Genomic DNA, 55256 nt, shown 5'->3' with positions numbered 1-55256 from the left:
GTGGTCCGCGAGGCGGTCACCAACGTCGTACGGCACAGCGGCGCGGCCCGCTGCGAGATCACCCTCGACGGCGTCCTGGACCGCGCCCGCCTGACCGTCGCGGACGACGGCACCGGCGACTCCGCTGTGCCCGGTCCCGCCGAGGGAATCGGCGGAACCGGTCTGAAGGGGCTCACCGAACGCCTCGCGGCGGCGGGCGGCTCCCTGCGGGCCGGCCCGTCGCCGCGCGGCGGCTTCACGGTGACCGCCGAACTCCCGGTGGAGCAGACGGACTTGACGTCTCACGTCGTGACTACGACGGGGACTACGGCGCCCAGGGAGCCGTGACGACCCAACTCACGTCGTCCGTCCACGAGGTGGCGCTGTCGAAGGCGTTCGAGCCGCCGTCGCTCGCTATGTAGACGTTGTAGTTGTAGTGCCGGAGGTATCTGGTCGGGTAGTTGTACGACGCGAACGAGGTGCCCGTGCCGCTCTTGCCGGTCGACGCGCAGAACGTCGCGTCCTGTCTGAACTGCGCGGTACCGACCATGGGTTGGCGGTAGAGCTGGTAGTTGTAGTGGCGCAGGAAGTCACCGGGGTAGTTCCGCGACTCGAAGGAGTAGCAGGAGCTGTCGGCGAGTCCCCTGCGGACGATCCAGGTGGCGTCGCCCTTGCCGAGGGCCGCGCTGCTGGACGTGATGGCCGAGAGGACCGCCGCGTTGTTCTGGTGGCGGATGTAGTCGGCCGTGCAGCACGAGGTGGTCGCCCGCAGCGAGATCTCCGAACCGGCCGCGAGCGTCCCGGTGGTGCCGGTCGAGCCGCCGTAGCCGACGGACACGATGTTGGCCTGTACGGAGTTGTCGGCGGCGTCCGTCGGGATGCCGGCCGTCATGACGCCCTCGAAGAACGAGCCGATGGAGCCGTTGCTGTTGTCCCCGCCGGTGCCGAGGACGATCGCGCCCTCCTGGTGCATGGGCGAGTAACCGCTCGTGGTGGGCTCACCCCCGGAATAGGTGGTCGTGAGACTCCCCGACTGGGCGTTTCCGTATTTCAGCGCGAAATGGTCCTGACCGTTGTTTTTCAGCAAAGCGGTGACGAAAGGCATCGCTCCGGTGCCGGTGTTCGCCGTGTTCTTGCTGTACCCGGAGTCCGACTGGAACAGCCCGTTCTCCAGGTCGGCCTGCACCCAGGGACCGCTGCCGTAGCAGGGCGCGAACCAGCACTCGGTACCGAAGTTGATCGCGTCCATGTGCCCGTTACCGGTGTCCTGGTTGTTGGTCTCGGCGTTGCCGTAGTCGAAGCAGCAACTGCCGTTGACGTGGGTGCCCGAGGTCACCATGTACATCCCCTCGGCGGCGCCGTTCGTCGCCACACCCGAGGTGGAGTTGTCGCGGTAGCCCATCCCGGCGGAGATCTCCAGGCCGTAGACCTGGTGCCCGCCGACGGTCACCGGCAGCGCGTCCGCGGGCGACCCGACATCGGCGACGCCGGCCCCGCCCGCTCCCTCGATCGTGAGGTCGTTGTGGCGCGCCGACTGGTCGTAGATCTTGGTGATGATGCACGTCGTACCGGAACAGAACGAGTCCTGGGCCGCCGCGTTGGCGTATCCCCCGGCCGCCAGCAGCCCGATGTTCGCGGTGGCGCTGTCGGAGGCGCGCTGCACCTGGTAGAGCGAGCCGTTGTACGACGAGTAGAGCGCCCGGACGAGACTGTGCGCGGCGACGCACGGCGTCCCGGCCGTGGCGTAGATGTCGCACGGGAGCGAGCCGGCGGCCGACGCCTGCGGAACGCCTACGGCCAGTGCGAGGACGGTCACGAGCGCCGACAGTGCGGCCAGGGTCGCGTTTCTCAGCCGGCGTGGCCGAGTGCGGAGGAGTCTCAAGAACACGGTGCACCTCTTTTTCTGGAGGGGCTGGTCGATATACCGAACGCCGTTCGATCGAAATGCCGAACCCATTCGCGATCGAAATGTCGAACTGTCGAAAGTTTTCCGAAAGCGGCTCTGTTCGGGAAATTCCATGGCGTCGGCGGAATGCCGAGGCGATTGTTTGCCCGCAGCCGAAGACCGTCAAGACTCGCGGACGCGAACAATGAAGAGTTTTTGATAACCGCTCCGGGCCTTACCCTTACCCCGTGGATGAGATGCCCCGGGACCACCGGCCCGCCAAGTCCGTCAGAGTGCTGCTCGCCGAGGACCAGGGCATGATGCGCGGCGCCCTCGCCCTGCTGCTCGGCATGGAGGCGGACCTGGAGGTCGTCGCCCAGGTCGGAAGGGGCGACGCGATCGTGGACGCCGCCCTGATCCACCGCCCCGACGTGGCCCTCCTCGACATCGAACTCCCCGGCATGAGCGGCCTCGACGCCGCCGCCGAACTCCGCGAACAGGCCCCCGACTGCCGGGTGTTGATCCTCACGACCTTCGGCCGCCCCGGCTACCTCCGCCGAGCGATGGAGGCGGGCGCGGCCGGCTTCCTCGTGAAGGACGGCCCGGTGGAAGACCTCGCCGCCGCGATCCGCCGCGTCCTCACCGGCGAGACGGTCATCGACCCGGCACTGGCCGCCGCCGCGCTGAGCGCGGGCCCGAACCCGCTCACCGCCCGCGAATGCGACGTCCTCAAGGCCTCTGTGGACGGCGCGACGGTCTCCGACATCGCCACGAAGCTCCACCTCTCCGAGTCCACCGTCCGCAACTACCTCTCGTCGGCGATCGGCAAGACGGCCACCCGCAACCGCATGGAGGCGATGCGGGAGGCCCGCCAACAGGGGTGGTTGTAGGGCGGATGCACCTCAACGGACGGGCAGGAAGGGGCGAACCCGAGGTGCAGGGCACGGTGAGGGCCAGTGAGCTGTTGGCCGCGGACGAGGTCACGTTGCTGGGGCGGGCGCTCCTGGAGTGGGGTGGCCCCGCGCACTGCAGCGATCAACTCGCCGTAGGAATGGGGTTCGCCGGGCAGCACGATCTACTCGACCAGTGCCGACGGCTCCGGAGCGCGCTGAGCGAGGACACCCCGCTCGGCGCGGCGGACTGGGCGCGGATCCTCCTCGCCACGGAGATCGTCTTCGTCAGTGACCTCGCCGGGTCGGGTGTCGAGTGGCAGACCACCACCGGGCGCGACGACGAGACCACGATCAGGATGCTGCGGGTGATTCAGCGGAAGCTGGCCCGGACCGTCAGCCCCTACTACGGGAAGCGACCGGCCGAGTAGGCCAGGACGATGTGCCGCCGGCCGCTCCCCCGCCCCGGACCTGCCGAGGGAGCGGCCGGGCAGCTCCTGCTTCCTACTTCGTCACCTTCACCGAGTCGAACGACGTCCCCTCCGGAGCGACGCACACGAACCAGTTGTCCGGAGAGCCGGCCGCCGGGCGGATCGTCGCCTCGTCGCTGTTGACATCGGCCCCCGAAGCCACCCGGTGGGCCTCGGTGGACGTGCCGTCCTTCCAGGTGCACTGGACCGTCCGCGCGGTCTTGGCGACCTGACCGACCACCAGTCGCTGGGGGCCGCCGGTCTTCTTCGGGTCCAGAGTGGACGCGCCCGACTTGAGGTCCGTGCCCGCCATGGTGTCCTGAGGGGAGGCCGAGTCACCCATCAGGAACGTCGGGTCTCCGCTCCCGTACGACTGCTGCACGAAGTACGTGACCTTGCCGATCAGTGCGGACGCGTTGTCCTTGTCCCAGGGCTCATCGCCGCGGATGGACATGGCGGTCAGCTGGGCCTGGGCCTCCGCCTTGGTGCGTGGGGCACCCCACACGTCGACCGTGACGTACCAGTCCTTGCCCTTGTCGGTGCCCGTCCCGAGCATCGTCTCCTGCGGCACGTACACATGCCGCTCCTCCGGTGTCGACGGCCGGGTCGGCTTCTGGGACACCGCGGGCGTCACCTCCGCCCCGCCGGTGTCGCGCAGCGAGGCCAGTGCGAGGGTGCCCGACGCGCCCGTGATCACCAGTGCCGCGGCCGTGGCGAGCGCCCAGCGGCGGGCCCGGCGGCGACGGCCGCCGCGGATCACCGCCTGGTAGGGGGCTATGCCGATCTCGACCTCGTCCGCCGCGTCGGCCAGCAGGAAGGCGATGTCTCTGTCCGTCATGGTGTGGTTCGTCTCCCGGTCCGCGCTCATCACTTCGACCCTCCCTGCGTCACCGTCTCGGCGAGTCCTGGTATGGCGCGGAGTTTCGCGATCCCCTTGGCCGCGTTGCTCTTCACCGCGCCGACGGAAGAGCCCATCGCCTGCGCCGTCTGTGTCTCGGTCAGGTCCTCCCAGTACCGCAGCACCACCGCCTCCCGCTGCCTCGGGGGCAGTTGGGCCAGTGCCTTCAGCAGGGCGTTGCGGTCCTCGGCCTGGGCGATGCGGTCACCGGTGTCGGCGATCTCGCGCACCAGTCCCGAGTCGTCCTTCGGGGCCAGGAACTCCTTGAGCCGTCTGCGGTGTTTGCGTGCGTGCGCGTTGATCATCACGCGCCGTACATACGCCTCCGGATCGTCCGCCGAGCCGACCTTGCGCCAGGCCACGAAGACCTGTTCCAACGTCGACTGGACCAGATCCTCCGCGGCATGCTGCTCCCCCGTCAGTAGAAATGCCGTCCGCATCAACCGCGGCCAGCGGCCGATGACGAAGCTCTGGAACTCGTCATCCCGAGTCCCCCGAGCCTCCTTGCGATCCCCCATGGGCACCTCCTAGATGTCTAAAGGAGTCCATGAGCCGCCCGGACCGTTGCCTCACTTCTCGAAACTCGTGGAAGCCGCGCCCTCGGTGTCCGCCGCGTCCGCCACGACATCGCCGTCCGCGCTCGCCGCGGGCACCGCGCCCACGGCCGCCGGCGCCGCCGCCCTGCGCCACGGCAGCCACACCGCCATCAGCACCACCCCGCCCAGCAGCACCCCCGCCCCGGTACGGAACGCCAGCGCGTACCCCTCCGTCAGCGCCTCCGGCGTACTCCCGCCGCGGCCCGCGGCCTCCGCCGCCCGCGCCGCCGCGATCGTCGACATCACGGCGAGGCCCAGCGAACCCCCCATCGTGCGCGAGGTGTTGACCAGCCCGGAGACGAGACCGGCCTCCCCCGGCGCGGCTCCGGACGTGGCGAGCGCGGCGAGCGGGGTGGCGGTCAGGCCCGCGCCCAGCATCATCAGGATTCCGGGGAACATGATCTCCGTCAGATAGTCGCCCCGCGCGGTCATCTGCGACTGCCAGCCGAAGCCCACCGCCGCGATCAGCGTCCCGAGGACGGCGACGTTGCGCGCGCCGAGGAGCGGCATGAAGCGGGGTGCCGACTTGGAGCCGACGAGGACGGCGAGGGAGCTGGGCACCAGTGCGAGCCCGGCCTCCAGCGGGGTGTAGCCGAGGACGTTCTGCGCGTAGAGCGTCATGAAGAACCACATGCAGAACATCGCGGAGCCGCTCAGGAACATCGCCGCGTTGGCCGACGACACCGCCCGCGACCGGAACAGCCCGAGCGGCATCAGCGGCGCCGCCGTGCGGGCCTCGACGACCAGGAAGAGCGCGACCAGAGCGAGTCCGGCGGCCAGCGGGGCCAGGGTCGCGGCGGCCGTCCACCCCTCGGCCTCGGTCTGCGAGATGCCGTACGCCAGCGCCCCGAGGCCCGCCGTGACCAGGACGGCACCCGGCAGGTCGAGGCGGCGGCCGTCACCGGCCCGGCTCTCCGGGAGCCACCTCAGCGAGCTGGCCAGAACCACCGCGCCGACGGGCACGTTGATCAGCAGCACCCACCGCCACGACAGCGTGTCGACGAGCACTCCGCCGACGAGTCCTCCGGCGGCCCCGCCACCGGCGCCGACGGCCGTCCAGGTGGCGATGGCCCGGGCGCGGGCCGCGCCCTCCGGCACCGCCGAGGTGACGATCGTCAGCGTCGAGGGCGCCAGCACGGCGGCGCCGAGTCCCTGCGCGGCCCGGGCGAGGAGCAGTTGCCAGCCGTCCTGGGCCAGTCCCCCGGCCAGCGAGGCCAGGGTGAACAGCGCGAGCCCGACGAGGAACATCCGCTTGCGGCCGTAGAGGTCTCCGGCGCGTCCGCCGAGCAGCATGAACCCGGCGAAGGCGATGGCGTACGCGTTGACGACCCACTGCAGTCCGGACGCGCTCATGCCCAGGTCGGCCCGCATGGACGGCAGGGCGACATTGACGACGGACACGTCGAGCACGACGAGGAACTGTCCGGCGCACGCGAGCGCCACGACCAGCCAGGCGGCGGGTGGCGTGGAACCCTGTCGGGGCGGGCGGGCTATTGGGGAGGCATCAGCGGCTCGGGGCATGGTCGTCATACTCTCAACCGGCCCGCGCCCCTTGCATCGGCATTTCGCCCTGACCACGGGCCCGTCGTAAGACCTACGTCGCCCGCAGCAACGTCACCACCGCCGCCCCGCCCAGCCCGATGTTGTGGGCGAGCCCCACCTCGGCCCCCGGCACCTGCCGCTCTCCCGCCGTGCCCCTCAACTGCCACACCAGCTCGGCGACTTGGGCGATCCCGGTGGCCCCCAGCGGATGCCCCTTGGAGATCAGCCCGCCGGACGGGTTGACCACCCATCGCCCGCCGTACGTCGTCCCCCCGGACTCGACGAGCTTCCCGGACTCCCCGGGGGCGCACATGCCGAGGGCCTCGTACGTCAGCAGCTCGTTGATCGAGAAGCAGTCGTGGAGTTCCACGACGTCCACGTCCTCGATGCCGAGTCCGGAGCGTTCGTAGACCTGGCGGGCGGCGGCCCGGGACATGGGCTGTCCTACGACGTCGATGCAGGAGCCGGAGGAGAAGGAGTCCTCGGTGTCGGTGGTCATCGCCTGGGCGACGATCTCGACCAGCGGACCGGCCAGCTCCCTCGACTGTGCGAAGCGTTCGGAGACGACGACCGCCGCCGCGGCCCCGTCCGAGGTCGGTGAGCACTGGAGTTTCGTCAGCGGGTGGTGGACGACCCGGGACGCGAGGATGTCGTCGACGTCGTGGACGTCCTGGAACTGGGCGTACGGGTTGTGCGCGGAGTGCCGGTGGTTCTTGGCGGCGACGGCGGCGAGCTGTGCCTCGGTCGTGCCGTACTTCTCCATGTGTTCGCGGGCCGCGTCGCCGAAGATCTGGGCGGTGGGCGGGGTCATCTCGAAGCCGTGCCGGGCGGCCATGATGCCGTAGTGGCGGGCGACGGGGGACGTGGCGAAGTCGCCGCCGTCGGTGCCGCCGCCGAGCGCGCCGCGCTTCATCTTCTCGAAGCCCACCGCCAGTACGCAGTCGGCGGCGCCGCCCTCGACGAGTTGTCGGGCGAGCATCAGGGCGGTCGAACCCGTGGCGCAGTTGTTGTTGACGTTGTAGACGGGGATGCCGGTGAGACCTAGCTCATAGGCGGCGCGCTGGCCGGCGGTCGAGGGCTGGAAGCAGTAGCCGATCGGAACCTGTTCTACGTCGCCGTAGGAGATCCCGGCGTCCGCGAGGGCGGCGTTCCCGGCCTCGCGGACCATGTCCCAGTACTGCCACTCACGGCTTTCCGGCTTCTCGAACTTCGTCATGCCGACGCCGGCGACATAGGCCTTCATGCCGGGCGAGATTAGAACACGTTCCAGTAAATGACCAGAGCTGACGATGGATCAGATATTCATGGGACGGTCAAGGATTCGTTAGTACGCCGAAGCATCGGAATAGTTGCCCATGCATACGAGGTTTACCGTGCACTTATCCCGCACGGATCACTCACACACTTACGGCCTGGAGGCCTCACTCCATGACGCACACGTCGACCGACCAGCCCGCACGGAGGCCGTCCGGCGCCATCGTGCCGGTGCTCGCCTTCGCGGGCATCGTTGTCGCGGTGATGCAGACCCTGCTCGTCCCGGTCATCAAGGACCTGCCGCAGCTGCTGAGCACCGAGCCCAGCAACGCCACCTGGGTCCTGACCTCGACGCTCCTGTCCGGAGCCGTCGCCACACCGATCATGGGCCGCCTCGGCGACCTCTACGGCAAGCGGCGGATGCTGATCACCAGCCTGGCCATCATGGTCGTGGGCGCCCTCGTCAGCGCCCTCACCAGCGATCTCCTCACGATGATCGCGGGCCGTACGCTCCAGGGCTTCGCGATGGGCGCGATACCGCTGGGCATCGGCCTGATGCGCGACATGCTGCCCCGCGAGAAGCTCGGCTCGGCCATGGCCCTGATGAGCTCCTCGATCGGCGTCGGCGGCGGCCTCGCGCTCCCCCTCGCCGCCCTGGTCGCGCAGCACGCCGACTGGCACGCCCTGTTCTACGGCGCCGCCGGCCTCGGTGTCCTCGCCATCGTCCTCACCCTCCTCGTCGTACCGGAGTCCCCGATGCGCGCCGAGGGCACCTTCGACGTGCTCGGCGCGATCGGCCTCTCCGCCGGCCTCGTCCTCTTCCTCCTCCCCATCACCAAGGGCAGCGACTGGGGCTGGACCTCCGGCACCACGCTCGGCCTGTTCGCCGCGGCGGCCGTCGTCCTGCTCCTGTGGGGCGTGATGGAGCTGCGCCTGAAGGCCCCGCTGGTGGACCTGCGCACCACGGCCCGTCCGGCGGTCCTCTTCACCAACCTCGCCTCGATCATGGTCGGCGTCTCCTTCTACGTCGTCTCCCTCGTCCTGCCCCAGCTCCTCCAGCTGCCGAAGGCCACGGGTTACGGTCTCGGCCAGTCGATGGTCACCGCCGGTCTGCTGGTCGCGCCGCTGGGCCTGACGATGATGTTCACGGCGCCCGTCTACGCCCGTCTCTCGGCGAGGTACGGCCCCAAGGTCACCCTGATCATCGGCATGGTGATCATCGGCGTCGGCTACGGCGCGGGCATCGGCCTGATGAGCGCGGCCTGGCAGAGCCTGGTCATCGCGGTCGTCCTGGGCGCCGGTATCGGTCTCGCGTACTCGTCGCTGCCCGCGCTGATCGTGGGTGCGGTGCCGGCGTCCGAGACCGGTGCGGCGAACGGGCTCAACACCCTGATGCGGTCCATCGGTACGTCCGTCTCCAGCGCCGTGATCGGGATGGTGCTGGCCAACACCGCGAACCATGTGGGCGGGGTCGCCATCCCGACGATGCATGGCTTCCGGGTGTCTTTCATGATCGCTACGGGTGCGGTTGCCGTCGGCCTGCTGATGGCGCTGTTCCTCCCGAAGCCGAATCGGGCGCCGCAGTTGAACTTCAGCAGCGAGGAGGAGGCCAACGTTGAGCGCGCGGCGGAGGCGCTGAGGGGGTTTCGGGGGCGTGTTCTGGGCGCCGACGGTTCGCCTGTCGCCCGGGCGAAGGTCACGTTGATCGATCGGCGGGGGCGGCAAGCGGGGGCGACGTTGTCCGACGAGGACGGCGCCTACGCCCTCGCGGTCCCGTCCCAGGGCGCGTATGTCCTGGCGGCGCGTGCAACCGGGCATGGGCCCCTTGCCTCGTCTGCGACGCACGGCGGGGACGAGGTTGCGGTTGACCTGGATCTTTCGTTGCCCGGTGAGAGTGTCAGCGCGTAGTCGGTAGTTTGTCGGGTGCGGGTGCGTGGGGGCTGGTCGCGCCCACGCGGCGAAGCCGCAAATTGATACGGCCCCGCGCCCCTAAAGACCACCGCGTACCCCCGATCGAGAGGTCCCCTATGCTCCCGGCACCCAAGCCTGAAATCCTCGCCGCATTCGAGAACGCCAAGGGATTCATGCCGGTCGGCGAAGGGCTCACCCTCTACTCCGCCGCCGTGGAAGCCGGAAGGCTCGGGCTGCCCCTGCTGGAGGTGGGGACGTACTGCGGGCGTTCCACCGTCCTCCTCGCCGATGCCGCCCGTGCGGCCGGTGTCACCGTGCTCACGCTCGATCATCACCGGGGCAGTGAGGAGCAGCAGCCGGGGTGGGAGTACCACGACCCGGAGACCGTCGACCCGGAGATCGGGCTGATGGACACGTTGCCCACGTTCCGCAGGACCCTGTACCGGGCGGGGCTCGAGGAGCATGTGGTGGCGCTTGTCGGACGGTCGCCGCAGGTCGCACGGGTCTGGGGCACTCCCCTCGGGCTCGTCTTCATCGACGGCGGTCACACCGACGAGCACGCGAACGCCGACTACGAGGGCTGGGCGCCCCATGTCGCCGAGGGCGGGCTGCTCGTCATCCACGACGTGTTCCCGGACCCGGAGGACGAGTTCACCGGGCAGGCCCCGTACCGCGTGTACCGACGGGCCCTGGAATCGGGTGCGTTCACGGAGGCGTCGGTGACGGACTCGCTGCGGGTCCTACGGCGTACCGGCACCGGCGTCTGAGATCAACCGGGCAGCCCGGCCAGCCACTCCGTCAGGTGCCGGTTGACCTCGGCGGGCCGTTCCTGCTGGATCCAGTGTCCGCAGCCCTCCAGGATGTGCGAGCCGCGCAGGCCGGGCAGGGTCGCCGGGTACGCGGCGATCGCGTCGGCCAGCCAGGTGGTGGAGGCGTCCAGGGAGCCGCCGAGGAACAGGGACGGCTGGGTGACGGGCGCGCCGTCGAAGTCGGCCAGATCCTCCCAGTCGCGGTCCATGTTCCGGTAGCGGTTGAGGGCTCCGGTCAGTCCCGTCCGCTCGAACTCCCCCGCGTAGACGTCGAGTTCGGCCTCGCTCAGCCAGGCGGGCAGCCCGGCCGCGACCGGCAGGCGCTCGCGCAGGGTGCCACCGGCCCGGCTCACGAAGTGCGGGTCGGGGGCGCCGGGTCCGGGCATGGTGCCGGCGGAGAGGGCGGCGTAGAAACCGGCGAGCCAGCCGCGTACGTCCGGTTCGATCTCGGCCTCGGCGCGGCCGGGCTCCTGGAAGTAGGAGACGTAGAACTCCTCGTCCCCGCCCATGCCGGCGAAGACCTCGCCGGGGCGCGGTCCGCCGCGCGGGGTGTAGGGGACGCTCAGCAGTCCTACGGCGCGGAAGACGTCCGGCCTGAGGAGGGCCGCGTTGGCGGCGATGCCCGCGCCCCAGTCGTGGCCGACGATCACCGCGGACCGCTCGCCGAGTGCGTGCACCACGGCGACGGCGTCCTCGACGAGGTCGAGCATGCGGTACGCCGACACGTTCTCGGGCCTCGACGAGCGGCCGTAGCCGCGTACGTCGACGGCGACCGCGCGGTGGCCGGCCGCGGCCAGCGCCGGGAGCTGGTGACGCCACGAGTACCAGGACTCCGGGAAGCCGTGCACCAGCAGGACCAGTGGTCCGGTGCCCTGTTCCACCAGGTGGATACGGCCGGCGGGAGCGGGAACGAGTCGGTGGACGGCGTCCTTGACCATGGTCATGAGTCCTCCGTGACGGGGGCTGGTCCACCGATCCTGCGCCCGGACCCGGCTCGCCGACGACTCTTGTTGCCGCTTCGGCAAACCGGCACAGTCCGACGGTTAGGGTGGCTCCCGTGTCGTACGTAGGTCCGGACTTCGATCCTCCGCAGCCCCGCCGTTCCCGTCGAGGGCCCCTGACCGTGGCGCTGGCCGCGCTGGTGCCAGGGGCGCTGATCGGGTGGTTCGTGTACGAGGCGGTGGGCGGGCCGGGTGACTCGGGCGGGGCGGCGGCCGGTTCGTCGGCGTCCAGCGCGCCCGTGTCCCCCTCGGGCACCGCCTCGAACGACGACAAGCCGCCGAACCCCAGACCCCTCAAGGGCAAGGTCGTCGTCATCGACCCGGGCCACAACATCACCAACTTCCAGCACACCGCCGAGATCAACCGCAAGGTGAACATCGGAACGAACTGGAAGGAATGCGACACGACGGGGACGTCGACCAACGCCGGTTACTCGGAAGCCCAGTTCACGATGGACGTGTCCTACCGGCTGAAGGCGCTCCTCGAAATGCAGGGCGCCACGGTGAAGTTGACCCACGAAGGCCACTCCCCGTCCTGGGGACCCTGCGTCGACCAGCGCGCCCGTATCGGCAACGACGCGCACGCGGACGCCGCGATCTCCATCCACGCGGACGGCGCACCGGCGGGCGACCGCGGCTTCCATGTGATCCTGCCCGCCTCCGTCCACGCCGGCGCCGCCGACACCCGTGCCATCGTCGCCCCTTCCGCCGCCCTCGGCCGGAGCATCGAGAGCGACTACCTCCACGCGACGGGCGAGCACCCCGCCAACTACGTCGGCGACGGCACCGGTCTCGTCACCCGCAAGGATCTGGGCGGTCTCAATCTGTCGACGGTTCCCAAGGTGTTCATCGAGTGCGGCAACATGCGCGACAGCAACGACGCCGCGCTGCTGACGAGCGGCGCCTGGCGCCACAAGGCGGCGCAGGGGATCTCTCAGGGGATCGTCAGTTTCCTGGCGGGCTAGGCGGTCTGACGGCACACCACCAGCGCCGTCCCGCCGTCCCCCACTCCCTCAGATCTCCCTCAGATCTGCCTCAAATCGATTGCACCAGCACATCCCGCTCTGATCCACTGATCTCGACCGAAGGCATTCGAAGCCTTCCCACTCACATCACGGGGGATCACTTGAAGCTCCAGACAGTTCGGTGCGGGGTCGTTGTCGCTTCACTGTCCGTCGGCCTGCTGGGCGTGACGGCGTCGGCGCAGGCGGCACCCGGCGCGGAGCATGTGAACGTCGCGAGCGTGAAGTCGGCCACGACCGTGGGCCCGTTCAAGCGGCTGATCAATGTCCACTCCGTCGGGACCTCGTGCGGCAAGCAGGTGATCGCCTCGGCTTCCGGGCGCGGCAAGATGACGCTGCGCATCGACGACACCCGCTCGGTCGGCACTGTGCTCTCGAAGCACATCGAAGCCTCCAAGGGCGTGATCAGTGCCGGCGTCGGCTGGGACGTGACGAAGTCGCACAGCATCACGGTGAGCGGTGCGAAGGAAGTACCGAGCGGCAAGTACGGCACCCTCGACGCCTACACCAAGTACGCCGTCAAGAAGTTCGATGTGCAGGAGTATCTCGACGGCCACACGTTCACCATCCAGAAGGGCAAGAAGGCCTACAAGCCGATCGGTGTCTGCTTCAAGTACACGCAGCGATAAGCGGCCGGTACACCCTCACTCGCACACGAAGCGGCTCGCCGGGACCTCTCCCGGCGAGCCGCTTCGTCGCGTCACAAACGCTCCCGCCCACGGCGCACGGCACGAGAAGGCAGCGCGAAGAATCGTGAGGGTCTTGCGCGGGTGACCAAGCCTGCTCCGTAGCGGCAGGCACCCGAACCCCGCAAGCGATACTGTCACCCGTACGATGAGAGGTCACCTACACGCCTCACACCGGGGCATGAGAGCCGCACGGTGACAACGACGCCTCCACCGATGACGAGACGACTGAGCTGAAGGACCTTGCTGAAGTGAATATCCGCTCCCTCACTCGAGGCGACGGCGTGGTGATCGGAGCAGCGGTGCTGCTGTTCATCGCGTCGTTCCTCGACACCTATGACAGCTCCGGCAGCAACATCCCCAACGCCTGGGACAACCTTGGCCTGGTCATGAGCACCTACGTCGGCGGCATCATCGGCGCAGCCTTGATCGTTCTCGCCCGTTCGCTCCCTCAGCCTCGCAAGGTCGTCGGTCTCGACCTCGGTCAGGTCGGCGTCTCGCTGACGGTCTTCGCCGCGTGGACCGCGTTCTGGACGATCATCGACCCGGTGGGGCCGTTCGACGAGTTGGGCTCGGGTGTCGACGCCGGCTCCGGTCTCATCTTCGGCCTGATCGCCACCCTGGTCCTGGCCGGTGCCGCCATCGCCACCCCCTTGGTGCCCGCGCTCCAGGTCGCCCTCATTCCGGCCCCCAAGCCCGTGGCCCCCGCGCCCTACGGCGCCCAGCCGCCCGGTGGTTACGGCTACCCGGGTGCCGGCGCCGGTGCGCCGCAGCCGACGTACGGCACGCCGCCGCAGCAGGCTCAGACGGCGCAGCCGTTCGGTCAGCCCCAGCCGCAGCCGACGCCCCCTCCGGGCGGGGAGTTCTCGCCGTTCTGGTTCGCCGTGCCGGTGGCCCGGCCGCTGTTCGGGGAGGACGGCTCGCCCTCGCCGATCGCCGAACTCGCGCCCGGTACCTGGTACTTGGCCGTCGAGCAGCGCGGTGCCGCGTTGATCGCGCAGACGCAGGACGGCCGTCGTGGCGTGCTGCAGGACACCTCCGGGATCCAGCGCGGCTGAGCCCCGCACCGTCTCCCACGGCCCCTCGCCCTTCCGGGTGGGGGGCCGTTGTCGTACAGTCGCAGCCGTCCCGTCGACTTGCTGACGATCCGTCAGATTGCTGACTGTGGAGGCGACATGCGGCTCGGTCTCGCACTCGGGTACTGGGGGCGCGGGCCCTCCGCCGACCATGTGCCGCTGGCCCAGGAGGCCGAACGGCTCGGCTACGACTCCGTATGGACGGCCGAGTCGTGGGGTTCCGACGCCTTCACTCCCCTCACCTGGATCGCCGCGCAGACCTCAAGGATCAAGCTGGGGACGGCCGTCGCGCAGATGGCGGCCCGCTCGCCGACCACCACCGCGATGCACGCGCTCACCCTCGACCATCTGTCGGGCGGCCGGATGATGCTCGGACTCGGGCTGTCGGGGCCGCAGGTGGTGGAGGGCTGGTACGGGCGGCCGTTCCCCAAGTCACCGCTGACCGCGACCCGGGAGTACGTCGAGGTCGTACGGCAGGTGCTGCGGCGGGAGGCGCCGGTCGAGGTGGACGGGCGGTTCCACGCGCATCCGTACCGGGGCGCGGACGGGACCGGGCTCGGCAAGGCGCTCAAGTCCATCACCCACCCCCTCCGCCCCGACCTGCCGATCCTGCTGGGCGCCGAGGGGCCGAAGAACGTGGCGCAGACGGCTCAAATCGCGGACGGGTGGCTGCCGTTGTACTGGTCGCCGAGTCGACCCGAGGTCTACGGCACGACCGACTTCCGCGACGGCTTTCTGGTGGCACCCATGACACAGGTGAAGGTCTGTGACGACGTCGCCGAAGGCCTGCTCCCCGTGAAGATGATGCTCGGCTTCTACATCGGCGGGATGGGGCACGCGGCCCGCAACTTCCACGCCGACCTGATGGCACGCATGGGGTACGAGGAAGAGGCCCGCCGGATACAGGAGTTGTTCCTCGGCGGGCACCGGGAGGAGGCCGTCCTCGCCGTGCCGGACGCGTTCGCCGACGAGATCTCGCTGATCGGCCCGCGTGAACGGATCGCGGAACGGCTGGAGTTGTGGCGCAAGGGCCCGGTGACGGACCTGCTGGCCCTTGCGCCCGACCCGCACACTCTGCGGGTGCTGGCGGAGCTCAACTCCTAGGAACCGACGGGGACTTAACCGCCCGCGAGTTGCCCTGCCGACGGCACCTTGTCGGACACCTCGGCGCCCGCGCTCTTCCCGGCGTCCTTGACCTTGTTGATGATGTCGTCGAAGGAACTCGCCGTCGCGTCCGTCGAGTCGCCCTTGCGGAGCTTGGACGGCAGATCCTTGAGGGAGTCGATGCCGGCGGTCAGCGGGGCGAGCGCCTTGGAGAGCGTGGGGTCGCCCTGGGCGTTCTTCTTGGCCGCCTTGAGCCGGTTGTACGCGAACGCGCCCGCGAGACCAGCCTTGACGAGGGCGAACCTGCGTCCGCTCGCGCCCTTCTTGAACTTGCCGGCCTTCCAGGGCTTCACGATCCACTGGTAGGTGGCACCGGCGGCGAGACCCGCGTTCGCGACGAAGCGGGTCTTGGCGAGCCTCTGGCGCTCGGCGGTGGTGCTCGGGCTCGGGGTGGCGGCGGCTGCCACGACGGCCGCGGTGTTCTGCGTGGCGTCCTCGGTGGCGCTGCCGCAGGCGGTGGCACCGGCGAGCAGGGCGCAGCACAGGGTGAGCGCCACGAAGAGGCGCCGTATCGGTACGGGCACGGAATCCTCCGGGGTTTTCCCCGAGTGGGTGTCCTTACCCCGGCAGCCTCACCCGGCCCGGGCGGTTGCGCCACCCGGGGGACGCCGTTCGGGTTTCACCGATGCCTGGTTTCCGCGCCGCCTGGTTTCAGCGCGGGCGGAGCGGCAACCCGGTTGGCATGTCCCCCTACCGACGTGGTTCGAATTCCGCCGGCAATGTCATCGTGATCATTGCCGACATCATGGCCCTCATCCTGGGGCTCTGGATCCTGATGTACCTGCTGGACGCCAACCGCGCGAACGACCTCGTGCAGTTCGTCCACCGCACGGCGGACTGGCTGGCCGGCTGGTCCCGTGACCTGTTCACCTTCGACGAGGCGTGGGCGCGGGTCGTGTGCGGCTATGGCCTGGCCGCGATCGTGTACCTGTTTATCGGGCATGCGATCGCCAACCGGGTACACCGTTCCTGAGGATTGGCGACTGCGGGCCGGTGGGGGCTGAGCGCGCAGTTCCCCGCGCCCCTAAAAGACACGGCGAGCCGGAGTTTTTAGGGGCGCNGGGAACTGCGCGGCCAGCCCCCACCGGCCCGCACTCAACAACAATCCGGATCCAGCCCCAAGGGCAAAAGCTCCGCCCCGAACACCGCGCACGTCGCGTCGTGGCCCCCAAGCGCCGCCACCGCGAGCAGCAACGACCCCGCAGTCCAAGTCGTCAGCTCGCGCGGCCACACCGCGTCGTCCTCGAAGACGTACCCCGTCCAGTACAGCCCGCTCTCCGCATCGCGCAGGTGCTGTATCGACTGGAGGATCTCCAACGCGCGGTCGGACTCGCCCAACACCCACAGCGCGAGGGCGAGTTCGGCGGACTCGCCGCCCGTGACCCAGGGGTTGGGGACGACGCACCGCACCCCGAGCCCGGGCACGACGAAGCGGGTCCAGCCTTCCTCCACGCGGGACTTGGCCTCCGTACCGGTCAGCGCGCCGCCCAGGACCGGGTAGTACCAGTCCATCGAGTAGCGGTCCTTGTCCAGGAACCGTTCGGGATGGCGGCGGATCGCGTGCCGCAGCGCGCCGACCGCCAACTCCCAGTCGGGCTGCGGCTCTTCGCGCTGTTCGGCGATGGCGAGCGCGCAGCGCAGCGCCTGGTGGATCGAGGAGGAACCGGTCAGCAGCGCGTCGGCCGTGTCCGTGCCGTCGGCGTCCCGCTTCCAGCCGATCTGCCCGCCCGGCTGCTGGAGCCGGAGGACGAACTCGACCGCCGCGTAGACCGTGGGCCACAGCCGGTCCAGGAACGTGTCGTCGCCGGTCGAGAGGTAGTGGTGCCACACGCCCACGGCCACGTAGGCGACGAAGTTGGTCTCGCGGCCCCGGTCGGTGACGTCGTGCGCGTCGCCGTCGGCGTAGGCCGCGTACCAGGAGCCGTCCTCGTTCTGGTGCCGGGCGAGCCAGGTGTACGCCCGCTCGGCGGCCTCGTGTTCGCCCGCCGCGTCCAGCGCCATCGCGGCCTCGGTGTGGTCCCACGGGTCGAGGTGATGGCCCCGGAACCACGGGATCGCCCCGTCCTCCCGCTGCACGGCGAGGATGCCGGCGACGGTCGCGGCGGCCTCCTCCGCGGTGAGGACCCCGGGCAGGACGAGGTGTTCTGTCCGGGGAGCGGTCACTTGGCTTCCGCCAGGGGGAGGTGCGGCTTGGTCGCGTAGGCCACGAAGCTCTTGCCGATCAGCGGGTTGAGCGCCTGTTCGGCGACCCGGGTGGCGAGGGGTTTCTTCATGATGTCCCAGACCAGGAGCTTGTGGTACGCCTGCACCGGCAGCGCCTTGTCGTTGTCCACGCCGAACGCGCACTTCAGCCACCAGTACGGCGAGTGCAGCCCGTGCGCGTGATGGGTGCCGTACGGCTGGAGGCCCGCCTCGCGGATCTTGGCGAGGAGTTCGTCCGCCTTGTAGATGCGGATGTGGCCGCCCTCGACCTCGTGGTAGGCGTCGGAGAGCGCCCAGCAGACCTTCTCGGGGCCGTAGCGCGGGACGGTGATGGCGATCCGGCCGCCGGGCTTCAGGACCCGCACCATCTCGGCGAGCACGCCCTTGTCGTCCGGGATGTGCTCCATCACCTCGGAGATGATCACGACGTCGAACGACTCGTCGGGGAACGGGAGTTGGAGCGCGTCGCCCTCCATCGCGGTCGCGGTGGCGCCGGCCGGGGCCTCGCCGGCCTCCTTCATCGCCGCGAACCACTTGGCGACCTCGCGGATCTCCTCGGCGTTCTGGTCGAGGGCGACGACCTGTGCCCCTCGCCGATAACACTCGAACGCGTGCCGCCCGGCACCGCACCCGAGGTCCAGGACACGGTCGCCAGGGGCGAGCGGGAACCGGGAGAAGTCGACGGTCAGCACGTGGCCCTGCTTTCGGGATAGACGCCGGTAACGCTGGTCGGAGAGGGGGATGGAGAGGTCGTACGGCCCGCGATCGCCTCGCGGTACCTGGCCGCCGTGCCCTCGGCGGCCTTGGCCCAGGTGAAGCGGGCGAGAACGCGTTCCCGGCCCGCCCGGCCGAGCCGTACCCGCAACTCCGGGTCGGCCAGCAGGCGGCTCAGGGCGGTCGCCAGCGCGCCCGGATCCCCCGGCGGCACCGCCAGGCACGTCTCGCCGTCGCGCCCGGCGACCTCCGGGATCGCCCCGCCGGTCGTCGCGACGAGCGGCGTCCCCGTGGCCATCGCCTCCGCCGCCGGGAGCGAGAAGCCCTCGTACAGCGAGGGCACGCACGCGACCTCCGCCGAGCGGACCAGGTCGACGAGTTCGGCGTCGGAAATGCCCTTGACGAACTCGACGGCGCCTTCGAGGCCGTAGCGCTCGACGGCCTGGGCGACCGGGCCCTCAGTGGGGCGTTTGCCTACGACGATCAGGTGGGCGTCGGGGTGTTCGGTGCGGACCTTCGCCAATGCCTCGACGAGGAACACGAGGCCCTTGAGGGGGACGTCCGCGCTGGACGTGGTGACGATCCGGCCCGGTACCTGGGGGACGGCGGGGTCCGGGGAGAACTGGTCGGTGTCGGCGCCGATGTGGACGACGTGGATGCGGTCGTCGCGGACGCCGAGGTGGTCGACGATCTCCTGGCGGGAGGTGCCGGAGACGGTGAGGACGGAGGGCAGACGGCGGGCGACGCGCTTCTGCATCCGCGTGAAGGCGTACCAGCGGCGCTTGGACATCCGTTGGCGCCAGGTCTCCGCCGCGTCAAGCTCCAACTGCCGGTCCACGGTGATGGGGTGATGGATCGTCGTGACGAGCGGCGCGCCGACATCCCCCAACAACCCGTAACCCAGCGTCTGGTTGTCGTGCACGACGTCGAACTCGCCGCGTCTGGCGCGGAGATGGCGGCGGGCGCGGAGAGAGAAGGTGAGGGGTTCCGGGAAGCCGCCGGTCCACATCGTCGCTACTTCGAGCGCGTCGATCCAGTCCCGGTACTCGTCGCGCTTCGGGGTGCGGAAGGGGTCCGGGGAGCGGTACAGGTCGAGCGAGGGCAGCTCGGTGAGGGAGATGCCGTCGTAGCCCTCGTCGAGGACCGGGTACGGCTGGGAGCCGATGACCTCGACGCGGTGTCCGAGGCGGGCCAGTTCGCGGGAGAGATGGCGGACGTAGACGCCCTGGCCGCCGCAGAACGGGTTCCCTTTATAGGTGAGGAGTGCGATACGGAGCGGTCGCTCGCCGTCGGCGGCCGAGTCCTCCTGGGGACCCGCCTGACTGGCCTCAGCGGTCACTCTGAGCCCCCTTCTGCCTGCACTGTCCCGCGAGATTACGCCGGGACGCTAATCTAGAACAAGTTTCAGACTTGATCGTCCAGGAGGTTCTGAATCTACCGGCCGGTACGGGCGCTGTGAGAAGTGGATCAGGTGATTCACACCACGGCCGAGACCCTGCCATGATCGGTCCGATCACCCGCCCTCACCGACAGTCACGGAAGCAGTCACGGAACGGGAGCCATGCCAGTGGAAGCCAAGCCCGAAGCCACTGCGCGGACCTCGCCGCCCCTCACCGAGCGGCAGGAGGCGCGCCGGCGCCGCATCCTGCACGCGAGCGCGCAGTTGGCGAGCCGGGGTGGTTTCGACGCCGTGCAGATGCGGGAGGTCGCGGAGTCCTCGCAGGTCGCGCTCGGCACGCTGTACCGGTACTTCCCGTCCAAGGTGCATCTCCTGGTCGCCACGATGCAGGACCAGTTGGAGCACATGCACGGCACGCTCCGCAAGAAGCCGCCGGGCGGCGAGACGGCGGCCGAGCGGGTCGCGGAGACCCTGATGCGGGCCTTCCGCGCGCTCCAGCGGGAGCCGCATCTCGCCGACGCGATGGTCCGCGCGCTGACCTTCGCGGACCGCAGCGTCTCCCCCGAGGTCGACCAGGTCTCCCGGCAGACCACGGTGATCATCCTGGACGCGATGGGCCTGGAGCATCCGACGCCGGAGCAGCTCTCCGCCGTCCGCGTGATCGAGCACACCTGGCACTCGGCCCTGATCACCTGGCTGTCGGGCCGCGCGTCGATCGCGCAGGTGAAGATCGACATCGAGACGGTGTGCCGTCTTATCGACCTCACGGATCCAGAGGCCGGCGACTGATCCCGCCGAGCGGTACACAACCTGTACCATGTCCACATGGGACTGAAGCGCACCAATGTGTACGCGGACGAGCAGGATCTCGCTCTGATCAAGGAGACCGCTGCTCGCAGAGGGATCTCGGAAGCCGAGATAATCCGCGAAGGCATCCACCGCATCGCGCTCTCCACTCGCGTTTGGGACGAGCCTTTCGTCACCGACGAGGAGACCTTTGACCTGGGTGGCCTCATCACCCGGGACGACGTTCGCGCCGCCGTGACCGGCGGATACGAAGCCCGCGAGCGGCGCAACGGAGACCGTGCCAAGTGATCGTTGTCGCCGATACGTCCGGCCTGCTCACTCTTTTCAACCGCTCCGATCCGGACCACGAGGCCGCACGGAAGTCGGCGGACCAGTGCAGCCTCCTGGTCGCCACCCCTCTCACCCTCACCGAGGTACATCAGGTCGCGACCAGCCGCGCCGGGCGTCGCGCGGCCGACGCCATCCTGGGGTCACTCTCCGCCCGGGTACGTCAGATGCGTCTCGTACTCGCCGACGTCACGCCCGACCTCATGGATGCCGCGCTGGCCGTACGCGCACGCTACGACTCGCTCGACCTCGACCTCGTCGACGCCGTGAATGTCTGCCTGGCCGCCGACTACGGCACCGACGCCATCCTCACCCGCGACCGGAGAGACTTCCGCACCGTGCGCCCGGTCGGCAGTGCTTTCACGCACTTCCGCATCCTGCCGGACGACGCCGACGGCTGACCCACTGTCCGCGCACGCTCCTCTTACTCCTCCGGCGGGAACACCGGCTCCCCGCTGCCCAGCAGCGTGATCATGATGGCCTCCACCGGGCAGCCCTCGGCCGCCGCGAGGATCCGCTCGTTGGCGTCGGTCTCCGGTTCGGCCGGGTGGGACTGCATGGCCGAGTCGAGGCGGAAGCGGTCGGGGGCCTGGTGGACGCACTGGGCCGAGCCGATGCAGACGGACCGGTCGACCTCGACCTGCCAGCGGTCGCCCATCGCCCGGTCACCCCTCCCAGCCGGCGGGCAGGTGGATCATCTTGTGTTCGAGGAACTCGGAGAAGCCCTCGGGCCCGAACTCCCGCCCCAGACCGCTGTTCTTGTAGCCGCCGAAGGGACCGAGCATGTCGAGGCTGAAGGTGTTGACGTTGTAGGTGCCGGTGCGGACCTGGCGGGCGATGTCGATGCCGTGGGCGATGTCGCCCGTCCACACGCTGCCGCTCAGTCCGTAGTCGGAGTCGTTCGCGATCTTCACGGCCTCGGTCTCGTCGCCGTACGGGAGCAGGCAGATGACCGGGCCGAAGATCTCCTCGCGGGCGATGCGCATCGAGTTGTCGACGTCTCCGAAGAGGGTCGGCTCCACGTACCAGCCGCGGTCGAGGCCGGGTGGACGGCCGCCGCCCGTAAGGATCTTGGCGCCCTCCTCCTGGCCGATGCGGATGTAGTCGAGGTTGCGCTGCTGCTGGCGCTTGGCGACCAGCGGGCCGACCTGGGTGGCCGGGTCGAGCGGGTCGCCGACGACGAGGGCGCTCGCCGCCGCCGCGAAGGCGTCCGCGAACTCGTCGTAGCGCGAGCGGGGTACGAGGATGCGGGTCTGGGCGACGCACGCCTGGCCGTTGTTCATCCAGGCCGCCGAGACGATGCCGGGGACGAACGTCGTGATGTCCGCGTCGGGCAGGACGATCGCCGCCGACTTGCCGCCCAACTCCAGTGTCACGCGGGTGAGATGACGGGCGGCGACCTCCATCACGCGCTTGCCGGCCGCGACCGAGCCGGTGAAGGAGATCTTGTCGATGCCGGGGTGTCCGACCAGGTACTCGCTGACCTCGCGGTCGGCGGGGAGGATCGACAGGACGCCGTCCGGCAGCCCCGCCTCCTTGGTGATCTCGCCCAACAGATAGGCGTCCAGGGGCGATTCGGGCGACGGCTTCAGGATCACCGTGCAGCCGGTGAGCAGCGCGGGCGCGAGCTTGGCGGCGGCCACGAACTGCGGCACGTTCCACGGCACTACGGCCGCCACCACGCCAACTGGCTCCCGCCGTACGAGGATCTTGCCGAGAACACCGTCGCGGTACTCCTCGTAGGTGAAGTTCTTCGCGACGGTGATCGCCGCGTCCCACACCATCATCGCGCCGAGGGCCTGCCCGAGGATGCTCCAGGAGTACGGCGACCCGTTCTCGGAGGAGATGACGCGGCCGATCTCCTCGTACCGGGCGGCGATCGCGTCCTTGATGCGGGTGACGACCGCGATCCGTTCGTCGAGGGTCATACGCGGCCAGGGCCCCTCGTCGAAGGCCTGGCGGGCCACGGCTACCGCGCGGTCCACGTCCTCCCGCGACGCGTGCGGGACGCGTCCGATGACCTCTTCCGTGTGCGGGGAGATCACCTCGATGACGTCCTTGCCCAGGGGATCGGTCAACTCCCCGCCGATGAACAGCTGTCGGTGTTCCACGAGCTCCGTCATGGCCGAACGCCTCCCCGGTCCCGCTGCCTGGATCGCTGTCTGACGATCCATCAGATACGAGGACTGAATACCAGTTCCGGTCGATGGAGTCCACGTATAGTGGCCGGAAGGCGGCGATTGGGGAGTCCATGACGTCCACGGGGCAGGTCCACGACCACGGCGGCGGTGTTCGTTCCATCGAAGTCCCCATCCCCGACAACCCACTTGGGACCACACTCGTCTACGTCGTCGACACCGACCGCGGCCCGGTCCTGGTCGACACGGGCTGGGACGACCCGACGTCCTGGGACACGCTCGTGACGGGCCTTGAGGCCTGCGGTACGCACGTCGGCGAGGTGCACGGCGTGATCGTCACCCACCACCACCCCGACCACCACGGCCTGTCCGGGCGGGTGCGCGAGGCGTCCGGGGCGTGGCTCGCGATGCACGCGGCGGACACGGCGATCGTCCGGCGGGCCCGCTCCACCGAACCGGGCCGCTGGCTGACGTACATGACCGCGAAGCTCGCGGCGGCCGGCGCTCCCGAGGAACACCTGGCCCCGCTCCGGGCGGCCCGCCCGCGCAGTGTCCCCGGCCTCGCGCCCGCGCTGCCCGACCGGGAGATCGTCCCCGGCGAACTCCTCGACCTGGCGGGCCGAAGGCTGCGCGCGATCTGGACCCCGGGCCACACGCCGGGCCATGTCTGCCTGCACCTGGAGGAGGACCACCCGGCCCAACTCCCGGGCCACGGCCGCCTGTTCTCCGGCGACCACCTCCTCCCCCGGATCACCCCGCACATCGGCCTGTACGAGGACCCGGACGACACGACGATCGCCGACCCCCTCGGCGACTACCTCGACTCCCTGGAGCGGATCGGCCGCCTCGCCCCCGCCGAAGTACTCCCGGCCCACCAGCACACCTTCACCGACGCGCCGGGCCGCGTACGGGAGTTGCTCACCCACCACGAGGACCGCCTCACCGGCCTCCTCACCCTCCTCTCCGAACCCCTCACCGCCTGGCAGGTCGCCGAGCGCATGGAGTGGAACCGTCCCTGGGCCCAAATCCCCTTCCCGTCAAGGAACATCGCGGTGTCCGAGGCGGAGGCGCACCTACGCCGACTGGTGAAACTGGGCCAGGCGGAGGCCATGACGGGGAGCGAGCCGGTGACGTACGTGGCGGTGTAATTCGGTCGTGGGGCGAGGGGCGCGGCTGGTACGAACAAGCCCATGGACCTGGACCCTTTGCAGCGACTGCTCTCCGAACGTGCCTGTGAGCGCGTGATCCTGGACTTCGTCCGCCGGCTCGATCTCGGTGAACCGTCCACCGTCGCCGGGCTGTTCACGGAGGACGGCCGCTGGGAGTGGCCGGAGGGGGACAGAGCGGTCGAGGGGCGGGAGGCGCTGCGGAAGTACTTCGGCGCCCGCCCGGCAGGGCGGCTCTCGCGCCGCCTGATGTCGAACGTCCTGGTCACCCTCACCTCCCCCGACACGGCGATCTCGACCGCGTACTTCACGACGTACCGCGTCGACGGCCACCACGGCGGCATGGTGACCGCCGCTCCCCCGGTCCAGGTAGGTCACTACGAGGACACCTTCCGCCAGGTGGACGGAAGTTGGCTGATCGGCACCCGGACCCTGTTCCTGCCGTTCGGCGGGCCCACCCCGCGTCACTGACTGCACCGTCACTGAGTGCCGGCCGCGTACGCGATTCCCTCGTCGTAGGTCATTGCCAGGCCCGCGCGGTAGCCGGTCGTGTAAGCGGCGTCGCCGAGGTGTTCGCGGACGCGGAGTTCGCAGGTGCGGCGGGTGGCGATCAGGTCCGGGGAGTCCATCTGGGCGCGGCCGGTGAGTTCCCAGAGGCGGGTGCCGATGCCCAGGAGGCGGGCGGCGCGGTGGGCGTCGCCCGCGGTGACGACGGCGGCGGCCAGGAGGTCCAGGGACATCGCGGCACCGACCGTGTTGTGCAGGAGGGCGTGGCCTGCGATGGACGTGCGGGCGCCGCTCGTCGCGGCGCGTATGTCGCCGCGCGCGAGGTCTGCCTGGGCTATCAGGTAGTCGGCGAAGGCCCCGCACCAGTACTCGCCCTGTTTCCGGCTCGCCGTGCGCACCTCGTCGGCGACTTCTCGGCCGCGTTCGAACTCGCCGCGCAGCACATGTGCGAGGGACAGTGCGAGCCGGGCCTGTAGTTGGGCGGCGCCGAACCCGTCGTCCTGGACGGGGAGTCGGGGTGCCGCGGCGAGGACGTCGATGGCCTCGGCCTGGCGGCCGGTGAGTGCCAGGTGGCCGCCCCTGAGGTAGACGGCGGCGACCTGGGCGACCGGGGAACCCTGTTCGCGGGCCGCGTCGGCGCAGCGCACCGCCCAGTTGGCCGCCGCCTCCTGGTCGCCCTGGAGGATGGCGACCGCGCCGCGCGACCACAGGGCGAGGGTGCGGCCGGGGCCGGGCGGCGACTCGGCGGCAAGGGCCTGGTCCAGGCAGTGCTGGGCCTCGCGGAGGTATCCGCAGTGCCGCCACAGGAAGCCGACGTGGCCCGCCATCTCCACCGCCGTGGACCACTTTTCGCCGTCCGGCTCGGCGAGCGCGCAATCAACCGCCGTGCGCAGATTGGCGTGTTCGGTCAGCACGCGCTCGCACCAGGCGACCTGCCGTCCGGTGTTCCACTCGGCGCAGCCCTCGCGGGCGAGGCGGGCGTAGTGGTCGCGGTGGCGTCGGCGTACGGCGCGTTCCTCGCCGAGGGCGTGCAGCCAGTCGGCGCCGTACTCGCGGACGGTGTCGAGCATCCGGAAGCGGGCCGAGATGACGGGGTCGGGCAGCACGATGGACTGCGCGACGAGCCGGTCGAGCAGAGCGGCGATCCGCTCCTGGGGCAGCGGTCCGCCCGCGCAGACCTGCCGTACGGCCGCCAGACAGAAGCCGCCGCTGAAGACGGACAGCCGCGCCCACAGCAGGCGTTCGAGCGGCGCGCACAGCTCGTGGCTCCAGCCGATGGCGGTGCGCAGGGTCTGGTGGCGGGGCGGGCGTTCGCCGGGGGCGGAGACGAGCAGGTCGAGGGGCGAGGAGGGGACAGGTGTGCCCGGCGGTGCGGACGGGTCCGGTAAGGACGGGAGTGCGGGCAGGCGTTCGCCGAGGCGGGTGTGGAGCTGGTCGAGGGTCAGCTCGGTGAGGCGGGCGGCGGCGAGTTCGAGGGCGAGCGGGATGCCGTCGAGGCGGCGGCAGACGGCGACGGCGGTGGCGCGCGCGGTCAAGTCGTCGTCGCGCAGGGGGCGTCCGGCGGCCGCGGCGCGCTCGGCGAAGAGGGCCACGGCGTCACCGGCGTCCTCGTCGGCACCGGGGCGGCCGTCCACCGGGAGCGGTTCGAGGTGGAGGACTTCCTCGCCGGGCAGTGCGAGGCGTTCCCTGCTGGTGAGCAGGACGCGCAGGCCGGGCAGGCGGGAGCGCAGTGCGGCGGTGAATCTCGCGCAGTCGGCGAGGACGTGTTCGCAGGAGTCGAGGATGAGCAACAGCCTTCTGCCGTGGGCCCATTCGGTGATGACCTCGATCACCGGGCGGGTCGACTGGTCGGCGAGCCGAAGGGTCTCCATGACGGCGAGATCGACGAGTCCCGAGGTGCGCAGGGGGGAGAGTTCGGTCAGCCAGACGCCGTCGGGGTAGGCGTCCCGGACCTGCGCCGCCGCGCGCAGCGCGAGCCGGGTCTTGCCGACCCCGCCGACCCCGACGACGGTCACGGGCCGGACCGGTCCCGCGCCCGGACCCCGGTCCGGGTCCAACGCGGCGCGCAGCCAGGCGAGTTCGGCGCGCCGCCCGACGAAACTGCGCGTCTCGGGCGGCAGATTCCCGGGTATCCCGGGCCCGTCGGAGTTCCCAGGGTTCCCGGGGGTGTTGGAGTCGCCTGGGTTCCCATGGTCAGTCCTGTCCGGCACGAGGCCAGTGTGTCCGTACGTCACCGGCTCCACGCGCCGGTCCCGGAACGCGGCCCACGGCTGCCCGCAAAAGTCGCCGCAGCAGCGGAACTTCCTCCTTTTTCGACCACTTTCCGCCCCTAGTACGACGAGTTGTGATCGAGAGCCGGTCAACTCTCCCGTGCCGCAGGTACGGAGCCGGGAATTCCGCGATCGTCGTGGAGTGAACGCGATGGACACGAACGCGCTGGACGGGGGACGCCGCTTGCTCGTCGCACCGGTCGGCTGCCTGCTGGCGGCCACGCCGGGGCTGCTGATCGGCCGGGTGCAGCCGATCCTGCCGCTGCTGGCGATCGGACCCCTGATGGCCGCCACCTTCCTGGGCGCCCGCCGTACGCTCCTGGTCTGCTGCTGGACGGTGCTGCTCGCGCTGGCGGCGGGGCTCGGCTCGGGGGCGCAGCTGAACGCCGGGTTCGCCGTCCGCTGGGGCGGGCTGCTGCTCGGCTGCGTGTGCAGCGTGTACGCGGCGAGACAGCGCGGCCGGCTGCGGGAACGGCTCGCGGAGGCGCGGGAGGTGGCCCGGATCACCCAGGAGGCGATCCTGCGGCCCGTCTCCCGCACCCTCTCCGGCACCCATGTCAGCACCCGCTACCACTGCGCGAACCGCGAGTCCTCGGTCGGCGGCGACCTGTACGACCTCGCGGTGACGCCGTACGGCCTGCGGGTGCTGGTCGGGGACGCGCGCGGGCACGGGCTCGACGCGCTGCGGACGGCGGCCGACACGCTCATCGGGTTCCGTGAACTCGCCTGTACGGCACCGGACTTGGCGACCCTCGCGAGGGCTCTGGACGCCCGGCTTGCGCCCGGTCTCGGCCCCGAGGACTTCGTCACGGCGGTGCTGGCCGAGTTCGGTCCCGGCGAGGTGCGGCTCGTCAACTGCGGCCATCCGGCGCCCCTGCGCTCCGGGCACCGGCTCGAACTCCTCGAACCCCGGGTCCCCGCACTGCCGTTGGGCCTGCGCCCGGACCCGCGGCAGTACCGGGTCCGCCTCCAGCCCGGCGACCGCCTCCTGCTCTACACGGACGGCCTCACCGAGTCCCGCGCCCTCGACGGCACCCCGTTCGCCCTGCTCACCGAGTGCGCGACGGCGTTGAGCGAACCGACGCCGGACGGGGCGCTGCACGCGCTGTACGACCGGTTGCTCGCGCACGCCGGCGGCCCGCCCACCGACGACCTGGCCCTCGTCCTGTGCCAGCCGACGGGAGTGGTGGCACCGGCCCCGGTCTGAGGCCGGCCCCGGATCAGCCCAACTTGACCAGCAGGTCGGCCAGTTCGGCCGGCTTGGTGACCATGCAGTCGTGGCCCGTCTCCAGTTCCCACACCTGGGCCGGGGTGCCGTTGGGCTGGATCGTGGGGACCGGCCGCCGCTCGAAGCCCTCCGGCTCGCTGCCCACGCAGTGGATGTGGGTGCGGGGGATCGAGCGCGCGGCCGGGTTGTCCAGCCGTACCGACTGCTGGAGACAGCGCGCCGACTGGTCCGAGAGCGTCGTCCGCAGCCAGGCGACGTCCGCCGGGTCGGTGACCCCGAACAGACCCCCGGGCGGCGGCAGTTCGGGCAGCGGCGGGATCCGCCAGCCGGTACCCGAACTCACCGCCATGTCGATCAGCACCTGCGTCACGGGCATGATGTCGAGCGCGCTCTCGCCGTCCTCCGGGACCATCGCGTCGAGGTAGACGAGTTGGGCGATTCGATCGGGGACCCGGTCGGCGGCCGACGAGACGACCAGCCCGCCGTAGCTGTGCCCGACGAGGACCACCTCGGTGAGATCCTCCTCCGTGATCAGCCCGACGACGTCGTCGACGTGTGTGTCGAGGCCCACTTCGGGGGCGAGCAGATGTGCCTTGTCTCCGTGGCCGGTCAGCGAGGGCGCGAACACCCGGTGTCCGGCCGCCGTCAGCAGCGGGACCACCCGCTGCCAGCTGTCTCCGCTGTGCCAGGCACCGTGCACCAGTAGGTATGTGGACATGGCTGTCGCTCCTCGCTGTGGTGGCGGGCGTCGCCGATCAGCGCGCCACCGGTGACGCTGCCGCCCGGCCCGCGCCCCAGCCAGGGCCCCCGCGCCCCTGGGGATGACAGGACCAGGCACGCGCGCGGCGGCCGAATTACAGTGCGGGGATGGCCGGTGAACCGAATCTGCTGGGCGAGTACGTGCGCGCCCGCCGCGAACTCGTCACCCCCGAACAGGCCGGTGTCCCCGCCCACGGGGTCCGGCGGGTGCCGGGCCTGCGCCGGGAGGAGGTCGCGCTGCTCGCCGGGATCAGCGCCGACTACTACCTGCGCCTGGAGCAGGGCCGCGACCGCAACCCCTCCGTGCAGGTCCTGGAGTCCATCGCCCGGGTGCTGCGGCTCGACGAGGACGCGACGGCCCACCTGCTGCGCCTGGGCGCCGCGCAGCCCCGGCGCCGCCGGCCCCGCCCGGTGAAGGAGACCGTGCCCGAGGGGATCGCCAAGCTCCTCGGCACGCTCCCGCTCCCCGCGCTGGTCGAGGGCCGCTACTTCGACGTCCTCGCCGCCAACTCCCTGGCGACCGCGCTGTCCCCGCGCTTCACGGCCGGGTCCAACCGGCTGCTGTCGCTGTTCCTCGACCCCGCCGAGCAGGCGCTCTACCCGTACTGGGAGGGCGCCTCCGGCGGCATGGTCGCCGCGTTCCGCGAGGCCGTCGGTCCCGACACGGACGACCCCCGGTTCATCGAACTGGTCGGTCAACTCTCCCTCGCCAGCCCTCTGTTCAGCCGACTCTGGGCCCGCCACGACGTACGGACCTGCGAGGCCGCGCCGAAGCGCATCGCCCACCCCCAGGTCGGCGACCTGGAACTGAACCGGGAGCGGCTGAGCATCGACGGCGTACCGGGCCAGACCCTCGTCGTCTACCACCCGGACCCCGGCACCGACGCCGCCGAGAAACTGGCCCTCCTCGCCTCCGCGACCCGCACACCGACGACCGGCCGTTCCCGCCGGTCCGAGGTGACCGGCTAGAACCGTGTGACGCGGGTCACCGCAGCGCGGTCCGTCCGGCGGACAGGGAAGGGTGTGGAGATCTCACTACGGGCCCGCGTGCGAGCCGGAGACCCCGACGCGTTCGGGCAACTCTTCGACGAGCACGCCTCGGTGGTCCACCGGCACGCCGTCCGGATGACCGGCGACTGGGGCACGGCCGACGACATCGTGTCGCTGACCTTCCTGGAGGCATGGCGGCTGCGCGAGCGCGTGCTGCCCGGCGACGACAGCCTGCGGCCGTGGCTGCTCGGTATCGCGACGAACGTCGCGCGCAACACCTCGCGGGCGGCGCGAAGACATCAGGCCGCGCTCGTCAGAATCCCGCCGCCCGACCCCGTGCCGGACTTCGCCGACGAGGTGACCCGGCGCATGGCCGACACCGAGGAACTGGCCGCCACGCAACGGGCGTTGAGCAGACTTCGCCGGGGCGAGCGGGAGGCGTTCACGCTCTGCGTGTGGGAGGGGCTGGACGCGGCCACGGCTGCCGCGGCCCTGGGCGTGGCCGTCGGCACCGTACGGTCCCGGCTCTCCCGCGCGAGGAAACGCCTGCGCAGGCTGACCGACCTCGAACTCGGCCAGGCACAGAAGCAGAAAAAAGCAGAGGAAACGCAACGCCCGGACCCGGTCGGACAGTCACCGGGTAGCCGCCGGCAGGCGGCTCGGTCCACATCCGAGTCCACGCAGGAGAAGACGCGATGAACACCGACCCCCAGGAACTGGCCGAGTTGCTGCCCGCCCCGGGCCGTCCGGTGCTCTCGCGGGACCGCCACCGCGTACTGAGGGAACACCTGATGCAGCACATCACCCACGAACACGACACCGTCCGCGAGCAGTCGGCCACGACCGGCACCGCACCCGGGCGCCCCGCCCGCCGACGCCTCGTTCTCGTCGCCGCGCCGCTGGCCCTCGCCGCCGCCGTGGGCCTGGGCGTGGTCGCGGTCGACAACGCGCGGGACGGCAAGGACGGCACGGCTGCCGCCGACGGCCATCAGAAGGCCGTACAACTGCTGGACCGGATCGCCCTGGCCGCCGCTTCCCGTCCCACGGTCACGGCACGCGACGACCAGTTCATCTACACCAAGTCCCAGGGATCGGCGGCCGAGTTGGGCGTCGACTTCAGCAGCGCCGCCGAACTCGCGGGTCACAAAGGGCTGTTCACGCCGAGGCCGTACAACGGGGCCGTACGGCAGGAGCAGTGGGACGCGGTGGACGGCAAGCGGGACGGGCTGCGGAAGGGCGTCGCGGTCGCCGACCCCACCCAGAAGATGTCCATGGACATGAAAGGCGCCGGATATCTGACCTTCCGGCAACTCCAGGCCCTGCCCACCGACCCCGACGCCCTGCTGAAGAAGTTCGCCGGCGACGCCTCGGACGTATCGGCGGCCCGCCGTACGGAAGTCGTCGTCGAGAACCTCGGCGCCGTCGTCGACGAGGCCACCCTGCTGCCCGACCTCAGTGCCGGGATCTACCGTGCCATGGCCAAGCTCCCGGGCGTGAGCGTCGTCGACCACGTCAAGGACGCGGCGGGACGGGAGGGCGTCGGCCTCACGTTCAAGAACGCCCCGAAGGGCTACGCCTGGGTCTTCGACTCGTCGAGCCTCGTCTATCGCGGCACAACTGACGCCGCTCTCCTGGGAGTTGGCGTCACGGACCAGGCGGGTGAGGTGCCGGCCGGTTAGCCTGCCGGTACGACACATCGGGGAGCGGGGGTGCGATGACAGCCGACGTACGCCCGTTCTCCGAGGCCGCCGAGGGCACAGGGCCGGCGGAACTCGACTACCGGGGGCCGCAGGGCTGGGCCACGGTGGTCCACCGCGCCCACGTGGGAAGCTTCACCCTCCTCGGCCCCGAAGACACCCATCTGGTCCGGGAGTTCGAACCCGGGCAGAGCCGTACGGAGGAGCCGCGCACCTGGGAGTACCGGGTGGGCCTGTCGGGACCGCAGCGGCTGCGGATCGAGACGGCCGAGCGGTGGTCGGTCTCCGTCGCCCCGCTGCAGCAGGACGAGCCCGAGGACGGCGGAGTCTTCAGCCGCCGGGGTATCGGGAACCAGACGGTCGAACTCGCCGAGCCGGACCCGCCGGAAGCGTCGATCCTCGAGTTCACCAGGATCGAGAGCGCTCGCCCCACGAGCCTGTTTCTCCGGCTGCGGACGGACTTCGGCGGCGAGGCCTTCTGGCCGGTGGGCGACGACGACCGGGCCAGGTTCCTGTTCGGCCACGACACCCCGGCCATCTGGTCGTCGGCCGGCCGGGTCGAGATCGGCAACGCCGTCGGCTGCGAATGGCGGCTGCGCGTCCTGCCGTTGTCCGCGGCCCGCCCGCTGGACGGCACCACCACCCGGGGCACCGGTGCGGAGGTCCTCGTCCACACGGGAGTGCCGGCCTCACTCACGCTGTCCTCCCCGGCAGACACGGGAGACGACCCCGAAGAGCAGGTCCGCGAGGTGGAGGTCCGCGTCGAGTCACACGGCTACAAGGTGACCCTGTCCACCAGGAACCACTTCTTCGAGGACGGTGCCGTCCTCGGACTCGGTCCCGGGCCGACGCTGCTCCAGACCGGGAGTGGCGGAGGCTGGGAGCTGCGCACCACCGCGCTCGACGCGGTGCGGACCTTCGACGGGGAATTCACCGGCACGGGCGGGAAGGTGCTCCGCTACACCGGGCCGCCCGTCACCGCACGGATCGTCACCCGGTCCTGGCACAGGTGGAGCGGCATGGTCTCGGTCCGTACCCTCACCCCCGAACTCCGGTGGCGGGACTGGGTCAACACCAAGGGCGGGCTGCCGGGACGGCTCCGGGGCGAGCGGCTGGACCTGCTCCCCGGCATGCTGCTGGCGGTCACCGGACCCCATGACGGGTCCGCCTGGCACATCCTCCGGACCGGGCAAGTCCGGCGCGCCGGACTCGGGCGCCGTCAGTCGCGATAGCGGGGCGCGGGCGGATAGAAGTCGCCGTAGGGGCCCAACCACCGTTCGTGCAGAGCGCGGAGCGTGCCCGAGGTGCGCAGGTGCGCGAGGACGCCGTTGATGAAGCGGACGAGTTCCGGTGTCGTCTTCGGGACGGCGATTCCGTGCGGCTCGTAGGTGAACCGCGGTCCGGTGATGCGGGTGGCGGGGTCCTGGGCGCTCAGTCCGGCGAGGACGTTGTCGGTGGTCGACACGGCGGCCACCGCGCCCTGTTGGAGCAGCAGGAGGCAGTCGGTCCAGTCGGAGACGGTCACCGGCCGCACCTTCGGGCGGGCGCGTCGCAGCTCGGTCAGCGAGGTGGTGCCCCGGGCCGTGCACACCTTCTGTCCGGCGAGATCGGCGAGGGTCTTCACCGGGGAGGTGTCGGTGACGAGGACGCGTTGGCCGGAGTCGAGGTAGTCGCTGCTGAACAGCACCTGTTGCATGCGCTCGCAGGTGATCGTCATGGAGTGGGCGACGAGGTCGACCTGACCGCGCTGGAGTATCCCGATGCGCTGTGCGGACGGTACGGCCTTGAACTGCACCCGGTCCGGCCGCCCGAACAGGGCCCGGGAGATCTCCCGCACCAGGTCGATGTCGAGCCCGTCCAACTGCCCGGTGTCGGAGTCGCGGTAGCCGAAGAGGTAGGTGTTCTGGTCCACTCCCACGATCAGCCGGCCGCGGGCGACGATCCGCTCCATCGCCGTACCGCTGGGCATCCTGCCGCCCGGCGTCGGCATGTGGGCGAGCGGTTTCAGCGACCGCAGCGGATCGCAGCTCCCGGCGGCCGCCGCCGATGCGCTCGCCGACGCGGAAGCGGAAGCGGAAGCCGTGTCGGCAGGTGAATTCCGTTGCGGCGCGGCCGAGTTCGCGCAGGACACCGTCAGCGCCAGCGCGGCCAGCGACGCCACGACCCCGGCATGCAGCCGACGGCGTAACGGGACCGCACCGCCCGGCAGCCCGCCCTCTTTCCCACGTGCCCGAAGTTCCCTCACACTGCCCCGCAGTCCTCGGAACCCATCCGAAGACGCCGTCCGGCGCCCCGGCCCCTCACGCACTCGTCGACGGTGACGCGTTCCCGCCGATTCACGGTTCCCGAGGAGACGCGAGCGACCGGATCAACTCCTCGGCCGTACCGAGGAGTTCGACCTCGTGCGCAGTCATCGTCGGATTGGCCGCCCGCCTCCGCCGGGCCTCCGCCAGCCCCGCCTGCGTGAGGTCGGCGGGATCGGCGAGGAGTGCGGCGAGCACCTCGCGGGCCGGGCCGGCGATCGGCAGGTCGTCCACGGCGACCTGGGCGAGGATGATCGCGGAGAGGCCCCAGTCGAGCCCGGGGTCGCCGTCCTCCGCGGTGCCCCAGTCGATCACGTGGGGGCCGGCCGGGGTGAGCAGCACGTTCTCCGGGTGAAGGTCGAGGTGCAGGACGCGGGTGCCGGGGCGGCGGCCGGGGATCGTGTGCAGCCGCCGTAGCAGCGCGGCGAGTACGGTCCCCGCCTCCCGGGCGTCGATCGCGCCCGCGGTGAGGGCCTCCACCATGGTGGGCCCGGTCAGCCGTTCCATCACCAGGTCGGTGCGCGAGGCGGCCGAGTCTCCCGGCCGTATCCGTACCCGGGGCACGGGATAGCCGTACGCGCGCACATGCTCCATCACCGCGCCCTCGGCCGCCGCGTCCCCCCAGTCCTCCCGGTTGCGGCGCAGCACCCACGCGTCGTCGATCTCGTACACGTCCGCGGTACGGCCGGAGCCGATCAGCTTCCCCATGGCTGGCATGGCCAGAATCTAAGCCCTGCGTGAGGCGTCGCGCACCGGCCGTCACACAGGTGGTGAAGCGCCCCACATGACCCACATCACCAACGATGCGGATTAGTAGCGCAAAAGCGTGTCATGCACGCGTCCGCACACCCTCTGACCTGGGGTTTGAGAGCCACGTCACACAGTTGACGATTCACCCACATGCGACCACAACTAGTAAAAGGGGTCTTTGCGGACACGGATCGAGAGTGCTTCTGTGGAGCAGTCGCACGGCGCCGACGAGTCCTCACGGGCCTCGGCGCCGACGCCTTGCCGGGGCCGCGCCCCGCGTGACACCGGCAGGCATACGACGTCTCTGTCCCCGAAGAAACAGGTTCTCCGTGTCCGTCTCCCGCATCGTCGCTCGCATCGCCTCCCCGAAGAAGGCCCTGACCGCCGCCGCTCTGGCCGCCGCCACCACCGGTCTGGTGCTGACCTCGGCTCCCGCTCAGGCCGCGACGACCTCCGCCTCCTCCGCTCAGTCGATCGCGCACAAGATGATCCCGAGCGCGGCGCAGTACAACGCGTTCAGCAAGATCGTCGAGCACGAGAGCGGCTGGAACGTCACCGCCACGAACTCCTCCTCCGGCGCCTACGGCCTGGTCCAGGCGCTGCCCGGTTCGAAGATGGCCTCGGCCGGCTCGGACTGGAAGACCAACCCCGCCACGCAGATCAAGTGGGGTCTGGACTACATGAACTCCCGCTACGGCTCCCCCGCCGCGGCCTGGAGCTTCTGGCAGTCCAACGGCTGGTACTGATCACCGGCCCACACACACGCACGCAGCGGCGGTCCCCGGCACACCGGGGGCCGCCGCTACATTGCGTTCATGGACCAGAACACACAGCCAGAGTCCTCCGACCGTGAGGCGCGCGGGGTCCGGCTGGTGCCCGTGCTGCTGGGGCTGACCCTGGTCAGCGGGCTGATCGACGCGGCGAGCTATCTGGGCCTCGGCCATGTCTTCACCGCGAACATGACCGGCAATGTGGTGGTCCTCGGCTTCGCCGCCGCCGGGGCACCGGGCTTCTCCGTGTCGCGCACCCTCACCTCCCTGGGCGCCTTCCTGGTGGGCGCGGCGGTCGGCGGCCGGATCGCGGTACGGATGGACACCGGCTCGCGCCGGACCTGGGCCCGGGTGAGTCTCGGCGCGGAGGCGCTGCTCGTGGGCGTGGCCGCGGTGATCGCCTGCCTGGCACCGGGCGACAGCGCCACCACGCATCCCCTGATCGCGCTCACCGCCTTCGCGATGGGGCTGCGCAACGCGGCCGTCCGCAAGCTCAAGGTCACCAGCTTCTCGACCACCACGGTCCTGACGATGACCCTGACCGGCCTGGTCGCCGACACGGTCGCGGGCGAGGGCTGGGGCCCCGGCGCCTTCCGCCGTCTCTCGGCGGCCGTCGCGATGGCCTTCGGCGCGTTCGTCGGCGCGTGGCTGGTCCTGCACCACGACCTGCGCTATCCGCTCCTCCTCGCGGCCCTGCTCGCCGCGGTGTTCGCCGTGATCGCTTCTGGACGGGAGTAGCCCAAACCCCGCCCAAGAAGGCAGAATTCGTGCGTCTGAATCCCACGATCAAGAGGATCGATCACACATGATCACGCTCACGAAGGAAGACGGTCCGGCGGATCTGGACGGAGTGACCCATCTGGAGATCGGGGCGTCCTGGGACCCCACCGTCGGCAGCAGCGGCGGCATCATCGGGAAGCTGCGCCAGAAGCAGGGCACCGACCTCGACCTCATCGCCATCGCGATGCAGGGCGCCGAGCCGGTGCGGCTCGCCGGGCTCGACTCCCTGGACCCGCTGGGCAACGGCTCGCTGCTGCACAGCGGTGACAACCAGACCGGCAAGGGCGACGGCGACGACGAGACGGTGACCGTCGACCTGACCAAGATCCCGGCCGCCATCACGTCGATCGTCTTCGTCGCCGCCGCCTACAAGAAGGGCAGTTCCTTCCAGAAGGCACGGAACATCGCCTTCAAGGTGTACGACGCGAGCGGCGGCAGCACCCAGCAGGTCGCCGAGATCTGGCCCAACCTGCTCAGCGCCGACAACGGCTGCGCGGTCGCCAAGGCGATCCGGGAAGGCGCCAGTTGGAAGCTCCAGGTCATCAACGAGACCGGGAAGATCAAGCAGGGGGACGAGCGGGAACTCATGAAGTTCGCCATACGGAAGTAGGCACGGCCATAGCGAGGACGGGCCGGCGGCGCCGGGATGCCGCCGGCCCGAGCTGTGCGATCACCTCAACCGGGGTGCCTCAACCGGCGTTCACCTGAAGCTCCTTGACGCCGTTGATCCAGGCGGAGCGCAGCCGGCGCGGGTCGCCCGTCAGGGTCAGGTTGGGCATCGCGTCCGCGATCGCGTTGAAGATCAGGTCGATCTCGAGGACCGCGAGGGACTTGCCGAGGCAGTAGTGCGGGCCTCCGCCGCCGAAGCCGAGGTGCGGGTTCGGATCGCGCATGACGTCGAACTCGTCCGGGTTCTCGAAGACTTCGGGGTCGTGGTTGGCGGAGGCGTAGAAGATGCCGACGCGGTCGCCCTTCTTGATGTGCTTGCCGCCGAGCTCGGTGTCCTGGGTCGCCGTCCGCTGGAAGGCGTTGACCGGGGTCGCCCAGCGGACGATCTCCTCGGCGGCGGTCGAGGGACGTTCGCGCTTGTACAGCTCCCACTGCTCGGGGTGGGTGAGGAACGCGTGCATGCCGTGGGTGATGGCGTTGCGGGTCGTCTCGTTCCCGGCGACCGACAGCATGAGCACGAAGAAGCCGAACTCGTCGGAGTTCAGGTTGCCCTCGTCCTCGGCGGCGACCAGGGTGCTGACGATGTCGTGGGCCGGGCACTGCTTGCGTTCGGCGGCCATTCCCATGGCGTAGGCGATGAGTTCGGCGGCGGACTCGGCGCCGACCTGCTCCGTGATCGCGTACTCGGGATCGTCGTAGGCGATCATCTTGTTGGACCACTCGAAGATCTTGACGCGGTCGTCCTGCGGGATGCCGATGAGTTCGGCGATGGCCTGGAGGGGCAGTTCGCAGGCGACCTCGGTGACGAAGTCGAAGGGGCCGGAGTGGGCGCGGGCGCCCGCCACGATGGCCTGGGCCCGGTCGCGCAGGCGTTCCTCCAGGGCGCGGATCGCCCGTGGGGTGAAGCCGCGCTGGACGATCTGGCGGACGCGGGTGTGCTCGGGCGGGTCCATGTTGAGCAGGATGAGCCGCTGGGCGTCGATCGAGTCGCGGTTCATGTGCTCGTTGAAGCGGATGATCGCCGTGTTGAGGGTCGAGGAGTAGATCTCCGGGTGGGTGGAGACATACCGGACGTCGGCGTGCCGGGTGACGGCCCAGTAGCCCTCGTCCTGGAACCCCGCGATGTTGGCGGGCTGCGGGATCCAGCGGACCGGTTCGGCCGCGCGCAGTTCCGCGAACTCCGGTAGGGGCACGCGGTGGTGGAGCAGATCGGGGTCGGTGAAGTCGAACCCTTCGGGCAACGCTGGACAGGGCATCGGCGCAACTCCCGTCATCTGACGGTCCATCAGGAACCCGGCTGCCGTGAAGGTAATAACGGGTTCTACAAGTAGCAAGAGGCACGGCAAGCCGAATTCCCTGCACGACCCTTGCGGTTGTGGACGGCCTGTCAGCAGACTGCACACAGAACTAGAACGCGTACTAGTTCTGCGTGGCGGGTGGCCGGGACGCCCGCGCCGCGCGGTGGACGAGGAGAGGACGTGTCCCATGGCCGCGGAACCCGTCATCGTGGAAGCCGTACGCACCCCCATCGGCAAGCGCGGCGGCGCGCTCGCCAATCTGCATCCCGCCTATCTGCTGGGCGAGACCTACCGTGAACTCCTCGGCCGCACCGGCATCCACGCCGACTGCGTCGAACAGATCGTCGGCGGCACGGTGACCCACGCCGGCGAGCAGTCCATGAACCCCGCGCGCACGGCCTGGCTGACCATGGGCCTGCCCTACGAGACGGCGGCGACGACCGTCGACTGTCAGTGCGGCTCCTCGCAGCAGGCCTCGCACATGACCGCCAACCTGATCGCGGCAGGTGTCATCGACGTCGGGATCAGCTGCGGTGTCGAGGCGATGTCGCGGGTGCCGCTGGGCTCGGGGTCGAAGCACGGGCCGGGGAAGCCGTTCCCCGACGAGTGGAACGTGGACCTGCCCAACCAGTTCGAGGCCGCCGAACGCATCGCCCGCAACCGGAAGTTGACCCGCGAGAACGTCGACTCGCTCGGCCTGATCTCACAGGAGCGGGCGGCGATCGCCTGGTCCGAGGAACGCTTCAAGAAGGAGACGTTCGCCGTCCAGGTACCGACGACGGAGGACGAGCAGCGCGCGGGCCTCGGCATGTGGCGCCTGGTCGACCGGGACGAGGGCCTGCGCGACACGTCGATGGAGGCACTGGCGAAGCTGAAGCCGGTCATGCCGACAGCCGTCCATACGGCCGGCAACTCGTCCCAGATCAGCGACGGCGCCTCGGCGATCATGTGGGCGTCGAAGCGGATGGCGCGGGCGCTCAAGCTCAGGCCGAGGGCAAGGATCGTGGCTCAGGCGCTGGTCGGAGCCGACCCGCACTACCACCTCGACGGCCCGATCGACGCGACGCGCGCCGTACTCGGCAAGGCGGGCATGACCCTCAAGGACATCGACATCGTCGAGATCAACGAGGCTTTCGCATCAGTGGTGTTGAGCTGGGCACAGGTCTTCGGACAGGACCTGGAGAAGGTCAACGTCAACGGCGGCGCAATCGCCCTCGGCCACCCGGTCGGCGCGACCGGCGCCCGCCTCATCACCAGCGCACTGCACGAACTGGAGCGGGCCGACAAGGAGTTCGCGCTGATCACGATGTGCGCGGGCGGGGCGCTGGCTACCGGGACGATCATTCAACGGCTGTAGCCGACCAGTCGGCAGGGGGCAGTTGCTCCATCGCGCAGGCGCGGAAGGCCGCGAGCAGCCGGCGGTTCTCCTCGCCCGCGCGGGTGGCCAGGACCACCTGGATGGGGTCCAGGCCCACCAGTGGGACCGTCGTCAGATCGGGTCGCAGGCCCTTCGATACGCTGCCCGCCGGGGCGAGGCACACCGCATCGCCCGCGGCGATGAGTTCGAGCTTGTCCTCCAGGTTCTTGACGAGCGGGCCGTCCGGCGCCGGGCGTCCGTCCGGGCGGGGGTCGACGCGCCAGAACACGTTGAACTCCTCATCGGGGAACCGGGGTACGGGCTCGTCGGCGATGTCGTCGAGGGTGACGAGCTCCTTGCCGGCCAGCCGATGGGTGACCGGCATCATCACCACGCGGGGTTCCTCGTAGAGGACGGTGACGCTCAACCCCTCGGTGGAGAACGGGAATCGACCCACGACCACGTCCACCCGGTGCTCCAGCAGGGCGGCCGGCAGCGCACCCCAGGCCAGGTAGCGGCTGTGCACGTCGGCGTCCGGGTGGCGCCCGCGCAGGGCGCGCACCGCCGGGGTGACGATCAGCCCGGTCATGAACCCGATGACGATACGACTGGGCTGCCCGACCGCCAGCGCCACGGCCGCCGCTTCCTCCGCCGACCGCAGCAGCGCCAGGGCCCGGGGCAGGAACGCCGCCCCCGCCGCGGTGAGTTGAGTACCCTGCGTGGTCCGGTCGAAGAGCCGCACCCCCAACTCGCCCTCCAGCCGCCGCACATGGCGACTGAGCGAAGGCTGCGCGAGATGCAGTACGGCTGCCGCCCGCCCGAAGTGCAGTTCCTCGGCGACGACGGTGAAACAGCGCACCAGGCGCAGGTCCAGGTCGGTCATACGTCGACTGTACGTCCGTAGGAGCTGGGGTGATACCGGAACTGAATCACGTCTTCCGGAGTCCGTCTTGGACGGGCGTACCCGGGCGGGCGCAGGCTGGGAGCACACCACTTCCCGACCCACCTGGGGTGATTTCGTCATGCGTGTTTTCGTCACCGGCGCGACCGGATTCGTGGGCGGCGCGGTCGTCCGCGAACTGCTCGACTCCGGACACCAGGTCCTCGGCCTCGCCCGCTCCGACACCTCGGCGGAACAGCTCGCCGCGACCGGGGCGGAGGTCCACCGGGGTTCCCTGGAGGACCTCGACGCGCTCCGCGCGGGCGCGTCCGCCGCCGACGGTGTGATCCACACCGGTTTCATCCACGACTTCTCGAACTACGGCCCCTGCGTCGCGACGGACCTGGCCGCGGTGGAAACGCTGATCGACACCCTCGCGGGTTCGGACCGCCCCCTCGTCATCACCTCCGTGATGAGCCACGGCCGCACCGAGGACGAGGTCCCCGACCTCGCCACCCACCCCGAAATGCCGCGCCTCGCAGCCGAGTTGACGACCCTCGCCGCAGCGGACCGGGGGGTGCGCACCTCGGTGATACGACTCCCCCAGGTGCACGGCGAGGGCGACCACGCCTTCGTCCCCGCCCTCATCGACATCGCCCGCGCGAAGGGCGTCTCCGCCTACGTCGGCGCCGGCACCAACCTCTGGGCCGCCGTCCACCGCGAGGACGCCGCGCTGCTGTACCGGCTGGCGTTGGAGAACGCCCCGGCGGGCTCGGTCCTGCACGCCATCGGGGACGAGGGCATCCCCGTACGCGAGATCGCCGAAGTCATCGGCAAGCGGCTGGACCTACCGGTGACCAGCGTGCCGGCCGAGGAGGCCGGAACCCACTTCGGCTGGCTGGGCCACTTCGTGGCGTCCGACCTCACGGGAACGAGCACGCTCACGCAGAAGCGGTTCGGCTGGACTCCGACCCGGATCGGCCTGCTGGCCGACCTGGACCACGACTACTACTTCAACCAACCGTCTTAGCGGTCCAGTTGACGAAGGTGGTGAACGCGGCGGGGTCGAGGGTGAGGATCGGCCCCGCCGGGGTCTTGGAGTCGCGGATGAGGAGGGTGGTGGGGGTTGCAGGGGTTGCGGAGCAGGTGGTTTCGGCGATCTCTATGCACTCGCCGCCCTGGTCACTGCTGTAGCTGGACTTGCGCCACTTCTCCATAACGTTCCTCCATCACACGCCGGATCAGCTCCGCCGAGTCCCTGAGGGAGAGGGCGGCGGCTTGTAGATGATCGTAACGGAGCGAACAGTCCTTGACGGTGTCCTGGTTGGCAGTCGGATGCCCACTTCCGTAGCCCTCGGTGTAGGCGATGGTCGGATCGCTGTCGAAGCGGAACAGCGTGAACGAGCCCGTGAGTCCAGCGTGGGCCCCGGCCGAGAATGGCAGGATCTGGATGTTGATCCGAGGGTTGTTCTCGAATGACAACAGGTGGGCCAGTTGACCGCGCATGACCTGGGGGCCGCCGATCTCCTGGTACAGCGCGGCCTCGCTGAGGATCATCCACGCAACCGGCGGGTGTTCCTTCTTCAGGATGCGCTGACGGGCCAGGCGTACGGCGGTGCGGTCGTCGAGGCCGGTCTCGTCCATCGTGGCGAGCGTGGCGCGGGCGTAGGCCTCGGTCTGGAAGAGACCGTGGATCATCTGCGTCTGGAAGGTGCAGATCTCGGCCGCCCGTGCCTCCAGCTCGGCCACCTGCTGGAACCAGGACGGGAGTTGACTGCGCAGCACGAGATCCAGCAACCGGGACAACAACCCACCCGTGCCCAGCGCAGCGTCAACCGCGTCGCTGAACGCCTGCGTAGGTAGCTTCCTGGCCGTCTCGATCTGGCCGATCAGTGACCCGGTGTAGTTAACGATCTTGCCGAGTTCCCGTTGCGTGAGACCGGCCGCCTCTCGATAGCGGCGCAGCTCGAAGCCGTAGTAGTCCAGCGGTGACGCCCCCGGATCGAGGGTGTTGATGTGCACGTTGGGCCCCCTGTCCACCCGCGAACGGGTTGTATTCGTACCGTTGCCGAGGGTAGCGGCGGGGCGTCAGCCTCGAAGTGTGAATGAACCAACTCCCCCCGCCATGCTGGCCTTTCCCGACCGCCGGCAGTACGTCATGCACCTCACCGTGGGTGAACACTCCGCCCGGCACATCCGCCGTATCGTCCGCTCGTTCCTGCTGGAGTGGGGCATGCCCAAGCTGTCGGACGCGGTGGAACTGGCCGTGACGGAGCTGCTCGCCAACGTCGTCCGGCATGTCCCGGACCGGCGCTGCGGACTGCGCCTGCAACGCCAGGTCGCCGGAATCCGCGTGGAGGTGACCGACGGCAGTCCTGAACTCCCCACGCTGAAGCCGGAGTTGGACCCCGAGTCGGAGAACGGCCGCGGGCTCGTCATCCTGGACGCGGTGACCGACAAGTGGGGGGTGTCACCGGCGTCCGGGGGCGGGAAGACGGTGTGGTTCGAGTGTTCGTGAACTCGGGCCGTCAGTCCCCGAGTTCGGCGGTGTCGGCGGCGGGCGGGGCCTCGACGGTCACCTTCTGGTCGATGTCGAGGAAGGTGACGGTCAGGTCGAGCGTGCCGCCGTCGGCGTCGGCCTGCGTGGGATAGGTCTTGCCCCGCACCCGGTACTGCTTGGGGTGGTCGTCGCCGTCGACCCACAGGTCCATGGTCATGGTGCCGTCGACCTGGAGGACCACGAACTGGTCGAGGCTGTCGGTCCGGCGCTGCCGGGCCGCCTTGCCCTTGGCGGCGCTCTGGGCCGCGCGCAGGCCCCGCTCGGTGACCGTTCCCCGGTAGTGCGTGGCCTTCGTGCCGTCGACCGTCTCGGCGCCGATCCTCCGCACGTCCTGGGAGCCCACCATGACCGTGGACTGCACGAGCGGGCTCACCTCCATCGAACCGGGCAGCACGCCGTAGGTCTGGTTGTCCGCCCCGCCACGCCCCCACACGGCAGGCTCGGCCTTGAGCCAGCCCTTGCCGCCCAACTTCGACGCGTCGACCCCGCTCCCGCCGACGTAGATCGCCTTGTCGACGAACCGGATGTCCAACTCGCCGGGCTTACGCGCGCCGACCACCGTCATCGCCATCGTCATGGCGGCCGGTTTCGCCTTCATGGACACCTCGGCCGTCAGCCGCCCCTTCTCGGGCACGGTCCCGCTGACCCGGTAGTGCAGCGAGGTGATGTCCTCGACCTTGTCCACCGCCTTGGCCACGGCCGCCGAGGGCGCCAGCTCGGCCGAGCCCTCCTTCACGGACTTCACGGAGTGGTCCCCACACCCGACCGCTCCCCCACCGAGCAGCACGACGGCAACCGCCACACGCACCGAAATCCCCACAACTCCCCCTGGAATCAGGCGTGTTCACGCCGGTCAAGAACACGATCCTATTCAGGGACGGCAAATTGGCGCTCAAGTAATAAGCCGGGGCAAGGGTTTGGTGTTGACGTGCCCCTGTGACCATCACTCGGGCCCTGGCCCTGGCCCTAGCCCTGGCACTCACGCTGGCCACGGGCTGCTCGTCGGCGTCCGGCAGCCCGTCGGGGGACGGTCCACTCAACGGGCCGGACTACTCCGACGCCGGATCGGGAAACGTGTGCCTGCCGGCGAAACCGGGCGCCACGGTGACGTTCGGCGGGGACGAACTGCACAACTACGGCAAGAGCAAGGTGGTCGTCGACAGCATCGACCTCGCCGAGCCACACGGCCTGCGGTACGCCGACGCCGTTATCGTGCCCGCCACCACCAGCAGCATCGGCTACGCCACTCACTATCCGCCGCCGAAGTTCAACCTCGACTCCGTCGGTACGGGTTGGAAGCGCCGTCGGCCCGCAGTCGGGGCGACCCTCGCGCCGCAGTCCACCACGTCCAAGGCCACGCACAACCTCGTAGTGGCGATCCACGTGACCGGAACCTCCCACGTACGAATGAAGGGAATCACAGTGGACTATCACGTCGGCGGCAAGAAGTACCGCTGGCACAACGTCATGGGCCTCAGCGTGGAGACCGAGAAGAAGGCGTGCCGATGACGCGACGCGGGCGTACCGACACACCGGACCACCCCGAGGAGGCGGTCGAATTCACCGCCGAACTGATCAGAGCCGAGTCAGCTCCGACTCGGTTCTGACCTCCACCGGTTTCTTCGACAACCGCGCCCGCGGCCCCTGGAAGAGATACGACAGCCCGAAGCCCGCCGCCACGACCGCCGCGCCGCCCGCCGCGTCCAGGACCCAGTGGTTGCCGGTCGCGACGATCGCGGAGACGGTGAAGAAGGGGTGGAGCAGGCCCAGGGCCTTCATCCACCACTTCGGGGCGATGATCGCGATGACCACACCGCACCACAGGGACCAGCCGAAGTGCAGGGACGGCATCGCCGCGTACTGGTTGGTGAGGGCGGTGAGGGTGCCGTAGTCCGGCTTGGAGAAGTCCTGGACGCCGTGGACCGTGTCGATGATGCCCAGGCCCGGGAGGAGGCGCGGCGGGGCCAGCGGATAGAGCCAGAAGCCGACCAGGGCGAGGAGGGTGGCGAAGCCGAGGGAGGAGCGGGCCCAGCGGTAGTCGACCGGGCGGCGCCAGTACAGGACGGCCATCACGCTCAGCGGGACCACGAAGTGGAAGGACTCGTAGTAGAAGTTGAAGAACTCCCGCAGGAAGTCGACCTTCACGACCCAGTGGTTGACCGCGTGCTCGATGTCGATGTGCAGGAACTGCTCGATCGACAGGATCTGGTGGCCGTGGTGTTCCGCCGTGGCCCGGCCGCCCGCGTTGGTGCCGCCCGTCGCCGCGAGGCGGACCTGCTGGTAGGCGGCGTAGGTGACGCGGATGAGGAGGAGTTCGAGGAGGAGGTTCGGGCGGGTGAGGACGCGGCGCAGCTGCGGGATCAGCGGGACGTGCTTCCAGCGGGCCGGGACCGGCTCGGCGTACTCCGTGGGGATCGGCCGCCGGTAGTGCTCCGACGTGCGCGGCAGGAACGGTACGACGGTCGCCGCGGCGAGTGCCATGAGCAGGACGACGTTGTCACGCAGCGGGTAGACGGCCGACATGTTCGGCAGCATCATCTTCGCGGGCAGCGTGACGACGAGGACCACGGCCACCGGCCACACATAGCGGTCCGAGGCCCGCTTGCCGACCCGGCCCACCACCGCGAGCAGCACCCACAGCAGCTGGTGCTGCCAGGTCGTGGGCGACACGGCGATCGCCGCGCAGCCGGTGACCGCGACCGCGAGCAGCAGCTGCCCGTCGCGGGCGTAGCGCACGGCCCGGCGCAGGCCCAGATACGCGACGACCGCGCCGAGAGCCAGGAAGAGACCGATCTCCAGCGGCCCGGTCAGGTCGAGGCGCAGCAGCGCGCCGTGCAGCGACTGGTTGCCGAGGTCGTCCGCCTTGCCCCCGAGGCCGACACCGGCCATGTGATGGACCCAGTAGGTGTACGAGTCGTGCGGCATCGCCGCCCAGGCGATCACCACGCTCGCGGCGAACGTCAGCGCCGAGGTCACGGCGGCCCGGCGCCGGTCGGTGAACCACAGCAGCGGCGCGAACAGCAGCACGGTCGGCTGGAGCGCGGCGGCGAGCCCGATCAGCACGCCGCTGGCCCGCTCGCCGCGCACCGTGAAGCAGGCGAGCAGCACGAGCAGGACCGGGATGATGCTGGTCTGGCCGAGCCAGAGCGTGTTGCGCACCGGCAGCGACAGCATGAGCAGGCTGATTGCGACGGGCGCGGCGAGCAGCGAGGCCCGCCGGGTCACGGGCTGCGGCAGGGCCCGTGAGACGACGAGACCGAGCGCCACGACGAGCAGCAGCGTGCCGAAGGTCCAGCCCCAGCCGAGGGCCTGCTCGGCCGCCCGGGTGAGCGGCTTGAGGACGAGCCCGGCGAAGGGGGTGCCGGTGAACTGCGTCGAGTCGTACAGCGAGCCCTTCACATGCAGCACGCCGTTCGTCCCGACCCAGGTCTCCAGGTCGGTCAGCCGCTCCCCCTGCGGGGTGCTGAGGACCACGGCCACCTGCCGTACGGCCAGGACGGCGGCCACCAGCCACAGGACCAGCCGCGCAGCGCGCAGCCGTGCCCTGGCCGTACCACTGGCCGTCGACCCGAAAGCTCCTGCCGCTCCCGCCGGTCGCCCGCTGTGCTCCACGTTCGCCACGCCTCGTAGGCCTCCCGCCCCGCTCGTCCCACGCGTCACACGCGCGGCTGTTCCCTCTGCGAACCCTATGAGGTTCGCACCCCCTGCGGGAGGGACGCAGGCAACCCCCTCTTCACCTGACGGCCGCCCTCCTTTTGTCCGGATGACGATAGTCGGCCCCAGGTTGCCTGGGCACGGCAAATAACGGCGTATCCGTAGAGTGAGTGATTGCACACGAACGGGTCCGCAACATTCTCACCGAATTCACGATCACCGGATTCACGGAAGGCACCGGCACATGAGCGAGTCGCAGCTGTGGAACGACGTCGACGACTACCTGATCGGTCACCTCTCCCCGCACGACGAGGTCCTGGAGGCGACCCTCCGCGACAGCGACGCCGCCGGCCTCCCGCAGATCGCGGTGTCCGCCGCCGCGGGCAAGCTGCTGCACCTCCTCGCCCGGATCCAGGGCGCCACCCGCATCCTGGAGATCGGCACCCTCGGCGGCTACAGCACGATCCAGATGGCCCGCGCGCTGCCCGCCGACGGCCGCCTGATCACCCTGGAGTACAGCCCCAAGCACGCCGAGGTCGCAGGCCGCAACATCGCCCGCGCGGGCCTCGACAAGATCGTCGAGATCCGGGTCGGCACCGCCCTCGACTCACTGGCCGCCCTCGCCGACGAGAACGCGGCCCCCTTCGACCTCGTCTTCATCGACGCCGACAAGGCCAACAACCCGAACTACGTGGACTGGGCCCTCAAGCTGACCCGCCCCGGCAGCCTGATCATCGTCGACAACGTCGTCCGCAACGGCCGGGTCGCCGACCCGGCCAACACGGACCCCGACGTCGTGGGCACCCGCGCGGCGATCGAACTGATCGGCTCGCACCCGCGCCTGTCCGGCACGGCGATCCAGACGGTGGGCGAGAAGGGCTACGACGGATTCGCCCTGGCCAGGGTCACCGACTAGGAGCTCTCCACCAGGACATCTCAACTCTCGTGATAGAAGCCGACGTTGACGCTGCGCGGCCCGGTGCGGTCCTTGATGACGATCTCGCCGCTGCCGCCACGGGGCAACGGGACGCTTCCGCCGTAGCCGACCGTCTGGGCGTACTCCCCGACGATCAGCCGTACTTCGGAGGACGGGTCGGGCTGGGAGCCGCGCAGCCAGCTCACCTGCCAGGTGCCCTCGGGTCCGCACAGGAACTCCAGATGGACCCGTGAGATGAACAGCCAGTCGTCCGGTGTCACCAGCCGGCACACCGACTCGTCGCGGCCCACCCGCAGCACCGCGCCCGGGTCGTCGGGCGCCTCGGCCATCAGCATGCCGGCCGTGGCGCCCTCGTCCGTCCCGGAGACCGAGGCCATGGTGAGTTCGAGCACGTGCGCTTCCCCCTTGAGGTGTCCTTACACAGCCGCCGCATGATAAATCCCCCGGCCGCGCCACGTCCGGCACAATGGAGTCATGACCGAGCGAAAGCCACCGGGTGTGTCCTTCGAGTCCTGGGTCGACAAGCAGATCCGGGACGCCGAGCGAGCCGGCGAGTTCGCCCAACTCCCGGGCGCGGGCAAGCCGTTGCCCTCCGGTTCCGACACGACGTACGACGAACTGTGGTGGATCAAGCAGAAGATGGCCCGCGAGGGCATCTCCGTGCTCCCGCCGACGCTGGCACTGCGCAAAGAGGCCGAGGACGCCCTGGCTGCGGCGTACTCGGCCCCTTCAGAGCGGATCGCCCGGCAGATCATCACCGAAGTCAACGTCAAGATCCGCGACATGATGTTCAAGCCGCCGCCCGGCCCTCCGCTGGGGATGAAGCCGTACGACGTGGAAGAGGTCGCACGCGAGTGGCGGGAGCGCCGGGCGGTCGACGGGCCCGATGGACCCGGTGGGTCAGATGTGTAGCAGCCGCTCCGTCAGCTCGCGGTAGTCCCGCAGGGCGAGGCGGAGTTGCTCGGTGTCGCTGTCGTCCGAGCCCTTGGACTCCCAGGAGCTGTGCAGGCTGTCACGCCGCTTGGTGACGGCCTGGGCGAGGCGGTCGGCGACCTCCTCCAGAACATGGGCGGCCTCCTCGACGGCGGAGCGCGGCTCGTCGACGAACCCGGTCACCGCGTGCTGCAGCCGGAGGCTGAACTTGTCGCTCTCGTCGTGCGGCAGCAGACTCCCGTTCCCGGCGTCCGCCCCGCCGCCGTGCCGCTTGTCGGCGGCGACGGGCGCGGGAGGGGGCTCAGGGGCGTGCACCGGGGCGGCCTTGTCGGCCGGGCGCTCGGTCTGGCGATCGGCCTGCCGGTCGGTCTGGCGCGGTATCGGGGTGACTGTCGTGGCCTCGCGCCGGTCGCCGGCCTTGGCCGGGTCCCACCGACCGGCACCCGCGCCCGTACCTGTACCCGAACCCGTACCCGTACCCGTACCGATGTCCGTGCTGCCCTTACCCGCGTCCGTGCTCGCGCCCTTGCGCTCGTCGTTCTTGTCGCTCTTATCGCTCTCGTCGCTCTTGTCGTTCGCGTCGCCGTTGGGTCGTGTCACATCGGTCATGCGGCTCAACTTCCCTTCACTGCTTGCCTGTTGAATGAGCCGAACGTGTGGCGTCCGCTGCGCCCGCGGCTGCTGCCGCTGCCACGGCCGCCGCCGTTGTCCGAGCTGATCAGGTCGTCGAAGAGGGCGCGGGCTTCGAGCATGGCCTCGCGCATCTCCTCGGTACCGGCCTGGCTCTCCGGCGCGCCGTTCGTGCGCGAGTGGACGACGCGGTGCACACGCCGGTAGCCGTGGACGTGGTCCGCGTGGTGCACGGACAGCGCGTCGAACTGCTTGTCGTACTCCTCGACGTCGGGGAAGCCCCGGGCCCCCGCCACCTCGCCGAGCAACTGGTCGACGTCGGTCACGGCCTGGCGGGGCGAGTCGACGAAGAGCTCCTGGGCGGCGGCCCAACGCGCCTGGTACTGCTCACGGGCCGCGGGCTCCAACGGCTGCTCCCGCAGCGAACCGTGCTGCTGGACGCGCTCGCCGAGCTCCCGCTCGGCGGCCTTCGTGTCGCCGTCGTGCCGGGCCACGGTCCGGTCGTACTCGGGCCCGAAGCGCCGCTTCAGACCCGAGCCGCCGAACCCGCCTCGGGCACGCGGTGCCAGGGCCGCCGCGGCAGCGACCACGCCGACCAAGATCACGATCAAAACGATGATCACGCCTGTGGACATGAGTGCCTTCCGGATTCTCGGCCAACCGGCTCTCGTAGTCGGTCGGTTCCCGTACCGGGTTGCCCGGAAGGCACCCTTCAAACGACGCCTGTCACACGGCGAAGCGGCGCACCCCGGTGACGGACCACACGGTCGCGATACGCCCGTCCACGACCTCGAGAAGATCGATGCCGCTCTTTTGCGAACCGTCGGCACGCGTGACGTACCAGCACGAGGCGACCCGCCCCCGCCCCTCGTCGACAACGGGGACGCCCTCGACGGCGTACCTGCGTCCGGGGCTCTCGGCACGGTGCCGGGCGATGAGATCGACGATGCCCGAGGGACCGCGAAGCCCGTCGGTGTCCGGCGCCCCCTCGGGACGGCTGCCGAAACGGATCCGGAAATCGGCGGCGAGGAAACTCTCCGGGTCACTGAAGTCGCCGTTCCACAGGGCGGTCCAGCGTTCGAAAAGCGCGATGGCTGCGGTTGTGCCTGCTTCTGCGTCTGTGGTCATGCGGTCCAGCCTGGATTCCGTCGGCGACAGCCCCCTGTCGGTGATTACAGTCACACCCCGAACTCGGCCAAGGGCACCAAGTCCGAGCCCAGCGTGTCCAGTTCGGACAGATCGACATGACGCGCCGGAACCCGCTCGTCGAGCGCCTCGACAGCCCGGATCCGGTCCAGCCGGAACCCGCGAGGCGCCTCCCTCAGCCGGCACCAGCCCGCCAGATACCAGTGCTCGTCGCCTCCGAGAAAAGCGACCGGTTCCACCTCACGCCGGGTGAAGACCCCCTCCGCGTCGGTGTACTCCAGGCGCAGTACCCGCCCGGCCGTCAAGGCCTCGCGCAGCACGGCCGGTACGACGGGCCCGGCGGACCGCGCCGTCCCGACCGCCGGCACGAGCAGCCGCACCCGCCCCGCCATCTCGGCGGCGGCGGCCCGCTCCCGCTCCGGCATCACCGCGAGCACCTTGTGCAGCGCGCTGCGCGCGTCGGCGGCGAACGGCGTGCCCGCGAGCGCGTTCAGCCCGACCGCCAGCGCCGTCGCCTCGGCCGGCGTGATCGTCAGCGGCGGCAGGGTCCGCCGCCGGTCCAGGACGTACCCGCCGCTGCGCCCCGGCACGGCGTACACCGGCACCCCCGACTGCTGCAGCGCCGCGAGGTCCCGCTCGACGGTACGGACGCTGACCTCGAAGCGCGCGGCGAGCGTACGGGCGCTGCGCGGCCGGGGCGAGGCGGCCCGCAACTCCTCCACCAGGGCGTACAGCCGATCGGTGCGGTTCATGACGACCAGTCTCCGCACGGCACGCCAACCAGGTCACCCATATTCGGTTGCGCCGCCTCCACGCCCCCTCCCGAGAATGTCCGCATGACCTGGACGATCGCCCCGGAACCCTTCGATTCCCCCGTAGCCGCCGCCCTCTGGCGCGCGTACTACACGGAGGTCAGCGACCGTTGGTACCTGCTCCACGAGAACCGGCGAACGGACCCCGCCGAGCTGGAGCGCGAGATCGCCGCCCGCACCGGTGCCGAACTCGCCCCGCCCGATGGCCAGTTGCTGGTGGCGCGATACGAGGGCGAACCGGCCGGCAGCGCAGGCGTACGACTCCTCTCCCCGACGACCGCCGAGCTGAAGAGGGTCTTCCTCCACGAGCCACTACGCGGCCGGGGCGGCGCCCCAAAGCTCGTGGCGGCGGCAGAGGAGGCCGCCCGCGAACTAGGAGCCAGCACGATGATCCTCGACACCCGCCACGACCTGGTCGAGGCCCGCACCCTCTACACCCGCCTCGGCTACGAGGAAACCGCCCCCCACAACAACGACCTATACGCAGAACACTGGTTCCGCAAAGCCCTGCAGAACCAACCCCGTTGAGGGCCCACCCACTCTCCCTGTCCCCACGCGCCGGCCGAGAGGGAGCCGTAGGGGCGCGCCGGTGTCGAGAGGCCCAGCGCGCGGAGGCGCGCAGCGCCGAGCACGGTGGGCCTCTCGACACCGGCTCCCAGCGCCCCGAAGGCGACCGAACCAAAAGAGGTGCGCGCGACGGCGCCTTTACAACACCGGCCCAGCTGCGCGGCGCCCACCCAACACCGGCCCAGCTACGCGGCGCCCACCCAACACCGGCCCAGCTGCGCGGGTGCCCACCCAACACCGACCCACCCCCACGGCGCCAACCCAACACCGAACACCTCAAGAACCACTGATCACCGCCCCGTTGTGCGGCTGTTCCCGATCCGACCCGCACAACTCCCCGTTGAGCTCCTTCACCAGCTGGATGAGATCGGTCGGCCGGTCGGGTCCCCACCAGTCGCCCAGCGTCTCCGCCAGAGATTCCTCGCGGGCTTGTGCCAGCCGGTCGGCCATCTCCCGCCCCTGGTCGGTCAGTTGCAGGTCCAGCCCTTCCCGCACGGCCAGCTGCCGCCCCTCGATCTGCCGGACCGCGGCGAGGATGACGGGCAGCGGCACGGAACTCCGCTCGGCCAGCACCCCCGGTTCCGCCCACCCGTCCCGCCTGATGCGCAGCAGCAGCCAACTCGCCGCCGGCTGAAGGTCGTAGCCCGCTTTCGCAGTGATCGTCTTGTAGATCTCGCGGCGCCCCTCTCTCGTACCCAGCACGGACAGCGCGCGGCACACCTCGTCGTACGAAGACCGCTGAACCGGATTGCTGGCAAGGGTCTCCGTGAGGTCGGGTGCCGTGACCGAGCCGCGCAGCTTGTCCTCCTTGAGGAACCAGGCCAGGACGAAGCCGACGAGGGCGACGGGAGCGGCGTACAGGAAGACGTCCGTGATCGAGGACGCATACGCGTGCAGGGCCTCCGGCCGCACAGCGACCGGCAGTTGGGAAATCCCACGCGGATCGGACTCAAGACCGTCCGGCGTGACACCCGCGGGCAAAGACGTACCCCGAAGCGCATCCGTCAGTTTGTCCCCCAGCCGGCTCGCGAAGACCGTGCCGAAGATGGCGACACCGAACGAGGCGCCGATGGACCGGAAGAAGGTCGCGCCGGAGGTGGCGACGCCGAGGTCCTCGTACGACACGGCGTTCTGCACGATCAGCACCAACACCTGCATGACCAGCCCGAGTCCGAGCCCGAAAACAAAGAAATACGCGCTCATCTCCCCGGTGGAACTGTTCTCGTCAAGCTGATGGAGAAGAAGCAGCCCAAGCGCGGTGACACCAGTACCCGCGATCGGAAAAACCTTCCACCGACCGGTCCGGCTGACGATCTGCCCGGACGCGGTGGACGAGATCAGCATGCCGAACACCATCGGCAGCATGTGCACGCCGGACATGGTCGGCGAGATGCCCTGCACGACCTGGAGGAAGGTCGGCAGATAGGTCATCGCACCGAACATGGCGAAGCCGACGATGAAGCTGATGACGGCGGCCAGCGAGAAGGTGCGCACACGGAAAAGCTTGAGCGGAAGCACCGGCTCGGCAGCCCGCCGCTCCACCACCACGAACCCCACCGCCAGCACCACCCCGAGCACCGCGAGCCCAACGATCTGCGGCGACCCCCAGCCCCAGGTCGTGCCTCCCAGCGAGGCGACGAGCACCAGGCAGGTCGCGACGGCGGCGATGAGGAACGTACCGAGGTAGTCGATGACGTGCCGGGTGGACTTGCGCGGAATGTGCAGCGCGGTCGCGATGACAGCGAGCGCCACGACACCGACCGGGAGGTTGATGTAGAAGACCCAGCGCCAGCTCAGATGCTCGGTGAACAGCCCTCCCAGCAGCGGCCCGAGGACACTCGTCGCACCGAACACGGCCCCGAACAGCCCCTGGTAGCGCCCGCGTTCACGCGGCGAGACGACATCACCCACGATCGCCATCGACAGCACGATCAACCCGCCGCCGCCCAGGCCCTGAAGCGCCCGGAAGCCGATCAACTGGGGCATGTTCTGCGCCGCACCGCACAGCGCGGACCCGACGAGAAAGATCACGATCGCGATCTGGAAGAGCCGCTTGCGCCCGTACTGGTCACCCAGCTTGCCCCACAGCGGAGTCGCGGCGGTCGAGGCGAGCAGATACGCCGTGACGACCCACGACAGATGCTCCAGCCCGCCGAGATCGCTGACGATCGTCGGCAGCGCGGTCGACACGATGGTCTGGTCGAGGGCCGCCAGCAGCAGCCCGAGGAGCAGCGCCCCGATGGAGACGAGGACGTTGCCCGACACGTGTTCCTGGGCGGCGCTGCCCCGCCGCGGGGGTTTCTCCGGTGGCTGCGCGTCGTGCACATTCCCTGTCATACCGTGCGCATCGCCGGCCATGAAGACCTCCCGAGGCTCTCGTTACACATCCATGGTGATCGGTTTGGCCTGTTACGGCCTGTCGAGTCCGAATGGAAGCCGTCATTCCGGGGGTCGGAGGAGACGGCGTGAAGGAGATCCGCATAACCTCGGAAGTCCGATGGGGAGGGACGAACAAGTGAACGAGGCGAAGGGCCATATATGCCCGCAGTGCGGGGCGCCCCGGGCGACCGACGGCTCCCCGTCCTGCACCTGCACCCAACGGGCGTCCGACGCGCTGCGTGACGCGCGCACGGCGGAGGCGGCAGCGGCGGAGGACTTCGACCCGCTGCGGATCAGACCGTACGTGGAACTGGAAGGCACCCCGCAGGAGCAGCGGCCGGCGCCCGGGACCCCGACGCCACCCGAGGGCGAGACGCAACGGTTGCCGGCGGTCGAGCAGACGATGCCGCTGCGCGCGGTACCGCCGACGGCCCCGGCTCCGGCCCCGCACGTGAACGACCTGAGCCTGTTCGAGGGCGATGGGGATTTCACGGAACCGTCCACGGAGGCCGATGCCGACCGCCCGCACCGTCGCCGCCGTACCGTGCTCCTCGCCGCCGCGGGAGCCGTCGTGGCAGTGGTCGCGGCGGCCGGATTCGCGAGCGGCATGTTCTCGTACGAGACGCCGTCGCGGGACGAGGCGGCCCCGAAGGACGTCCGCGCGAGCGTCCCCACCGTGTCGAAGAGCGCGGCGCCGGTGACACCGTCCACGAGCGCCTCTACGTCCGTACAGCCGACGTCGGCGTCTCCGTCCCCGACGCTCAGCGCGAGCCCGTCCGCGTCGGCGACGAGCAGCCCGTCCGCCTCACCGTCACGGTCCGCGGCGTCCAGTCCGACCCCGACGACCAGCGCCACGGCGTCGGACGCGTCCGCCACCGACCGCCAGGCCGGCGGCAGCACCACCGCCCCGGTCCTGCAACGCGGCGACGAGGGCCCCGAGGTCACCGAACTCCAGCTCCGCCTGACCCAGTTGAACCTCTACACCGGCCCGGACAACGGCGTCTTCGACAAGCAGGTGCAGGCTTCGGTACGCACCTACCAGCTGGCCCGCGGCATCCAGTCCGACACGCTTGGTGTGTACGGGGCGGCGACACGAGCAAAGCTGGAGTCGGAGACGACGGAGCCGTAACGCAACGCCCGTTGACAAACATCCGTAGGCAAACGCCCGTTGACCAACACTCGTAGGCCCACAGCCGTAGACCCGCACCCGTAGACCCGCACCCGCAAGCGAACACCCGTAGGCCCGCACCCGTAGGCAAAGGCCCGCAGGCCCACAGCCACAGACCAACGCCCGTGAGCCCACACCCGTATGCAAACGCCCGTAGGCCCACACCCGCAGGCGAACACCCGCAGGCCCGCACCCGTAGGCAAACACCCGCAGACCCGCACCCGCAAGCGAACACCCGCAGGCCCACACCCGTAGGCAAACGCCCGTAGGCCCACA

59 protein-coding genes (1 of these 59 running past the window's edge) are annotated in these 55256 nt (G+C 70.1%); 31 read left to right on the top strand and 28 right to left on the bottom strand.

All coding sequences use genetic code 11. From position 1 onward, the window contains the following. A protein-coding gene (locus tag JHN45_RS25405; RefSeq protein ID WP_201050758.1) for a sensor histidine kinase crosses the window boundary here: on the top strand, positions 1–327 show its final stretch. The gene continues 957 nt to the left of window position 1, outside the view; 327 of the gene's 1284 nt are visible here — the last part of the coding sequence; its start codon lies off the left edge, out of view; the stop codon is at positions 325–327. On the opposite strand, the gene JHN45_RS25400 is transcribed toward JHN45_RS25405, so the two are convergent. Then, on the bottom strand, positions 305–1867 hold the full coding sequence (locus JHN45_RS25400; RefSeq protein WP_201050757.1) for an alpha-L-arabinofuranosidase B: 1563 nt from the start codon (positions 1865–1867) through the stop codon (positions 305–307). The two genes, JHN45_RS25405 and JHN45_RS25400, sit on opposite strands and share 23 nt — an antisense overlap. A 254-nt stretch (positions 1868–2121) precedes the next feature. On the opposite strand from JHN45_RS25400, the gene JHN45_RS25395 reads away from it, so the two are divergent. Both JHN45_RS25395 and JHN45_RS25390 read left to right on the top strand, forming a co-directional pair. After that, entirely contained in the window at positions 2122–2754 is a 633-nt protein-coding gene (locus JHN45_RS25395) for a response regulator transcription factor (protein ID WP_200715555.1), read from the top strand. Positions 2755–2810: 56 nt separating this feature from the next. Further along, the gene (locus JHN45_RS25390; RefSeq protein ID WP_201050756.1) at positions 2811–3185 is read left to right on the top strand and encodes a hypothetical protein; all 375 of its coding nucleotides are present in this window, start codon (positions 2811–2813) and stop codon (positions 3183–3185) included. A gap of 73 nt (positions 3186–3258) precedes the next feature. On the opposite strand, the gene JHN45_RS25385 is transcribed toward JHN45_RS25390, so the two are convergent. The 4 genes from JHN45_RS25385 to JHN45_RS25370 form a co-directional block, all read right to left on the bottom strand. Beyond that, a complete protein-coding gene (locus JHN45_RS25385; RefSeq protein ID WP_236584077.1) occupies positions 3259–4062 on the bottom strand; it encodes a hypothetical protein in 804 nt (267 codons plus the stop codon). A 29-nt stretch (positions 4063–4091) separates the two neighbouring features. Next, entirely contained in the window at positions 4092–4640 is a 549-nt protein-coding gene (locus JHN45_RS25380; RefSeq protein WP_201050754.1) for a SigE family RNA polymerase sigma factor, read from the bottom strand. Between the two features lie 51 nt (positions 4641–4691). Beyond that, on the bottom strand, positions 4692–6248 hold the full coding sequence (locus JHN45_RS25375) for an MFS transporter (RefSeq protein WP_236584075.1): 1557 nt from the start codon (positions 6246–6248) through the stop codon (positions 4692–4694). A 64-nt stretch (positions 6249–6312) separates the two neighbouring features. Next, on the bottom strand, positions 6313–7503 hold the full coding sequence (locus tag JHN45_RS25370) for a lipid-transfer protein (protein WP_201050753.1): 1191 nt from the start codon (positions 7501–7503) through the stop codon (positions 6313–6315). Between the two features lie 185 nt (positions 7504–7688). Between JHN45_RS25370 and JHN45_RS25365 the strand changes: the two genes are divergently transcribed. Both JHN45_RS25365 and JHN45_RS25360 read left to right on the top strand, forming a co-directional pair. Further along, entirely contained in the window at positions 7689–9422 is a 1734-nt protein-coding gene (locus tag JHN45_RS25365; RefSeq protein ID WP_200717288.1) for an MFS transporter, read from the top strand. 119 nt (positions 9423–9541) lie between these two features. After that, on the top strand, positions 9542–10192 hold the full coding sequence (locus tag JHN45_RS25360; protein WP_201050752.1) for a class I SAM-dependent methyltransferase: 651 nt from the start codon (positions 9542–9544) through the stop codon (positions 10190–10192). Between the two features lie 2 nt (positions 10193–10194). Here JHN45_RS25360 and JHN45_RS25355 read toward each other — a convergent pair whose 3' ends face one another. Then, positions 10195–11178, bottom strand: a complete 984-nt coding sequence (locus tag JHN45_RS25355; RefSeq protein ID WP_201050751.1) for an alpha/beta fold hydrolase — start codon at positions 11176–11178, stop codon at positions 10195–10197. A 113-nt stretch (positions 11179–11291) separates the two neighbouring features. Between JHN45_RS25355 and JHN45_RS25350 the strand changes: the two genes are divergently transcribed. From JHN45_RS25350 to JHN45_RS25335, 4 genes are all read left to right on the top strand, one after another. Further along, positions 11292–12200, top strand: coding sequence for an N-acetylmuramoyl-L-alanine amidase (locus tag JHN45_RS25350; RefSeq protein ID WP_201050750.1), 909 nt, complete (start codon positions 11292–11294; stop codon positions 12198–12200). Between the two features lie 161 nt (positions 12201–12361). Next, entirely contained in the window at positions 12362–12886 is a 525-nt protein-coding gene (locus JHN45_RS25345; protein ID WP_200716229.1) for a hypothetical protein, read from the top strand. A gap of 308 nt (positions 12887–13194) precedes the next feature. Then, complete coding sequence (locus JHN45_RS25340) at positions 13195–14001, top strand: DUF5336 domain-containing protein (protein WP_201050749.1); 807 nt, start codon at positions 13195–13197, stop codon at positions 13999–14001. A 117-nt stretch (positions 14002–14118) separates the two neighbouring features. Next, positions 14119–15123 (top strand): LLM class F420-dependent oxidoreductase, encoded by a 1005-nt coding sequence (locus tag JHN45_RS25335; protein WP_200716231.1) that lies wholly within the window; start codon positions 14119–14121, stop codon positions 15121–15123. Positions 15124–15137: 14 nt separating this feature from the next. On the opposite strand, the gene JHN45_RS25330 is transcribed toward JHN45_RS25335, so the two are convergent. Beyond that, positions 15138–15707: a hypothetical protein gene (locus JHN45_RS25330; RefSeq protein ID WP_200716232.1), complete on the bottom strand. Its 570-nt coding sequence runs from the start codon at positions 15705–15707 to the stop codon at positions 15138–15140. Between the two features lie 158 nt (positions 15708–15865). On the opposite strand from JHN45_RS25330, the gene JHN45_RS25325 reads away from it, so the two are divergent. Next, positions 15866–16156 carry a hypothetical protein gene (locus JHN45_RS25325; protein ID WP_200716241.1) on the top strand — a complete coding sequence of 97 codons (291 nt, stop codon included), beginning with the start codon at positions 15866–15868 and terminating at the stop codon, positions 16154–16156. A gap of 122 nt (positions 16157–16278) precedes the next feature. Here JHN45_RS25325 and JHN45_RS25320 read toward each other — a convergent pair whose 3' ends face one another. The 3 genes from JHN45_RS25320 to JHN45_RS25310 are packed head-to-tail and all read right to left on the bottom strand — an operon-like array spanning position 16279 to position 19438. Then, on the bottom strand, positions 16279–17346 hold the full coding sequence (locus tag JHN45_RS25320) for a prenyltransferase (RefSeq protein ID WP_201050748.1): 1068 nt from the start codon (positions 17344–17346) through the stop codon (positions 16279–16281). Further along, entirely contained in the window at positions 17343–18077 is a 735-nt protein-coding gene (locus JHN45_RS25315; RefSeq protein WP_200716234.1) for a class I SAM-dependent methyltransferase, read from the bottom strand. Before JHN45_RS25315 ends, JHN45_RS25320 begins: the two co-directional genes overlap by 4 nt. After that, complete coding sequence (locus JHN45_RS25310) at positions 18071–19438, bottom strand: glycosyltransferase family 4 protein (protein ID WP_201050747.1); 1368 nt, start codon at positions 19436–19438, stop codon at positions 18071–18073. Before JHN45_RS25310 ends, JHN45_RS25315 begins: the two co-directional genes overlap by 7 nt. A 222-nt stretch (positions 19439–19660) precedes the next feature. On the opposite strand from JHN45_RS25310, the gene JHN45_RS25305 reads away from it, so the two are divergent. The 3 genes from JHN45_RS25305 to JHN45_RS25295 are packed head-to-tail and all read left to right on the top strand — an operon-like array spanning position 19661 to position 21033. Then, a complete protein-coding gene (locus tag JHN45_RS25305) occupies positions 19661–20287 on the top strand; it encodes a TetR family transcriptional regulator (RefSeq protein WP_200716236.1) in 627 nt (208 codons plus the stop codon). 36 nt (positions 20288–20323) lie between these two features. After that, the gene (locus JHN45_RS25300; RefSeq protein WP_200716237.1) at positions 20324–20593 is read left to right on the top strand and encodes a CopG family transcriptional regulator; all 270 of its coding nucleotides are present in this window, start codon (positions 20324–20326) and stop codon (positions 20591–20593) included. Continuing rightward, a complete protein-coding gene (locus JHN45_RS25295; protein WP_200716238.1) occupies positions 20590–21033 on the top strand; it encodes a type II toxin-antitoxin system VapC family toxin in 444 nt (147 codons plus the stop codon). Before JHN45_RS25300 ends, JHN45_RS25295 begins: the two co-directional genes overlap by 4 nt. A 23-nt stretch (positions 21034–21056) precedes the next feature. On the opposite strand, the gene JHN45_RS25290 is transcribed toward JHN45_RS25295, so the two are convergent. After that, on the bottom strand, positions 21057–21290 hold the full coding sequence (locus tag JHN45_RS25290; RefSeq protein WP_019067177.1) for a ferredoxin: 234 nt from the start codon (positions 21288–21290) through the stop codon (positions 21057–21059). Positions 21291–21297: 7 nt separating this feature from the next. Further along, positions 21298–22755 carry an aldehyde dehydrogenase gene (locus JHN45_RS25285; RefSeq protein WP_201050746.1) on the bottom strand — a complete coding sequence of 486 codons (1458 nt, stop codon included), beginning with the start codon at positions 22753–22755 and terminating at the stop codon, positions 21298–21300. Between the two features lie 128 nt (positions 22756–22883). Between JHN45_RS25285 and JHN45_RS25280 the strand changes: the two genes are divergently transcribed. Then, positions 22884–23918 (top strand): MBL fold metallo-hydrolase, encoded by a 1035-nt coding sequence (locus JHN45_RS25280; protein ID WP_201050745.1) that lies wholly within the window; start codon positions 22884–22886, stop codon positions 23916–23918. Positions 23919–23960: 42 nt separating this feature from the next. Further along, on the top strand, positions 23961–24407 hold the full coding sequence (locus tag JHN45_RS25275) for a nuclear transport factor 2 family protein (RefSeq protein WP_201050744.1): 447 nt from the start codon (positions 23961–23963) through the stop codon (positions 24405–24407). Between the two features lie 8 nt (positions 24408–24415). Here JHN45_RS25275 and JHN45_RS25270 read toward each other — a convergent pair whose 3' ends face one another. Next, positions 24416–26653, bottom strand: a complete 2238-nt coding sequence (locus JHN45_RS25270) for an NB-ARC domain-containing protein (RefSeq protein ID WP_307783193.1) — start codon at positions 26651–26653, stop codon at positions 24416–24418. Between the two features lie 211 nt (positions 26654–26864). Between JHN45_RS25270 and JHN45_RS25265 the strand changes: the two genes are divergently transcribed. Further along, complete coding sequence (locus JHN45_RS25265; protein ID WP_200712956.1) at positions 26865–27920, top strand: PP2C family protein-serine/threonine phosphatase; 1056 nt, start codon at positions 26865–26867, stop codon at positions 27918–27920. Between the two features lie 13 nt (positions 27921–27933). Here the strand turns inward: JHN45_RS25265 and JHN45_RS25260 are convergent, their stop codons facing one another. Continuing rightward, complete coding sequence (locus JHN45_RS25260) at positions 27934–28659, bottom strand: alpha/beta hydrolase (protein WP_200712957.1); 726 nt, start codon at positions 28657–28659, stop codon at positions 27934–27936. A gap of 149 nt (positions 28660–28808) precedes the next feature. Between JHN45_RS25260 and JHN45_RS25255 the strand changes: the two genes are divergently transcribed. Genes JHN45_RS25255 through JHN45_RS25240 form a run of 4 tightly spaced genes read left to right on the top strand, consistent with a single transcriptional unit; the run spans position 28809 to position 32619 of the window. Then, positions 28809–29669, top strand: a complete 861-nt coding sequence (locus JHN45_RS25255; protein ID WP_201050742.1) for a helix-turn-helix domain-containing protein — start codon at positions 28809–28811, stop codon at positions 29667–29669. Between the two features lie 54 nt (positions 29670–29723). Next, positions 29724–30389: an RNA polymerase sigma factor gene (locus tag JHN45_RS25250; RefSeq protein ID WP_201050741.1), complete on the top strand. Its 666-nt coding sequence runs from the start codon at positions 29724–29726 to the stop codon at positions 30387–30389. Beyond that, positions 30386–31369 (top strand): CU044_5270 family protein, encoded by a 984-nt coding sequence (locus tag JHN45_RS25245; RefSeq protein ID WP_201050740.1) that lies wholly within the window; start codon positions 30386–30388, stop codon positions 31367–31369. The genes JHN45_RS25250 and JHN45_RS25245 overlap by 4 nt, the downstream gene beginning before the upstream one ends. A 35-nt stretch (positions 31370–31404) precedes the next feature. After that, positions 31405–32619: a hypothetical protein gene (locus tag JHN45_RS25240; RefSeq protein WP_201050739.1), complete on the top strand. Its 1215-nt coding sequence runs from the start codon at positions 31405–31407 to the stop codon at positions 32617–32619. On the opposite strand, the gene JHN45_RS25235 is transcribed toward JHN45_RS25240, so the two are convergent. After that, on the bottom strand, positions 32607–33548 hold the full coding sequence (locus JHN45_RS25235) for a glutamate ABC transporter substrate-binding protein (protein WP_307783192.1): 942 nt from the start codon (positions 33546–33548) through the stop codon (positions 32607–32609). The genes JHN45_RS25240 and JHN45_RS25235 overlap by 13 nt on opposite strands. A 175-nt stretch (positions 33549–33723) precedes the next feature. Next, positions 33724–34398, bottom strand: coding sequence for a phosphotransferase (locus JHN45_RS25230; protein WP_201050762.1), 675 nt, complete (start codon positions 34396–34398; stop codon positions 33724–33726). 371 nt (positions 34399–34769) lie between these two features. Here JHN45_RS25230 and JHN45_RS25225 point away from each other — a divergent pair, with 371 nt between their 5' ends. The 3 genes from JHN45_RS25225 to JHN45_RS25215 all read left to right on the top strand — a co-directional run bounded on the left by JHN45_RS25225 (position 34770) and on the right by JHN45_RS25215 (position 36600). Continuing rightward, positions 34770–35186: a transglycosylase SLT domain-containing protein gene (locus JHN45_RS25225; RefSeq protein WP_200712962.1), complete on the top strand. Its 417-nt coding sequence runs from the start codon at positions 34770–34772 to the stop codon at positions 35184–35186. Positions 35187–35255: 69 nt separating this feature from the next. Then, entirely contained in the window at positions 35256–35948 is a 693-nt protein-coding gene (locus JHN45_RS25220; RefSeq protein ID WP_200712963.1) for a YoaK family protein, read from the top strand. Between the two features lie 67 nt (positions 35949–36015). After that, positions 36016–36600, top strand: coding sequence for a TerD family protein (locus JHN45_RS25215; RefSeq protein WP_201050738.1), 585 nt, complete (start codon positions 36016–36018; stop codon positions 36598–36600). A 79-nt stretch (positions 36601–36679) separates the two neighbouring features. Here the strand turns inward: JHN45_RS25215 and JHN45_RS25210 are convergent, their stop codons facing one another. Continuing rightward, positions 36680–37915, bottom strand: a complete 1236-nt coding sequence (locus JHN45_RS25210) for a cytochrome P450 (RefSeq protein WP_201050737.1) — start codon at positions 37913–37915, stop codon at positions 36680–36682. 229 nt (positions 37916–38144) lie between these two features. On the opposite strand from JHN45_RS25210, the gene JHN45_RS25205 reads away from it, so the two are divergent. Further along, a complete protein-coding gene (locus JHN45_RS25205) occupies positions 38145–39314 on the top strand; it encodes a steroid 3-ketoacyl-CoA thiolase (RefSeq protein ID WP_200712966.1) in 1170 nt (389 codons plus the stop codon). Here the strand turns inward: JHN45_RS25205 and JHN45_RS25200 are convergent. Beyond that, positions 39298–40197, bottom strand: coding sequence for a LysR family transcriptional regulator (locus tag JHN45_RS25200; RefSeq protein WP_200712967.1), 900 nt, complete (start codon positions 40195–40197; stop codon positions 39298–39300). The two genes, JHN45_RS25205 and JHN45_RS25200, sit on opposite strands and share 17 nt — an antisense overlap. A 139-nt stretch (positions 40198–40336) precedes the next feature. Here JHN45_RS25200 and JHN45_RS25195 point away from each other — a divergent pair, with 139 nt between their 5' ends. Beyond that, positions 40337–41224: an SDR family oxidoreductase gene (locus JHN45_RS25195; RefSeq protein WP_200712968.1), complete on the top strand. Its 888-nt coding sequence runs from the start codon at positions 40337–40339 to the stop codon at positions 41222–41224. Here the strand turns inward: JHN45_RS25195 and JHN45_RS25190 are convergent. Continuing rightward, on the bottom strand, positions 41208–41411 hold the full coding sequence (locus tag JHN45_RS25190) for a DUF397 domain-containing protein (RefSeq protein ID WP_200712969.1): 204 nt from the start codon (positions 41409–41411) through the stop codon (positions 41208–41210). The genes JHN45_RS25195 and JHN45_RS25190 overlap by 17 nt on opposite strands. Then, positions 41377–42216, bottom strand: a complete 840-nt coding sequence (locus JHN45_RS25185; protein ID WP_200712970.1) for a helix-turn-helix transcriptional regulator — start codon at positions 42214–42216, stop codon at positions 41377–41379. Before JHN45_RS25185 ends, JHN45_RS25190 begins: the two co-directional genes overlap by 35 nt. Positions 42217–42319: 103 nt before the next feature. On the opposite strand from JHN45_RS25185, the gene JHN45_RS25180 reads away from it, so the two are divergent. Then, positions 42320–42712 (top strand): ATP-binding protein, encoded by a 393-nt coding sequence (locus JHN45_RS25180; RefSeq protein WP_200712971.1) that lies wholly within the window; start codon positions 42320–42322, stop codon positions 42710–42712. A gap of 10 nt (positions 42713–42722) precedes the next feature. Here the strand turns inward: JHN45_RS25180 and JHN45_RS25175 are convergent, their stop codons facing one another. Beyond that, positions 42723–43499 carry a hypothetical protein gene (locus tag JHN45_RS25175; RefSeq protein ID WP_307783191.1) on the bottom strand — a complete coding sequence of 259 codons (777 nt, stop codon included), beginning with the start codon at positions 43497–43499 and terminating at the stop codon, positions 42723–42725. A gap of 191 nt (positions 43500–43690) precedes the next feature. On the opposite strand from JHN45_RS25175, the gene JHN45_RS25170 reads away from it, so the two are divergent. After that, positions 43691–44263: a hypothetical protein gene (locus JHN45_RS25170; RefSeq protein ID WP_201050736.1), complete on the top strand. Its 573-nt coding sequence runs from the start codon at positions 43691–43693 to the stop codon at positions 44261–44263. A 66-nt stretch (positions 44264–44329) separates the two neighbouring features. On the opposite strand, the gene JHN45_RS25165 is transcribed toward JHN45_RS25170, so the two are convergent. After that, on the bottom strand, positions 44330–46375 hold the full coding sequence (locus tag JHN45_RS25165; RefSeq protein ID WP_201050735.1) for a bifunctional glycosyltransferase 87/phosphatase PAP2 family protein: 2046 nt from the start codon (positions 46373–46375) through the stop codon (positions 44330–44332). A 277-nt stretch (positions 46376–46652) separates the two neighbouring features. Here JHN45_RS25165 and JHN45_RS25160 point away from each other — a divergent pair, with 277 nt between their 5' ends. Next, positions 46653–47324: an O-methyltransferase gene (locus tag JHN45_RS25160; RefSeq protein ID WP_201050734.1), complete on the top strand. Its 672-nt coding sequence runs from the start codon at positions 46653–46655 to the stop codon at positions 47322–47324. A 20-nt stretch (positions 47325–47344) separates the two neighbouring features. On the opposite strand, the gene JHN45_RS25155 is transcribed toward JHN45_RS25160, so the two are convergent. After that, complete coding sequence (locus JHN45_RS25155) at positions 47345–47737, bottom strand: FHA domain-containing protein (protein ID WP_200712977.1); 393 nt, start codon at positions 47735–47737, stop codon at positions 47345–47347. An 82-nt stretch (positions 47738–47819) separates the two neighbouring features. On the opposite strand from JHN45_RS25155, the gene JHN45_RS25150 reads away from it, so the two are divergent. Next, complete coding sequence (locus tag JHN45_RS25150; RefSeq protein WP_200712978.1) at positions 47820–48257, top strand: DUF1992 domain-containing protein; 438 nt, start codon at positions 47820–47822, stop codon at positions 48255–48257. Here the strand turns inward: JHN45_RS25150 and JHN45_RS53195 are convergent. From JHN45_RS53195 to JHN45_RS25130, 4 genes are all read right to left on the bottom strand, one after another. Then, entirely contained in the window at positions 48246–48887 is a 642-nt protein-coding gene (locus JHN45_RS53195; protein ID WP_236584073.1) for a hypothetical protein, read from the bottom strand. The two genes, JHN45_RS25150 and JHN45_RS53195, sit on opposite strands and share 12 nt — an antisense overlap. Before the next feature lie 5 nt (positions 48888–48892). Further along, positions 48893–49543, bottom strand: a complete 651-nt coding sequence (locus JHN45_RS25140; RefSeq protein ID WP_200712979.1) for a hypothetical protein — start codon at positions 49541–49543, stop codon at positions 48893–48895. 91 nt (positions 49544–49634) lie between these two features. After that, positions 49635–50036, bottom strand: a complete 402-nt coding sequence (locus JHN45_RS25135) for a nuclear transport factor 2 family protein (protein ID WP_201050733.1) — start codon at positions 50034–50036, stop codon at positions 49635–49637. 50 nt (positions 50037–50086) lie between these two features. After that, complete coding sequence (locus JHN45_RS25130; protein ID WP_201050732.1) at positions 50087–50806, bottom strand: YafY family protein; 720 nt, start codon at positions 50804–50806, stop codon at positions 50087–50089. Positions 50807–50890: 84 nt separating this feature from the next. Here JHN45_RS25130 and JHN45_RS25125 point away from each other — a divergent pair, with 84 nt between their 5' ends. Further along, positions 50891–51394 carry a GNAT family N-acetyltransferase gene (locus tag JHN45_RS25125; protein WP_200712982.1) on the top strand — a complete coding sequence of 168 codons (504 nt, stop codon included), beginning with the start codon at positions 50891–50893 and terminating at the stop codon, positions 51392–51394. Positions 51395–51709: 315 nt separating this feature from the next. Here JHN45_RS25125 and JHN45_RS25120 read toward each other — a convergent pair whose 3' ends face one another. Further along, entirely contained in the window at positions 51710–53791 is a 2082-nt protein-coding gene (locus JHN45_RS25120) for an MFS transporter (RefSeq protein WP_201050731.1), read from the bottom strand. Positions 53792–53948: 157 nt separating this feature from the next. Here JHN45_RS25120 and JHN45_RS25115 point away from each other — a divergent pair, with 157 nt between their 5' ends. Next, positions 53949–54941, top strand: a complete 993-nt coding sequence (locus JHN45_RS25115) for a peptidoglycan-binding protein (RefSeq protein WP_201050730.1) — start codon at positions 53949–53951, stop codon at positions 54939–54941. Positions 54942–55256 lie beyond the last annotated feature (315 nt).

Source organism: Streptomyces sp. MBT53, assembly GCF_016654115.1.
Classification (GTDB): domain Bacteria; phylum Actinomycetota; class Actinomycetes; order Streptomycetales; family Streptomycetaceae; genus Streptomyces.
The sequence above is the reverse complement of the archived record's forward strand: the minus strand, read 5'-3'. Positions and strand labels throughout refer to the sequence as shown.

Coding starts and splice junctions, on each gene's coding strand:
- JHN45_RS25280 (WP_201050745.1), top strand. CDS start 22,884: ATGACGTCCACGGGGCAGGTCCACGACCACGGCGGCGGTGTTCGTTCC.
- JHN45_RS25305 (WP_200716236.1), top strand. CDS start 19,661: ATGCCAGTGGAAGCCAAGCCCGAAGCCACTGCGCGGACCTCGCCGCCC.
- JHN45_RS25160 (WP_201050734.1), top strand. CDS start 46,653: ATGAGCGAGTCGCAGCTGTGGAACGACGTCGACGACTACCTGATCGGT.
- JHN45_RS53195 (WP_236584073.1), bottom strand. CDS start 48,887: ATGACCGATGTGACACGACCCAACGGCGACGCGAACGACAAGAGCGAC.
- JHN45_RS25380 (WP_201050754.1), bottom strand. CDS start 4,640: ATGGGGGATCGCAAGGAGGCTCGGGGGACTCGGGATGACGAGTTCCAG.
- JHN45_RS25215 (WP_201050738.1), top strand. CDS start 36,016: ATGATCACGCTCACGAAGGAAGACGGTCCGGCGGATCTGGACGGAGTG.
- JHN45_RS25135 (WP_201050733.1), bottom strand. CDS start 50,036: ATGACCACAGACGCAGAAGCAGGCACAACCGCAGCCATCGCGCTTTTC.
- JHN45_RS25150 (WP_200712978.1), top strand. CDS start 47,820: ATGACCGAGCGAAAGCCACCGGGTGTGTCCTTCGAGTCCTGGGTCGAC.
- JHN45_RS25220 (WP_200712963.1), top strand. CDS start 35,256: ATGGACCAGAACACACAGCCAGAGTCCTCCGACCGTGAGGCGCGCGGG.
- JHN45_RS25130 (WP_201050732.1), bottom strand. CDS start 50,806: ATGAACCGCACCGATCGGCTGTACGCCCTGGTGGAGGAGTTGCGGGCC.
- JHN45_RS25265 (WP_200712956.1), top strand. CDS start 26,865: ATGGACACGAACGCGCTGGACGGGGGACGCCGCTTGCTCGTCGCACCG.
- JHN45_RS25290 (WP_019067177.1), bottom strand. CDS start 21,290: ATGGGCGACCGCTGGCAGGTCGAGGTCGACCGGTCCGTCTGCATCGGC.
- JHN45_RS25370 (WP_201050753.1), bottom strand. CDS start 7,503: ATGAAGGCCTATGTCGCCGGCGTCGGCATGACGAAGTTCGAGAAGCCG.
- JHN45_RS25195 (WP_200712968.1), top strand. CDS start 40,337: ATGCGTGTTTTCGTCACCGGCGCGACCGGATTCGTGGGCGGCGCGGTC.
- JHN45_RS25285 (WP_201050746.1), bottom strand. CDS start 22,755: ATGACGGAGCTCGTGGAACACCGACAGCTGTTCATCGGCGGGGAGTTG.
- JHN45_RS25325 (WP_200716241.1), top strand. CDS start 15,866: ATGTCCCCCTACCGACGTGGTTCGAATTCCGCCGGCAATGTCATCGTG.
- JHN45_RS25395 (WP_200715555.1), top strand. CDS start 2,122: ATGCCCCGGGACCACCGGCCCGCCAAGTCCGTCAGAGTGCTGCTCGCC.
- JHN45_RS25125 (WP_200712982.1), top strand. CDS start 50,891: ATGACCTGGACGATCGCCCCGGAACCCTTCGATTCCCCCGTAGCCGCC.
- JHN45_RS25375 (WP_236584075.1), bottom strand. CDS start 6,248: ATGACGACCATGCCCCGAGCCGCTGATGCCTCCCCAATAGCCCGCCCG.
- JHN45_RS25190 (WP_200712969.1), bottom strand. CDS start 41,411: ATGGAGAAGTGGCGCAAGTCCAGCTACAGCAGTGACCAGGGCGGCGAG.
- JHN45_RS25300 (WP_200716237.1), top strand. CDS start 20,324: ATGGGACTGAAGCGCACCAATGTGTACGCGGACGAGCAGGATCTCGCT.
- JHN45_RS25335 (WP_200716231.1), top strand. CDS start 14,119: ATGCGGCTCGGTCTCGCACTCGGGTACTGGGGGCGCGGGCCCTCCGCC.
- JHN45_RS25255 (WP_201050742.1), top strand. CDS start 28,809: ATGGCCGGTGAACCGAATCTGCTGGGCGAGTACGTGCGCGCCCGCCGC.
- JHN45_RS25385 (WP_236584077.1), bottom strand. CDS start 4,062: ATGACGGACAGAGACATCGCCTTCCTGCTGGCCGACGCGGCGGACGAG.
- JHN45_RS25365 (WP_200717288.1), top strand. CDS start 7,689: ATGACGCACACGTCGACCGACCAGCCCGCACGGAGGCCGTCCGGCGCC.
- JHN45_RS25230 (WP_201050762.1), bottom strand. CDS start 34,398: ATGGGGAAGCTGATCGGCTCCGGCCGTACCGCGGACGTGTACGAGATC.
- JHN45_RS25260 (WP_200712957.1), bottom strand. CDS start 28,659: ATGTCCACATACCTACTGGTGCACGGTGCCTGGCACAGCGGAGACAGC.
- JHN45_RS25140 (WP_200712979.1), bottom strand. CDS start 49,543: ATGTCCACAGGCGTGATCATCGTTTTGATCGTGATCTTGGTCGGCGTG.
- JHN45_RS25180 (WP_200712971.1), top strand. CDS start 42,320: ATGCTGGCCTTTCCCGACCGCCGGCAGTACGTCATGCACCTCACCGTG.
- JHN45_RS25360 (WP_201050752.1), top strand. CDS start 9,542: ATGCTCCCGGCACCCAAGCCTGAAATCCTCGCCGCATTCGAGAACGCC.
- JHN45_RS25245 (WP_201050740.1), top strand. CDS start 30,386: ATGAACACCGACCCCCAGGAACTGGCCGAGTTGCTGCCCGCCCCGGGC.
- JHN45_RS25120 (WP_201050731.1), bottom strand. CDS start 53,791: ATGGCCGGCGATGCGCACGGTATGACAGGGAATGTGCACGACGCGCAG.
- JHN45_RS25200 (WP_200712967.1), bottom strand. CDS start 40,197: ATGACCGACCTGGACCTGCGCCTGGTGCGCTGTTTCACCGTCGTCGCC.
- JHN45_RS25355 (WP_201050751.1), bottom strand. CDS start 11,178: ATGACCATGGTCAAGGACGCCGTCCACCGACTCGTTCCCGCTCCCGCC.
- JHN45_RS25275 (WP_201050744.1), top strand. CDS start 23,961: ATGGACCTGGACCCTTTGCAGCGACTGCTCTCCGAACGTGCCTGTGAG.
- JHN45_RS25240 (WP_201050739.1), top strand. CDS start 31,405: ATGACAGCCGACGTACGCCCGTTCTCCGAGGCCGCCGAGGGCACAGGG.
- JHN45_RS25210 (WP_201050737.1), bottom strand. CDS start 37,915: ATGCCCTGTCCAGCGTTGCCCGAAGGGTTCGACTTCACCGACCCCGAT.
- JHN45_RS25205 (WP_200712966.1), top strand. CDS start 38,145: ATGGCCGCGGAACCCGTCATCGTGGAAGCCGTACGCACCCCCATCGGC.